Consider the following 55,069-nt stretch of genomic DNA (forward strand, 5'->3'; position numbering starts at 1 on the left):
CCGGCGTGTACGCCGCCGCCATCGCCGGCGGCGGCTCCTTCGGCGACATCGGCCCCGGCATCGAGTTCTTCAAGAAGCTCAAGGACGCCGGCAACTACAACCCGGTCGAGACCACGCCCGCGACCATCGAGAAGGGCGAGACCAAGATCAGCATCGACTGGGACTACAACAACGCCGCCTACGCCCCCCAGATGGCCGCCAAGGGCATCGACTGGCAGGTGAACGTCCCCACGGACGGCAAGTACTTCCAGATGTACGCCCAGGCCGTCAACAAGGACGCGCCGCACCCGGCCGCCGCCCGCCTGTGGCAGGAGTACCTCTACAGCGCCGAGGGCCAGAACCTCTACCTCAAGGGCTTCGCCAGGCCCGTCCTGCTGCCCGCCATGACCGCCGACGGCACCGTCGACAAGGCCCTCGCCGAGCTGCTCCCCGAAGTCGACGGCACGCCCACGTTCCCCACCTCCGAGCAGGTCGACGCGGCCAAGGCCAAGCTGGCCACCGACTGGGACGCCGCGATCTCGGGATGAGCCGCTCCCGGTCCAAGGGCTGGCTCGGCACCCTGCCGCTGCTCGCGTTCTTCGCGCTCGTGTTCGGCGTCCCCGCCATCGCGCTGGTGGCGGGGGCCTTCACGGCGCAGGGACGGCCGAGCCTGGCCAACGTCACGCAGAGCCTGCAGGGCGGCTACCTCACCGCCATGATCGGCAGCATCAAGCTGTCGGCCATGGTGGCGCTGCTCGGGGCCGTGCTCGGCACGTTCCTCGCGTACGCGGTCGTCACCTCGCGCTCGACCCTGCTGCGCGAGGCCGTGCTGACCGCCTCCGGCGTGCTCGCCAACTTCGGCGGGGTGCCGCTGGCGTTCTTCTGGATCGCCACGCTCGGCAACTCCGGCGTCATCAGCGGCCTGGTGGGGCTGCCGTCCGGCTCCCTCTACACGTTCTGGGGCCTGGTCGTGGTCTACCTGTACTTCTCGATCCCGCTCATGGTGCTCGCCATGGCCCCCGCGCTCGACGGGCTGCGCCCCCAGTGGCGCGAGGCCGCCGCCGGCAGCGGGGCCACCGCCTGGCACTACTGGCGCTTCGTGGGGCTGCCGGTGCTCGCCCCCGCCATGCTGGGCGGCGTCGTGCTGCTGTTCGGGTCGTCCTTCTCCGCGTACGCCACCGCCAACGCCATGGTCGGCACCGTCGTGCCGCTCGTCACCCTGAAGATCGCCAGCGCGCTGACCGGCGACGTGCTGATCGGCTATGAGAACATCGCGCTCGCGCTCAGCCTCGACATGGTCGTCGTGGCCGGGCTCGTCATGGCCGTCTACCTGCCACTGCAGAGGAGGACCTCGCGATGGCTGCACTGACCGGCCTCGAACGCGTCTCGGGCGACGTCTCCCGCCGCTCCCGCCCGCGGGCCTGGCGGGGCCTGGTGTTCGCGCTGGCCGCCGCGTACTTCCTGATCCCGCTCTGCACCTCACTCTGGTACACGGTCCACACGCCTGCCACCGGCGTGTCGTTCGCCCCCTACGGCGAGCTGCTCACCGCCGACGGCTTCGTCCGCTCGCTGACGCTCTCGCTCGGGCTCGCCCTGGCCACCATCGTGCTGGTGCTGCTGCTGACGCTGCCCGCCATGCTCGCCGTACGGCTCTTCGCTCCCCGGCTGCGGCCCGTCATGGAGGTGATCTGCACGCTGCCGCTGGTGGTGCCGCCCATCACGTTCGTCGCCGGGATCGGCACCACGCTGCGCAACGGCACCGAGCTGCTCGAACCGACGCCGTTCTGGGCCACGATCATCGCCGTGCAGGACCCCGGCTTCCCCGTCGTGCTCGTGCTGGCGTACGTGGTGCTGGTGCTGCCGTTCGTCTACCGGTCGCTGGACGCCGGGCTGCGCACCATGGACGTGCGGACCCTCGTCGAGGCGGCGCGCAACCTCGGGGCGTCGTGGCCGTACGTGCTGGCCCGCGTCGTCGTGCCCAACCTGCGCTCGGCCCTCGCCAGCGCGTCGTTCCTGACGCTGGCGCTGGTGCTGGGCGAGTACACCGTGGCCAGTCTGCTCGGGTACGAGCCGTTCGCGGTGTGGATCGTGACCGTCTCCGGCTCCAAAGGCCAGCTGTCGGTCGCGGTGTCGATACTCAGCCTGCTGCTCATCTGGCTGCTGCTGCTCGCCGTGTCCACGGTGTTCGGGAAGAAGAAGGAGGGGAAATGACGGCATCGGTGGAGTTCAGGGCCCTGCGGCGGGTCTTCGGCAGGACGGTGGCGCTCGACGGCTTCGATCTGGTCATCGCGCCCGGCGAGTTCGTGGCCCTGCTGGGGCCGTCGGGGTGCGGCAAGACGACCGCGCTGCGCTGCGTGGCCGGCTTCGAGCGTCCCGACTCGGGGGCCGTGCTCGTCGACGGCCGCGACGTCACCGACGTGCCGGCCAACAAGCGCGACGCCGGCATGGTGTTCCAGTCGTACTCGCTCTTCCCCAACCTCAACGCCCGCGACAACGTCGCCTTCGGGCTGCGGGTGCGCAAGGTGCCCGCCCCCGCCCGGCGGGCCAAGGCCGACGAGCTGCTCGAACTCGTCGGGCTGCCCTCCCACGCCGACCGCTACCCGCATCAGCTCTCCGGCGGGCAGCAGCAGCGCGTCGCGCTCGCCAGGGCGCTCGCGCTCGAACCCCGCGTGCTGCTGCTCGACGAGCCGCTGTCCGCCCTGGACGCCAAGGTCCGCGTCACGCTGCGCGAGGAGATCCGGCGCCTGCAGCTCGACCTCGGCATCACCACCATCTTCGTCACCCACGACCAGGAGGAGGCCCTGTCCGTCGCCGACCGGGTGGCGGTGCTGCGGGACGGGCGGCTCGAACAGGTCGGCGCGCCGGCCGAGGTGTACGACCGGCCCGCCACGCCGTTCGTGGCCGAGTTCGTCGGCACCATGAACCATCTCGCCGGGCAGGTGTCGGGTGACCGGGTGTCCGTTCTGGGGCAGTCGTTGCCGCTCGACGGGCCCGTACCGGATGATCCCTCCGTGGACGTGCTGGTCCGCCCGGAGGCCGTCCAGGTCACCGCCCCCGAGGAGGCTGGAGGTGCTCGCGCCGAGGTCCTCGCCGCGTCCTTCCGGGGCGCCTCCGTACGGCTGCGCCTCGCCGTGGCCGGCGGCGAGGTCCTGGCCGACGTCCCCGGCCACGAGGCCGCCCGTCTCGGCCCGGGGGCGCAGGTGTCGGTCCGCCTGGTGGAACGCCCGGTCCTCGTGGCCCCCCGCACCGTCACAGCCCCGGCCCCGACCGTCGCAGCCGATGCCCTCTGACTTCTCCGAAGCCGGGGCGGGGCCTGACTCCCCCGAAGCCGGGGCGAGGCAGGAAACGGCGGCCCCGCCCTCGCCGGCACCGTCATCCGCCCTCCCGTCCTCCCTGTCCCCCTCAGCAGTCACCGACCCGGGCACTGACGTGGCCGCCCGGCCGGAATGCGTGCCCGAGGCGGTGTTGCTGGACATGGACGGGACCTTGGTGGACACCGAAGGGCTGTGGTGGGAGGCGGTCGCCGACGTCGCCGGCCGTCCGCTCACTCACGACGACGTCCCGCACGTCCATGGGCGCACCATCGAGGACGTGGCCCGCTACCTCGGCGAGCCCACCCTCGCCGCCCGCCTCACCGAGGCGTTCGCCGACCGGGTGGAGCGCGACGCCGCGGTCCTGCCGGGCGCCGCCGAGCTGCTGTCCGGCCTGGCCGCCGTCGGCATCCCCACCGCCCTGGTCAGCGCCTCGCCCCGCAGCGTCGTGGACCTGGTGCTGCCCCGGCTGGGCCACACGTTCGACCTGATCATCACCGATGAGGACACCGAACGTGGCAAGCCCTGGCCCGACCCGTACCTGGAGGCCACCCGCCGCCTGGGCGCGAGCCCCTCGCGCTGCGTGGCCATCGAGGACAGTCCCACCGGCATAGCGGCGGCCCGCGCCGCGGGCTGCCACGTCCTCGTCGCGGGCCCTGACCACGGGCTCCCGTCCCTGCCCAGGGTGTGCGCCTGCGTCACCCCGTGAAGGCCGTCATGCGGCGAAAAGGCATCTCATGTACGCGTGTCGGGGCCGAGATCTGCGGCGATGCCGCAGGTGTCGGTAAGCTTGCGCGGCGTGAGCGGTGAAACCTCCCACATCGGGCGCTACAGGCTGCTAAGTGTGCTGGGGCGGGGTGGGATGGGCACGGTCCACCTCGCCGAGGATCCCGCTGGGCAACAGGTCGCCGTCAAGGTGATCAACCCGGAGCTCAGCCAGCACGAGCAGTTCCGCATGCGGTTCCGCAGGGAGGCGGACGCGGCGCAGCGGGTGCGCCGCTTCTGTACGGCCGCCGTCCTCGACGCCGCGCTCGAAGGCAACCAGCTCTACGTCGTCACCGAATACGTCCCCGGCCCCAACCTCGACGAGGCCGTACGCCAGTCGGGCCCGCTGCGCGGCTCCAGCCTCGACGCGCTGGCCGTCAGCGTGGCCACGGCGCTCACCGCGATCCACGCGGCCGGGGTCGTGCACCGCGACCTCAAGCCGTCCAACGTGCTGCTGTCCCCCGTCGGGCCGCGCGTGATCGACTTCGGCATCGCGCGGGCGCTCGACACGATCGGCGGCGTCACCAGCACCGGCGAGGTCATCGGCACGCCCCGCTACATGGCGCCCGAGGTGCTGCGCGGCGACCCGATCTCCCCCGCCTGCGACGTGTTCTCGTGGGGGTGCCTGGTGGCGTTCGCGGCGAGCGGACGTGCCCCGTTCGGCGGCGACACGCTGCCGGCCATGGTCTACCAGGTGCTCAACACCGAGCCCAACCTCGAGGCCATCGACCCCGGCCTGCGCGAGCTGGTCGCCGCGGCCCTGAACAAGGACCCGGCCCAGCGCCCGACCGCGCAGCAGCTCCTCGACCACCTGGTGGGCCGTTCCGCGGCTCCCGAGCAGGCGGCGCACACCGTACAGGTGGCCTGGCAGCAGTCCACCGCCCCCTACACGGTCGCCCCGGCGCCGGGCGGCGTGCGGGCGCGGCGGGGCAGGCTGTACGCGGCGGTGGCGGCGGCCGCGGCGGTCGTGCTGGCGGCCGGGGCGGGCGCCTGGGCGCTGTTCGTCCCGAGCGGGCCGCCCAAAGACCTGGGGCTGCTCTACCAGGAGGACTTCACGCAGACGACGGGCGGCTGGACCGGCTCGTACGACCCGCAGTCCGCGGGCAGCGTCGGCTACCGGACCGACGGCACGTACGGGATGGACGCCGAGCCCGACTATGAGGAGCGGTGGGCCAGGGCGCCCGTGCCCTACCTGTTCTACACGCCGACCGCGACGCCCGACCCGACGGCGAGCCCGACGCCGATGCTGCCCCAGTCGGTGGTCATGGCCGTCACCGCCGACGTCACCAAGAGCGTCGGCACCGGCGAATACGGCCTCTACTGCCACAACTCCGAAGACGGCGACAACTACTACGAGTTCACCCTCGACACCAAGGGCAACGCCCGCATCCGCCGCATCGTCGACGGCTCGGGCGGCATGATCGCCCAGCCCGTGAAGGTGGACGCGCTGCCCGGCAAGGCGCGGATCACGGTGGCGTGCGAGCAGAGCGGCAAGACCGTGCGGCTGTCGATGTGGGTGAACGACGAGCTCGTCCAGGAGGTGGAGGACCCGAACGGGATCGGCAACGGCTCGCTCGGGCTGTTCGCGCGCACGCCGAAGGACGACAGGTCGGTGGTGCGCACGACCTGGGACGACTTCGAACTACGAGGCCGCCTGGAGCCGTAACCTCCGCCCACAGGACGCCCGCGCGGCGCTCTGCTCGAAGCCGCCCACGCGGACCCCCTGCTGAGAGGTCGCCCGCACGGCGCTTCGCTTGAAGGACGCCGGCTTGAAGGACGCCGGCTTGAAGGACCTCGGCTTGGGGCACCGGCTTGGACGCACCAGCTTGGAGGCACCGGCCTATAGGACGCCGGCGCGGGCGGCGGCGAGGGCGGCGTCGGCGGCGCGGTCGGCGTCGCGTTCTGTGACCGGCTCGTGGGCGACGAAGAGCCGGTAGTAGACGGGCGCGACCGCGACCCTGATCACCTCCCGGGGATCGACGACGTCGGGCAGCTCGCCCCGCTGGATCGCCCGGCGTACGACCGAGGCCGACTGCTCATGGCGCGAGACGAAGAACTCGTGCAGCGAACGGGCGGCGGCCTCGTTCTGCACGGCGGCGGCCACGAAGGCGGACGACACGGGGCCCAGCTCGGGATCCTGGAAGCCGACCCGTACGAGCTGGACGATCCCCCGCAGATCACCCTCGATCGACCCTGTGTCGGGGATGGGCCACGGCTCGTCGGCGGCGAGTTCGAGCGCGTCGGAGATCAGGCCCTCGACACCGCCCCACCGCCGGTAAACGGTCGTCTTGTGGACGCCTGACCGCTCCGCGACCCGCTCCACGGTCAGGCCCGCGTAGCCGTGTTCGGCCAGCTCGGCGAGGGTCGCCTGGCGCACGGCGTCGCGTACGCGGGCGCTGCGCCCACCCGGACGCTTGACGGGCTCTTTGCGCTCCAAAAACTACTCCAGTTGCGTTAGTTCTGATCTTGTGCCATCCTAAAGCAACATCAGTTGCGATTGGAGTTCCATCCTGATCAGTCTTCGCGGGGTTTTCAAGTCCTACGACGGACGCGCCGTCCTCAGCGACGTGTCCATGTCCGTACGCACCGGCGAGCGCGTCGGCATCGTCGGCGAGAACGGCTCGGGCAAGTCCACCTTGCTGCGCCTGCTGGCCGGAGCCGAGCGGCCCGACGAAGGCGAGGTGCGGGCGAGCGCCGACCTCGGCTACGTCGGCCAGACGCTCGCCGAGACGCTCGGCCTGCCGACCGGCGGCACGGTCCGCGAGGCCGTCGACGCCGCGCTGGCCGACCTGCGTGCCATGGAGCGCAGGATGCGCGAGCTGGAGTCGGCGCTGTCGGAGGAGGCGACCCAACAGGTCTTGGACGAATACGGCGAGCTGTGCACGGCCTATGAGCTGCGCGGCGGCTACGAGGCCGACGCGCGCGTCGAGCGGGCCTTCCACGGCCTCGGGCTGGCGCACGTGGGCCACGACCGCACGCTCGGCAGCCTGTCCGGCGGCGAGCAGGCGCGGCTCGGCCTGGCCTGCGTGCTGGCCGCCGCCCCCCGCGTGCTGCTGCTCGACGAGCCGACCAACCACCTCGACGAGCCGGCCCTGACCTGGCTCGAAGATCGGCTGCGCGAGCACAGGGGCGCGGTGGCCGTCGTCTCCCACGACCGCGTCTTCCTCGACCGGGTGGCCACCGCGATCATCGAGGTCGAGCAGGGCTCGGTGAGCCGGTTCGGCGGCGGCTACACCGGTTTCCTGGCGGCCAAGGCGGCGGCCAGGGCGCGGTGGGAGCAGGCGTACGCGGCCTGGTGCGCCGAGGTCCGCCAAGTCCGCGAACACGCCGCCACCACCGCACACCGGGTCGCGGCGGGGCGCGTGATGCGCGACAACAACAAGATGGCCTACGACCGCAACGCGGGGCGCGTGCAGAGCTCGGTCGCCAGCAGGGTCCGCAACGCCCACGAACGTCTGCGCCGCCTGGAAGCCGACCCCGTCCCACGCCCACCCGCGCCCCTGCACTTCCACGCCACCTTCACCACCGACCCCCTCCCCCCACCCGCCGACGACCACACAGGGGCAGAACCAACCGCACCGACGCAGCGGCCCGGCGGTCGAACCCCCTCTCCGGCCATGGGCCCACAGCGGGCCGATGGGGAGGGGGCCGCGCCATCCGCGGGCGCAGCGCCGTTGGAGGCGGGTGCTCCTGTCACGGGTGCCGTGCTGGTGGAGTTGCGGGACGTTCGGGTCGGTGATCGGCTGCGGGTGGACGCGCTCACCATCAGGGCCGGTGACCGGGTCCTGGTCAGGGGCGGCAACGGCGCGGGCAAGTCCACGTTGCTGGGCGTCCTGGCCGAGCGAGCCATGTGCCGCGTCGGTCACCTGCCGCAGGAGGTGAGCTTCGACCCGTCGCTGCCGGTGCTGGAGGCGTACGGCGAGGGTCATCCCGACGACCGCAGGGCGGCGCTGCTGGCGACCGGCCTGTTCCGGCCGCACACGCTCGACCAGCGGGTGGGCGACCTGTCGGTCGGCCAGCAGCGGCGGCTCGCGCTGGCCGAGCTGCTGGCCCGCGAACACGACCTGCTACTCCTCGACGAACCCACCAACCACCTGTCTCCCGTGCTGGCAGAAGAGCTCCAACGCGCACTCGACGGCTTCCGCGGCACCCTCGTCATGGTCTCCCATGACCGGGCACTCATCCAGCGCTTCCGCGGCAGGGAGATCGAGCTCGTGGGAGGGCGCATCCTCTGACCGCAACCGAGATCGAGCTCGCACGAGGGCGCACCCTTTGACCGCGACCTAGCTGGAGCTCGCAGGAGCGAGACTTTTGACCACGACCATCGGGGGGACTCCCATGTTGACCATCATCGACTCCGGCTCGCCTTACGGCCTGGCCACCGCGGCCGACGGCGCCCTGTGGTTCACGCTCGTCCACGAGGGGCGCGTCGGGCGGCTGGTGCCGGGCGAGAAGCCCGAGATCCACCAGCTCGACCCGGCCGACGGGCTGCCCACGATGATCGTGCGCGGCCACGACGACGCCGTGTGGTTCAGCGAGTGGAAGGGCGGCCGGGTCAGCCGCATCACCGCCGACGGGCGGCGCACCACCTACACGGTCGACTCGCCGTACGGGCTGGCCGCCGGCCCCGACGGCGCGATGTGGCTCACCCAGATGTCGACCGACAGGATCGGCCGCATCGCGACCGACGGCACGATGACCTCCTACGACGTGCCGGTGAAGGGCGGCATGCCGTCGTTCGTCGTGGCGGGCCCGGACGACGCTCTCTGGTTCACCATCAACCAGGGCAACGCCATCGGCCGTATCTCGCTGTCGGGCGAGGTGACCGTGTACGAACTCCCCACGGAGAACGCGGCCCCGGTAGGCATCACCCGCGGCCCCGACGACGCCCTGTGGTTCGTTGAGATCGGCGCAGGCCAGATAGGCCGGATCGACGTCCATGGCAAGATCACCGAATACCCCCTCCCCGACCGCGCCGCCCGCCCCCACGCCATCATCACCGGCCCCGACAACGCCCTGTGGTTCACGGAGTGGGGCACCGGCCACCTGGGCCGCATCACGGTAGACGGTGACATCGAAGAACACCCTCTCCCAGCGGTCCCAAAGCCGGCGGCCGGGCACGGGACCGAGGCACCGAACACGGACGAGAGGGACGACTCCCAGGGACCGAACGCCGAACCCGGGGACGACGCACCGAAGCCCGAACGAAAGGCGGAGCCACACGGTCTGACCGTAGGCCCGGACGGAGCGATCTGGGTGGCGTTGGAGGCCGGCGCCCTGGCCCGCCACAGGTGACGACCCTCAAACGGAAGACACCGTAACGGGCACCACCCATGCCACAACCCCCGCGCGACCCCGAACATCCCCATCGGAGTGTCGGAGCCGCGGGGGCCGACTGGCGGGCGGGTGCCCAGCAGCGTGCGCGCCTCTACGCCCGCCTGGTTAGCGGTCCCATAGGTGAGACGGTTGGAGGGGTGGGGGCTGGGGGGTGGGTGGTGGGCGATGGGTGGGGCGGAGTTGACTAGGGGTATGCGTGCGATCATCGTGTCCGCTCAAGGCGGGCCAGAGGTTCTTGAGTATGTCGAGCGTCCTGATCCGGTGCCCGGGGACGGCGAGGTGGTCGTGGACGTGGCCGCCAGCGGGGTGAACTTCATCGACATCTACCACCGGTCTGGTGTTTATCCGCTCGATCTGCCCACCTCCATCGGGTCTGAAGGGGCCGGGACGGTGTCCGCTGTCGGCCCGGGAGTAGAGGGTGTCGCGGTGGGTGACACCGTGGCGTGGGCGAGTGTGCTGGGGAGTTATGCCGAGAAGGCCGTGGTGCCGGCCGATCGGCTGGTGCCTGTGCCGGACAGCGTGTCGGCCGAGCTGGCGGCGGCGACGATGCTGCAGGGCATGACGGCCCACTATCTGACGCACTCCACGTACGAGGTCAAAGAGGGCGACCGGGTGCTCGTGCACGCAGGGGCCGGCGGCATGGGACAGCTGCTCATTCAGCTGGCCAAGCTCAAGGGCGCCAAGGTCTACACGACGGTCTCCACCGACGAGAAGGAGAAGCTGGCGCGGGAGGCGGGCGCGGACGAGGTGCTGCGCTACGACGGCTTCGCGCAGGCTCTGCGGGGCACGATCGACGTGGTGTACGACGGCGTCGGCAAGGCCACGTTCGACGGCGGGCTTGAGGCGCTGCGTCCGCGCGGGCTCATGGCCCTGTACGGCGCCGCCAGCGGCCCGGTGCCGCCGCTCGACCCGCAGGTGCTCAACAAGCAGGGCTCGCTCTTCCTGACCAGGCCCACGCTCGTGCACTACGTGGCGGAGCGGGCCGAGCTGCTGCAGCGCGCCTCCGACCTGTTCGGCTGGATCGGCGCGGGCCAGGTGCGGATCAACGTCTCCCACCGTTACCCGCTGGCCGACGCCCGGCAGGCGCATGAGGACCTGGCGGGGCGGCGAACCACAGGGAAACTGCTCCTCATACCCTGACCTTTATGGACATCGCCACCTCCATCTGGTCGTTCGCCGCCGTGGTCGCGCTGCTCACGGTGACGCCCGGGCTCGACACGGCATTGATTCTGCGGACGTCCCTGCTGGCCGGGCGGCGTCCGGCCTTGGGGGTGACGCTGGGCATCCAGCTCGGCACGCTGGTGTGGGGTGTGCTCACCGCCGCGGGGCTGTCGGCGTTGCTGGCGGCCTCGCAGGTGGCCTATGACGTGCTGCGATGGGCGGGAGCGGCGTACCTGGTGTGGATGGGGATGCGCATGCTGCTCAAGCGGGACGCCGGGCATGAGGTGGTGGAGGGGCAGGAGGTGCGGTTCTGGACGGGGTTGCGGCGGGGGCTGCTGACGAATCTGCTCAATCCCAAGGTGGGGGCCTTCTACGTGGCGATGCTGCCCCAGTTCATCCCGGACGGGGCGCCGCACGCGGTCATGGGGCTGGCACTGGCCGGGGTGCACGTGGTCGAGGGGCTCGTGTGGAGCGCCGGGTTGATCGGGTTCGCGTCGTTGATGAGCGGGTTCCTGCGGTCGGCCCGGGTGCGGCGGGTCCTCGATCGGGTGACCGGAGTGGTGATCGTGGGGTTCGGGGTACGCCTGGCCGTCAGTGAATGAGCCGTCGAGGCGCGCATGTGGCCGGCCGGCCGGATGACGACGCACAAGCGCTGATCGCCGATGACCGAGCATGCCCAAGCGGCTGACCACGATCAATGCGCGGGCGGTGTGGCTAGAAGGCGGCCGGCCAGTTCAGTAGGCGGGCGCCGAGGACGGCTGTCTCCAGGGTGAAGCGTTGTGTCGGGTCGTCCGGGGAGAAGCCGGTCAGGCGGCGGATGCGTTCCAGCCGGTACGTCACCGCCCGCGGGCTCACCCGTAACCGCCGGGCGGCGGCCGTCTGGTTGCCGTGGGCGGCGAAGACGGCCTCCAAAGTCTCCAGCAGCGGCTCCGGTCCGCCCCTGGCGTCGAGGAGCGGGTTGAGCACGCTGGTCACCAGGTCTTCTATGGCGCCTCTGTCGCGCAGCAGTACGGGGAAGACCAGCAGGTCGGCGGCCTTGACGACGTCGGTGGTGAGGCCGAGCCCGTCGGCCAGTTCGAGGGCCTGGGCGGCCTCGCGGTAGGAGGTCACGACTCCGCCGGGGCCGCGTTTGGGGCGGCCGACGCCGACGCGCCAGCCGGGCGGGAAGCGGTTGCGTACGTGGTGGACGAACTCGCCGACCGCGGCCCCCAGCGTGGCGGGGGCGACGCACACCAGCAGCCCGTCGCGTACGGACACCAGCACGTTGTGGGAGCCGAAGCGGGCGATGAGGTCGCGTTCGATGCGGTCCTGGTCGCCGTCGCGCAGCCCGCGGGCCACGGCGACGACGTACGACTCGGCCAGCCGCAGCCCGAAGTGCTCGGCCCGTTCCGCGAGCCGCTCGGCCCGGCCCTGGAGCAGGTCGTCTACGAACTCCCTGCGCGCGCTCTCCTCCTCGCGGATGGCGGTGAGCTGGGCCTGCTCGTACCCCTCCATGAGCGCGGACACGGCCCTGCGCAGCGCGGGCAGCACGCCGGGCACGCCTTCGCCCGCGGCGAGCGCGCGGTCGACGAGGAGCCGCAGGGGCACGCCGGCCCGGGCGGCCTCGGCGCCGGCGGCGCGGTAGGCGTCGAGGGCGCGCCGGTCGAAGGCGCGGCCGGTGGCCGCATGCTCGGCCAACCGCCGCCGGTGCCCGTCCACCTGCCCGTCGAGCAGCCCAGCGAGCAGGTCGGCGAGCAGGTCGGCGGACACATCCGCGCGCGGCCCGGCAGACGGCCCGGCGGACGGGCCGCTCGACGGGCCGCTGGGCGCGTCCGAGGACGGGCCGATCGGTGGGCCGGAGGGCGCGGCCGGGGGTGGGTCCGTGGGCGGCATCAGACTCCTACGTCGCGCCTGTCGAAGGCGAGCACCGCGGTGAGTGCGAGCACGGCCGTCGCCCCCGCGAGGACAAGGTAGTCGGTGACGGGGAGCCCTTCATAGAGCGGCCGGCCGTCGGCGTAGTAGTGGAACGGCGAGAGCCACCGCAGCCAGGCGACGGCGTCCCATGAGCGGCCCACGGTGACGACCGCGTACCCGAGGACGGCCCACACGCCGACGGCGGACGAGGCGGCGGCCCGGCGCCCGGCGACGGCTCCGACGGCCAGAGCCAGAGCCCCGAAGAACAGGGCGAGCAGCAGGACGCCGACCTGCGCGGCCAGGATGCGGTCGAACGGCACCCCGGTCCGTACGAGCGCACTCATCGCGACCGCGACCAGCAGCGTCACCGCGGCCACCACCACGAGCGCGACGGCCAGCGCGAGGAACTTGTCGAGCACCAGCCGCCGCCGGTCCACCGGCAGGGTGACGACGAGTTCGAGCGTGCCGGCCTCCTCGGGCCCGGCCAGCGCCCGGTTGGCGAGCAGCGTCGCGCAGGCGATGAACAGCATCGGGACGAAGAGCTGGTAGACGACGGTCTGGAGGTAACCGGCGCCAGAGGTGATGTCCGGCATGCCGCCCATGAGGTCGCGCAGCGGGCCGGGGAACTTGTTCAGCATGGCCGGCCCGTACGTGTCCGGGTTCGCGCGTACGGCGCCGTAGACGGCGACGTACAGGGCGATGAAGGCGCTGATGCCGAGCGTCCACCACAGGAGCGGGCGGCGGTGCTCGCGCAGGCTTCTGGCGATCATCGGACCGCCTCCTCGTCGCTGTAGTAGGTCAGGAAGATCTCTTCGAGGTCGGGTTCCGCGCTGACGAGGTGCACGACGGTGAACCGGGCGGCGGCCTTGACCAGCGCGTCGGGACGTCCGTCGATCGTGCACCGCACGGCGGCGCCCTCCACCCGCAGGTCGCGTACGCCGGGCAGCCCCTCGAAGGCGTCTCGCGGGACGGGCGCGGCGAAGTGCAGCTCGACGCGGCGCACGGCCTTCTCGCGCAGCACGGCGACGTTCTCGACGGCCACCAGCCGCCCGCCGCGCACGATGCCGACCCGGTCGGAGACGCTCTCGACCTCGGCCAGCACGTGGGAGGACATGAGCACGGTACGCCCCGACGCCCGCACCTCGCGGACCAGCGCCAGGAACTCCTGCTGCACGAGCGGGTCGAGCCCCACGGTCGGCTCGTCGAGGAGGACGAGCTCGGGTTCGTGCATGAACGCCTGGATGAGCCCGATCTTCTGCTTGTTGCCCTTGGAGAGCTTGCGCATGGGCACCGACAGGTCGGCGTCGAAGCGCTCGGCCAGGGCCTCGATGCGGGAGGCGGGCACGCCGCCCCGGACTCTGGCGAGGAAGCGCAGGTAGTCGGCGGCCCGGTCGCGGCCCTCCAGCACCAGGTCACCGGGCAGGTAACCCATCCTGGCGCGGACGGCGGGCTCGCGCGGGTGGCCGCCGAGCACGCTCACGGCGCCCCGGGTGGGCCTGATCACGTCGAGCAGGAGCCGGAGAGTCGTGGTCTTTCCCGCGCCGTTGGGCCCGAGATAGCCGAAGATCTCCCCCGGCTGGATGTCGAGCGTGAGGTCCTCCAGGCCGCGGCGGGCGCCGTAGTACTTGGTCAGCCCCTCGGCCTGCACCACTGCTGTCATGCCCGTATCGTCGCGCCGCGGGGGGCTGTGCGTCATGGGGGAGGTCCGGCAGTCTGCGGACGAATTCGCTGCTGGATTCCGGCAAAGACATCATCTCAGGTTGGCGGGGTAGGGGGCGGGCGTAACCGGAAGAAACGGGGAATAGGCCATGAGCCGCATCGGAGAGTGGCTGAAGAAGGCAGAGAACCTGGCCAGGGGACACTCCAAGCAGGCCGACCAGATCATCGACCGCGCCGAGCAGTACGCCAAGGAGCGCACCGGCCACAAGTACGACGAGCACATCAGCAGAGGCGCGGACACCGTCCAGCGCCGTTACGGCGGCGGGCAGGACCAGACCGGCCAGCAGACCGGCCAGCCGACGGGCCAGCCGACAGGACAGCAGCCAGGACAGCCGGGTCAGCAGGCCGGGCAGCAGCCGCCCCCGACCCAGGAGGAGCAGGAGCGGCGCATGCCGCCTCAGGGCTGACCGCACGGGCCGGCGGCGAGCGTCTTCCGAGGCTCCCGCCACATCCCGCGAGGCCGTCGGCGGGCGTCTCAAAGGCCCTCGCCGCCGACCCGCTCGGCGGACGCATGAGCGTCCGCGGCGACCTGGACGGCGGACGGTTCAGTGGCGGGCGTCCTCCAGGACCTTCGCCGCGTCCCGTTCGAACGACGCCCTGGCGCCCAGCGTGAGCAGGCCGCCCACGACCATGGGGCCGATCAGGACGTACATGCCGGTCAGCAGCGAGCCCGTCCCGTCGGAGACGATGCCGACGACCAGCGAGCCGAAGGCCGTGCCGACGGTCAGGAAGAGCTGCAGGACGGCGAAGCCGAGCCCGCGCGCGGCGGCCGGCACCACGTCGGCCAGGCAGGCGGTCATGTTGGGGATCGCGATCGACATGAGCGCGCTGGCCACCAGCATCAGACCGGCCAGCGCGCCGACCGAGTCCATGGACAGCGCGCCGGCCAGGACCACCGAGCCGGCCGTGATGCCGCCGCCGCCCGCGAGCAGGCGCCCGCCCTTGATCGTGCCGTGCCACTTCCTGCCCAGCCAGGAGCCGACGAGCGTACCGGTCAGCGTGCCCGCGATGGTGAGCAGGCCGCTGAGCGAGCCGGCGGTGGCGACGTCCGCGCCTAGGGTGCGCACCATGAACGTGGGCAGCCAGAAGAAGATCCCGGCCAGCCCGAGGCTGAGCAGCGCGAGCCCGACGCAGACGAACAGCAGCGTGGGGATGACCATGACGCCGCGCACCTGTGTCAGGAACGGCGGCTTGACCTCCGCCCCGGCGGGCGCGGAAGGCGCGGGCGGAGCGGCCTCACCACCAGCACCGGCCATGGACGGTTGCGGGGCGATCCCGCCGTTCGCGACCATCCGGTCCAGCTCGCCGCGGCGCGGCTCGCGCAGGAACCAGACCAGCAGCGCCGTGAGCACGCCCGGCACGACCATGATGAGGAACGCCGTACGCCACGAGAACGCGGCGGCGAGCTGGGCGCCGAGCAGGGTGCCGACACCGCCGAGGTACGTGGTGACGCGGGTCAGCCCGTACGCCTTGGCCCGGCTGGCGGGCGGATAGTAGTCGGCGAGCAGGCTGCCGGCGGCCGGGTTGTCGATGTTCTCGGCGGCGGCCAGCAGCACCCGCATCAGGTAGAACATGGCGAATCCGGTCGCGATGCCGGAGCCGAGCGTGGCGAGCGCCCAGCAGAAGACGACGATCGCGATGATCCGGGTCCGGCTGAACCGGTCGGCGAGGTAGCCGGCGGGCAGGGCCACCACGGCGGCGGCCAGCGCGGCGGCGGTCGGGATGGAGCCGGCCGCGGTGTCGCTGAAGCGCCATTCCTGCTGGATGAGCGGGAGTACGCCCGACAGCAGGTTGGCCTCGATCCTGTCCACTAGTCCGACGATGAACAGCACCACCAGGGGTGCCCAGCCGAATGGCGCGCGGGATCGCGCGTCGATGGTGCCCGTCCGTGGCGAGCCGAACGTCCCGACCATGCCCACCCTTTCGCGTAGGTGACTCTAGAATCCAGTTCTAGTGCGACGTTCTAGCCAGAGTGACAGAAGTCACAGCATTCGTAAATGGCCGGTTTCCGGGAAATTTCGTGATCTGCGGCTTCGATACGGTGTGGCCATGGTCAACGGCGCACTCCTGGTGGCAGGCACCACATCGGACGCGGGCAAGAGCGTGGTCACGGCCGGGATCTGCCGCTGGCTGGCCCGCCGTGGCGTGCGCGTCGCGCCCTTCAAGGCGCAGAACATGTCGCTCAACTCGTACGTCACCGCCGACGGCGCCGAGATCGGCCGCGCGCAGGCCGTGCAGGCGCAGGCCGCCGGCCTCGAACCGGCCGCCGACATGAACCCGATCCTCCTCAAACCGGGCAGCGACCGCCGCAGCCAGGTCGTGCTCATGGGCCGGCCGGTCGCGGACGTGGACGCCATGGAGTACGGCGCGCTGAAGGACCTGCTGCGCACGACCGCCCTGGAGGCGCTTGAGCGGCTCAGGAAGCAGTACGACGTGGTGGTGTGCGAGGGCGCTGGCAGCCCGGCGGAGATCAACCTACGCCGCGGCGACATCGCCAACATGGGCCTGGCCAGGGCCGCGAACCTGCCCGTCATCGTGGTCGGCGACATCGACAGGGGCGGGGTGTTCGCCGCCTTCTACGGCACCGTCGGCCTGCTGGACGCCGCCGATCAGGCGCACGTGGCCGGGTTCGTGGTCAACAAGTTCCGCGGCGCGAAGGAGCTGCTCGAACCCGGGCTCGACATGATCAGGCAGCTCACCGGCCGCGAGGTCTACGGGGTGCTGCCCTGGCTGGACGGGCTCTGGCTGGACGTCGAGGACTCACTGGCCCTCGACGGGCGGCAGGTGGCGGTGCGGCCTCCGTACGGGCGGCAGACGCTGCGGGTCGCCGTCGTACGGCTGCCGCGCATCTCCAACTTCACCGACGTGGACGCGCTGGCCGCCGAGCCGGGCGTGGTGGTGCGCTTCGCCACCTCCGCCGGCGAGCTGGACGACGCCGACCTCGTCGTGCTGCCCGGCTCCCGTGCCACCGTCGCCGACCTGGCCTGGCTGCGGGAGAGCGGGCTCGCGGCGGCCCTGCGCGCGCGGACCGGGCCCGTACTGGGGATCTGCGGCGGGTTCCAGATGCTCGGGCGGGAGATCGTGGACGACGTCGAGTCGGGGGCGGGCCGGGTCGAGGGGCTCGGGCTGCTGCCGGTGCGGGTCACGTTCGGGGCGGACAAGCGGCTCGGCAGGCCCGTCGGGTCCGCGTACGGGGAGGCGGTGCGGGCGTACGAGATCCACCACGGCGTCGCGACCGTCGAGGGCGGCGAGCCCTTCCTGGACGGCTGCCGATCGGCGAACGTCTTCGGCACCACCTGGCACGGCGCCCTGGAGAACGACGGTTTCCGCCGCGCCTTCCTGACCGACGTCGCCGACCGCGCCGGCCGCGCCTTCACCCCCGCCCCCGGCACCGACTTCGCCCGCCTCCGCGAGGCCCGCCTGGACGCCCTCGGCGACCTCATCGACCACCACATGGACACGGACGCCCTGCTCCGCCTGATCGAACAGGGCCCCTCCCCCGCACTCCCCACCCTCCCACCCGGCGCCCCCTGGAGGGAGAGGGGCGGGCCTGCGGGCAGAACCGCAGCCCGCTGAAAAGGCGCAGCCGCGGGGAGGCGGGCGATGCCCCAGGGGCGGCGACGTGGTGGGTCAGGTGAGGGCTTCGGCGATGGCGGCGCGGTCCTGGTACTCGCGCCAATGCACGATCCGCCCGCCCCTCGCGCGCAGCACCACCACGAAGGCGGCCTGGGCGCGCACGTCGCTGCCCCGCAGGGTGCCCACCAGCCGGTACTCGGTGACGATCACCTCCGGGTCGGCGGTCACGTGGACGGTCACGTCGCGGAATTCCTCGAAGGCGACGGGGAGGGACGCGCGGCCCTCCTCCGCCATGGCCGCGACCCGCTCCCGCCCCTCGGTCCTGCGGCGCGCGAACGGCTGCTCCACAACCACGTCGTCGGCCAGCATCTCCGCGTCGAGGGCCGCGGCTCCGGACAGGACGTTGTGCTGGAAGCGGGCGAAGAGATCTCGCGGGGTGCGCTCGGGCATGGAATTCCCTTCGCAGGAAGGCTAAAGTGAGTGAAAGACTCAGGTTCATTAATAGGAGTCGAGGACTCATCTTGTCAACGAGCGGACGAATGACGACCACCAAGCCCATGCGCGCCGACGCCCGGCGCAACCGCGCCCGCATCCTCGCCGCCGCCGAGGAGGTGTTCGCCGAGCGGGGCACGTCGGCGTCCACGGAGGAGGTCGCCGCACGAGCGGGGGTCGCCATCGGGACGGTCTTCCGCCACTTCCCCACCAAGCACGCCCTCCTCGCCGCGATCATGAAGGACCTGCGGCGGCGGCTCATCGCCGAGGCGGAGACCCTCACCGCCGATGGTGACCCTGGGTCGGCGTTCTTCGACTACTTCGCGTTCCTCGTCGGCAGCTCGGCCAGGATCGGCGCCGTGGTGAGCCTGCTCGCCGAGGAAGGCGCGCCCATCGAGCCGGGCGAGCAGATCATGGCGCTCAGCGAGGTGTTCGGCACGCTGCTGGAGGCGGCGCGCGAAGCCGGGACCGTACGCCCCGACGTCCGGCTCGACGAGGTCATGGCCGTGCTCACCGCCGCCACCCACGGCGCGCTGGCGGGCGGCTGGCCGGACGACCTCCGCCATCGGACGGTGACCCGGCTCCTGGACGGCTTCCGCGCTGCCCGGTGATCCAGGCGTCGATGAGCGCCCAGTGGTCGTACAGCCAGCGGACGCGCTCCTCGCGGGTCCTGGGGATCTCGGCGGCCGGTACGCGCCACCACTTCGCGGTGATGTGCGCGCTGACGGGAAGCTTGCGCCAGACGTCCCCCACGGTGACGAGCTGGTCGAGCCCGGTGTGCGCGACGAAGATGACGTCGGCGGCCGGGCAGGACTCGATGGCGGCGATGGCGCCGTTCGGGCGGGGCGGGAGCAGGTGGTCCATGTCGCGGGCCCGGCCGGCTTCGCCGGTCAGGCCCTTCTCCTCAAGCCGCCGGATGGCGAGGCGGCGGCGGCGCGGGGTGAAGTTCCCGCCCTCGGGGAAGATCACCAGCGCGTCCCTGTCGCCCATCGTGGCGGCGAGGCGGCGGATCTCGGCGGTGACGCCGCTCTGGTCGGTGCTGCGGGGCACGAACGCGTTCGGGAGCCGGTTGACGACGACGTCGAGCGACGGGTCGTACTGGAGCGCGGCCTTCATGACGATGCGGGGCCGGCGGTGGTAGCGGGCCAGCAGGTGGTGGATCAGCAGGAACGAGTCGCCCGGCCCCGCGTGCCGGGACAGCACGATGACCGGCCGGGACAGCCGGGCCGCCCGCTCCTCCTCGGTCGGCTCGGGCTCCTCGATCGCGGTGGTCAGCAGGAAGATGCGCTCGGCGGCGCCGTACACGCGGGTCAGGAACCACGCGATCAGCGCGTAGTGGCGCTCCTGCCGCCGCGCGCCGCCCGCCACCCACAGCCACAGGCAGGCGATGAGCACGGCGGACTCCAGCGTCAGCCACGCCACCCCGAACCAGACGAACCGCGCTCCCCTGCGCTGCGGCGGCGGCAGGCGCAGCGAGGCGGCGGCCGTGACGACCAGCCAGAACGGCAGCGTCACCAGCATGAACACGGTCACCACGATGACCAGGGGCGCCAGCACGAGCCTGCGCAGGATACGAGGTGGAAGCACCATGGCCTCCTCAAGGACGTACTCTCATCCTCCTCTTTCGCGCAGGTAGCGGGAAGACGCCTGGTAGGCGCGGTCGATGCAGGCCGCCACCTGGGAGCCGTCGCGGTAGCGCAGCGGCGAGACGGGCGTGGCCACCCCCGACGGCATCACGTGCACCTCCACGCCGGGCGGCAGTGTGGCGAGGTCCTCGGCGAAGCGGTGCCTGCGGGCGATCTCGAACGCCACCATGCCCACTTCCCAGAACCTGCGCGGCGGGCTGAGCGGGCGCTCGATCCTGCCGACGTGCAGGACGTAGACGCGCTTGGCGCCGAGCTGCACGGCCCTGCCGATGGGGATGCTGTGCACGAGCCCGCCGTCGTAGAAGTGCTCGCCGCCGATCACCACCGGCGGCAGCAGCCCCGGTACGGCGCACGAGGCCAGCACCGCGTCCACCAGCGGCCCCGAGCTGAACCAGTGGGCCGCGGCGCGCTCGACCGAGGCGGCCACGCACTGGAACGGCACGGCCAGCTCCTCGATGCGGGCGGCCGGCACGGTCTCGCGCAGCACGCCGCGCAGCGGCTCGTTGGAGTGCAGGTGGGTGCGCGTCTTGGCGAGCGTGGACAGCCGGGCCGCCCAGGAGCCGGCGAAGGCCGTACGGACGATGTCGGAACGCCACAGACCGGTCAGCCTGGCGACCGCCTGAGCCGGGTCGGCGGCGATGACCGCGCCGTTGAGCGCGCCGACGGACGTGCCCACCACCAGGCCGGGACGGACGCCCGCCTCGTCGAGCGCCCGCAGCATCCCCACCTCGTGGGCTCCGAGCACACCCCCGCCCCCGAGCACGAACGCGGTCTCGGGCGCGCGCCCGTCCCCGCCGGGAAAGCCCCCGCTGGGAACGCCCGCGCCGGGAGCGTCCGCGCCCTCCTGGGTCATCGGGGGCAGTTCCCGCCCTCGTGGGCGACGGCGTCGGCGACGGCGAGGATGGAGTCGAGCTTGGTCCGGGCTTCGACCAGCTCGTTGATCTTGGCGTCCATGCGCTCCCGCTCGGCCCGCAGCCGCTCGATCAGCTCGGGCACGACCTCGCCCGACATCACGCACGGCATGATCGGCTCGATGGCCTTGCTGGCCAGCCCGGCCGCGTAGAGCTGCCGGATCAGCCTGACCCGCTCCACCGCGCTGTCCGGATAGACGCGCTGCCCGCTGGGCGTGCGCTCGGAGAAGAGCAGGCCCTGCTCCTCGTAGTAGCGCAGCGCGCGCACGCTCACCCCGGCCTGGGCGGCGAGCTCGCCGATCCGCATCCGATCTCCCCCTCAGGTGCTGCTGACGTCAGCGTCAGGATTTCACCGTACGCCAGGCGCCGGACGCCGCCTAACATCAGCGGCATGACCACGCACGGATTCACGCTGACCGCCGAGGGCCCGTTCGGGTTCGCCGACTCCCTGCGCTTCGTGGAGGACTGGCCGGCCACCAGCAGGCTGCCCTCCGACGGGCGGACGCTGCGCTTCGCGTACTGCGCGGAGGCCGACTGGCGGCCCATCGGCGTGAGCGTGACGGGCGTCCCCGGCGGCGTGTCGGTCACCACCACGCGCCCGGCGGGCCCGGCGATCCGCGGCGAGGTGGCGCGGATCTTCTCGCTCGACGTCGACGGCACCGGCTTCGCCAAGCTCGGCGACGCCGACCCGGTGCTGGGCGACCTGCTGCGGCTGCGTCCCGGCCTGCGTCCCGTGTGCTTCTGGAGCCCGTGGGAGGCGGCCTGCTGGGCGGTGATCGTGCAGCGCTCGTCGATGGTCGTGGCGTCGGCGATCAAGCAGCGCATCGCGCAGCGGTACGGCGCGGAGGTGGTGGTGGGCGGTGAGCCGTTCGCCGCGTTCCCGCCGCCTGTCTCGCTGCTGGACGCGGGCGGGCTCGGCCTGCCGGCGCAGAAGGAGGAGTGGCTGCGCGGCCTGGCCAGGGCGGCGCTCGACGGCCTGCTGACCACCGAGCACCTGCGCTCGCTGGCCCCCGAGGAGGCGCTGGCGGAGCTGCGGTCGCTGCCCGGCGTGGGGCCGTTCTCGGCGGGGCTGATCCTCATCAGGGGCGCGGGGGCGCCGGACGCGTTCCCCGGTGACGAGCCGCGGTTGTTCGCGATCCTGCGGGAGGCGTACGGGCTGGCGGAGGACGCGCCGCCGTCCGCGTACCGGCGGCTGGCCGACGCCTGGCGGCCCTACCGGTCGTGGGCGTCGTTCCTCTTCCGCGCGACGGCGTACGGCGTGATGGACGACCGGCCCGGCCAGGATCCTTCCTGAAGATTCTTTGACGAATCCTCTTTCGGGTGTCTGATCGGCGGGCATAAGGTTGCAGCATCGGTTGGCGTCCCCAGCGATACCCCGTGCAACCAGCCACGTACGACCAGCCACCGGCCGACCAACGCCAGGAGAGCCCGTGAAACTCACCTGTCGCCACTATCCAGGGGCCACGCTGTTCACCGTGGCCGGCCAGGTCGACATCAGCACCTCCGCCGAGCTGGAGGAGTTCATCGGCGGGCGGCGCCGCCGGTTCGACGACCACGTGATCGTGGACATGAGCGAGCTGACCTTCATCGACAGCTCCGGTCTCGCGGTGCTGCTCGCCGCCGGCGCGCTGGCCCGCGCCCACGGCGCCGGCCTGCACCTGGCCGGGGTGCAGCCGATGCCGGCCAGGCTGCTGGAGATCACGGGCGCCGATCGCGCGGCGACCTTCCACGACGACGCGGAGCAGGCGCTGGCGGCCTTGCTGACCGCCGGCCACGCCAGGCCCTGACCGCACGCCGGGGTCAGGGCTGCCGTCGGTGCACCCCCACCAGGTGCCCGTTCTGCCGGATCCGAGCCTCCTCGTACGGGCACACCGGGCGGGTGACGTACGACTGCGCGATGGTGTCGGCGTCGCCCCGGTTCACGCCCCACCCGATGGTGTGCCAGTGCGGATCGCCGCCGGTGGTGTCCAGGACCACGATCTCGAACAGCTCGGCGGCGGGAGGAGGCGTGCAGCGTGCGCGGCCGGTCGCCGCACCCGCGCCGTCGTGGACGTTCCGGCTACCGGTACCCGGCTGATCCATGTGGCTCTCCCTCCGGTGGCACAAACCTGGTCCGGAATTGCATGTGCCCCGATCCTCCTCAAGTCAGTCATGTCGCTGGTTGCGCACCCGTCACGGCGGGCTCAGTCCTCCTCCAGGATCGGCAGGCGCAGCACGAAACGGGCGCCGGTGTCGGAGTCCTCGATGGACAGCGTGCCGAGGTGGGCGGTCGCGATCTCCCTGGCGATGGGCAGCCCGAGTCCGGTGCCGCCGGCGTCGCGGTTGCGGGCGGCGTCGAGGCGGGCGAAGCGCTGGAAGACGAACTCGCGGTGCTCGGGAGGGATGCCGGCCCCGTCGTCCACGACCTCCACCACCGCGTCGTCGCCCTGCCGCCGCACGGTGACGATGACCCGCCGCTCGGCGTGCCGCTCGGCGTTGTCGAGCAGGTTGGTCAGCAGGCGGGCCAGCTGCAGCCGGTCGCCCATGACGACGACGCCGGTCTCCAGGGTCGTGACGAACTCCTTGGAGCGCGGCCGCGCGGTCTCGGAGGCGACCAGCTCGGCGAGGTCGATCGGCTCGCGCTGGTCGGGCGCTCCGGCGTCGAGCTTGGTGAGCGTGAGCAGGTCGCCCACGATGGCCTGCAGCCGGTCGAGGCTGGCCAGCACCTTCGTGCCGGTCTCCGCCCAGTCGGCCTCCTCGGGATGGAGCATGGCGTCCTCCATCTGGGCCCGCATCGCCGTGATCGGGCTGCGCAGGTCGTGGGAGGCGTCGGTGGCGAACCTGCGCTGCCGCTCCATGGCGTCCTGGAGCCCGGCGAGCGCGGACTCCAGGCGCTCCAGGGTCTGGTTGCTGGTCTCGGCCAGCGCCCTGATCTCGTCGTCGTTCACCGGAACGGGCACCCGCAGGCCGCCGCCGCCCGCGCTGATCTCGGCGAGCTTCCTGGTGATGCTGCCGACGGGCGCCAGCGTCCTGGCCACGATGCGGGACACGCCGAACCAGGTCAGCGCGATCAGCGCCGCCGACACGCCGATCTGGAAGATGACGGTCTGCGGGCTGACGTACCACGGCACGGCGGGGCCGAAGGCGTAGATGCGCCACTCCCCCTCCGGCTGGTAAGCGATCACGGTCACCACGACCTTGCACTCGCCTTCGAAGGCCGGGATGCCGCACACGGTCTCGGCGTCGTTGGCCAGGGAGCGGTGCGGCAGCGCGGTGGTCAGGCGGGGCTGCCCGGCCAGGTTGGGCGTCCAGGCGACCGGCCGGCCGGTGTGGTCGAGGACCTGCATGCCGTCGGTGCCATCCTGGTCGAGCGTCTGGGGCAGGCGTCCCCGCTTGATCAGGATCAGCACGCGTACGGCCCTGGTGGACAGCTCGTGGGCGCGGATCTCGGCGACCTCGTTCCTGATTCCGAGCAGCACGAAAACGCTCACGATGATGCTCAGCAGCAACATCGTGACACTGGCGAACAACGCCAGCCGCGTCCGCAACGACCGGCCCCACAGTCTGCCCACGCGTCTCCCCCGAAGGCCACACCATCACAGGGGGAACCTTGACCGCGATCTTCGGGAGATTCCCTGACAAAGGCGCTTAAGGTGCAACGCCCTCCTCGATGACGAGCTCGACCGGGATGTTGCCCCGCGTGGCGTTGGAGTAGGGGCACACCTGGTGGGCCGCCTCAAGGAGCGCCTGGCCCGCCTCGCGGCCGATGTGGTCGGGCGGCTCGGCGCGCAGGCCGGCCTCGACGTCAGCGGGCCGGCGGCGGCCCCACCGACTCCCCCGGCACCAGAGCACACGGGATGAGCACCCGCGGCGGCGCCTCCTCGGCCCCTTCGAGCCGGTCGATCAGCGCGTCGGCGGCCATCCGGCCGAGCTCGGCGGCCGGCGCCGCCATGACCGTCAGCGACGGCTCGATCATCTCGCCCAGCTCGCGCGTGGTCGCCGCCGAGATGATCGACAGGTCGCCCGGCACCTGACGGCCGAGCGCCCGCGTGCCCTTGGCGAGGCCCGCCGCGGCGCCCTCGTTGACCAGCACGACGGCGGTGACCTCAGGGAAGTCGTCGTGCAGCCGGCGCGCGGCGGCCCGGCCTCCGGCGGAGGTGCTCTCGACCCTGATGACGGCGGGCGGGTGGCCGAGCGGCGCGATCGCGTCGAGGTAGGCCGACTCGACCCGCATGATGCGGCCGGGCTCGGTGGTGGCGTCGGTCTGCTGGGCGACCAGCGCGACGCGCTCGTGGCCGTGGCCGCGCAGGTGCTCGACGGCCTGATGGATGGTGGTGGCGAAGTCGATGTCGACGTACGGGAGGTCGTCGTCCTCGGTGCGGCCGATCAGCGCGAAGGGCACCCGTGAGGCCAGCAGCCGCGCCACCCGCGCGTCGCGGATCTGCACCTCCATCAGCAGCACGCCGTCCACGAGCCCGCCGGCCAGCAGGTGGGACATCTGCTCGTCGTCGTTGACCGGCCACAGCACGAGGTCGTAGCCGCGCTCGCGGGCGCCGTGGGCCGCGCCCATGACGAACTGGATCACCGTGGCGTTGGGCTTGGACTCGAGGTCGGGGTGGAGCAGCGCGAGTATGCGGGTGCGCGAGCTGGCCAGGGCGCGGGCGACGACGTTGCGCCGGTAGTTGAGCTCCTGGATGGCCGCCTCGATGCGGGCGCGGGTCTCGGGCGCGACCCGCTTGGTGCCGTTGATGACGAACGAGACCGTGGCGATGGAGACGTTCGCCCGCTCGGCGACGTCGCGCATCGTGACCATGGATGCCGCCTCCCGACTCGTCAGGGCCGCGCGAAGCATCTGCGACTATATCGCCCGCCCGCGTTTCGTAAAACGCTTAACTTGTTGTTGACATCGCCGTCGGACAGGCGCAACATATCGGTCAAGCCAGCGCGGTTAAGCGCTTTAGTTCGATCACTGCCCTGGCCGCCCCGCGAGTGGCGGCATCACTTCCCGCAGCCCCTTTCTCCCTGTAAACGACCCCTCATCGACTCCGTGGCGACCCCCTAGGAGTAGCTCACATGGAGACAGCACAAAAGCGTCACGGGAAGGCGCCCAAAGTGACTGTCGCGGCGGTTCTCATCCCTCTCACCCTGTCGGCGTGCGGCGGGACCGCCGCCGGCGCGCAAGCCACCGGCCCCCTCGTCATCCAGGACTACTACGACGAGCTGCACGACCCGCTCTACCGCTCGTGCGCGCGTCAGACCGGCCTCGACATCAGGATCGACCACGTCGCGGGCCCGGGACTGATCCCGAAGGTGCTCCAGCAGAGCTCCTCGCGCACCCTGCCCGACGTGCTCATGCTCGACAACCCCGACGTGCAGCAGATCGCCGAGTCGGGCGCGCTCACCCCGCTGTCCGACTACGGCCTGCACGGCGAGGGAATGACGCCGGCCGTGGTGAAGGCCGGCACGTACGCCGGGAAAGTGTACGGCCTGGCCCCCTCGGTCAACACGCTCAGCATCTTCTACAACAAAGCGATGTTCCGGGCGGCCGGCATCACGAAAGTCCCCAGAACCTGGGACGAACTCCGCGCCACCGCGAAAAGGCTGACCGCCCCCGGCCGGTACGGCTTCGCGATGAGCAACGTCAACACCTACGAGGGCTCCTGGCAGTTCCTGCCGTTCATGTGGGGCAACGGCGGCACCGAGCAGGACATCACCACTCCCCCGACCGTGCAGGCGCTGCGGTTGCTCGTCGATCTGCAGAACGACGGCTCGATGTCGGAGAGCTCGATCATCTGGAGCCAGGACGACGTCATCGACCAGTTCATGGCCGGCAAGGCCGCGATGGTGGTCAACGGGCCCTGGCAGATCCCCGCGCTCAGGAAGCAGCACGAGGTCGACTGGGGCACGTTCACCATCCCGACCCGGCTGGCCACGCAGCCCACGGTCGCCCCGCTCGGCGGCGAGCTGTTCACGGTGCCGCGCACCGGCGACAAGGCGAGGATGGCCGAGGCGGGGCGGTTCGTGAGATGTCTGGTCTCGCCGGAGCTGCAGCGCGAGACCGCGAAGGTCACGCAGACCGTCCCGACGAACCCCCGGGTCGCCGATCGCGCCGCGGCCGACGACCCGGCGATCGCGACGTTCGTCACCACCGTGCGGACCGCGCGCTCGCGTACCGCGGTCCTCGGGCCCGACTGGCCGAAGGCGGCCACGAAGATCTACAACGCCGTGCAGATCGCGCTGACCGGCAAGGCCGCGCCCGCCGAGGCCCTGCGCCAGGCGCAGGGCGAGTGACAAGGAGTCGCGTGGTGACCTCAGCCGATCTCAGCCTTTCCGCGACCGCCGCGCGCGGCCGGCGCGACCTGCTGTGGGCGCGCCTGCTCAAGCGGGCCACGCCGTGGTTGTTCACGCTGCCCGCGATGGCGTTCGTGGCGATGTTCTTCGGCTATCCGATCGTCCAGAACGTCGTCATGAGCTTCCAGGAGTACACGACCTCGACCTTCTACAGCGGGCACGCGCCCTGGGTCGGGCTCACCAACTACGTGACGATCCTGTCCAGCTACCTGTTCACGACCACGCTGGTGAACACCGCGCTGTTCACGGTCGGCTCGATCACCTTCCAGTTCGTGATCGGGCTGGCGCTGGCGCTGTTCTTCAAGCGCAACTTCCCGCTGAGCGGCTTCCTGCGCGCGTTGCTGCTGCTGCCGTGGCTGCTGCCGCTCATCGCCTCGAGCGCGGTCTGGAAGTGGCTGCTCGACCAGGAGAGCGGCGCGCTCAACCAGTTCCTCGGCCTGTTCGGGATCTCGGCCGTGCCGTGGCTGGTCGATCCGACGCTCGCGCTGGCCGGCGTGATCGGGGTGAACATCTGGCTGGGCATCCCGTTCAACGTCGCCATCCTCTACAGCGGCCTGCAGGCGGTCCCGAAGGACCTGTACGAGGCGGGCGCGCTCGACGGCGCCACCGGCTGGACCGCGTTCCGGCACATCACCTGGCCCAGCATCCGATCCGTGGTGAGCGTCGTCATCGTGCTCGGCGTGGTCTACACGCTCAAGGTCGTGGACATCATCCTCGGCCTGACCGGCGGCGGCCCCGCCAACTCCACCCAGACGCTGGCCACGAACGCCTACAACAAGTCGTTCGTCGAGTTCGACTTCGGCCAGGGCGCCGCCATCAGCAACGTCCTCATCGTGGTCTCGCTGGTCTTCGCCCTCGTCTACCTGTTCATCTCGCGCCGCGAGCCGCACGAGTGAGGCGCCGCACGTGAACCACACCTTGACCGCACGAAACGTGACCGCACGAAACGTGACCGCACGGAAACTGCCCATGACGGTGCTCGGCGTCGTCTTCCTGGCCGTGATGATCTTCCCGGTCTACTGGATGGTCAACACCAGCCTCCAGGCCGCCTCGGGCGCCGCCGCTGCCGACTTCTTCCCTGTCCACCCAGATCTGTCCGGTTACGCCACCGCCGTGACCGAGCAGGGCCGCAACTTCGTCACCAGCCTGGTCATCGCGCTCGGGACCGTGGTGCTGACGCTGGCGATCGCGACGCCCGCCGCGTACGGGCTGTACCGCTTCCGCACCAAGGCGGGCACGGTGTTCCTGCTCGTGCTGCTGATCACCCAGATGATCCCGGCGATGGTCATCGCCAACGCGCTCTATCCGCTGTTCAACTCGCTGTTCCTGATCAACAACGTCTTCGGCCTCATCCTCGCCAACTCGGCGGCCGGCATCCCCTTCGCGGTGCTGCTCATCAGGGCGTTCATGGGGTCGATCCCGCCGGCGCTCGTGGAGGCGGCGATGGTGGACGGGGCGGGGAACCTGCGGGCGTTCCTCGCGATCGTCGTACCGATCAGCAGGAACGCGATCGTCACGGCGGCCCTGTTCACCTTCCTGTCGGCGTGGAGCGACTTCCTGTTCGCCCTCACCCTGACCAGCACGCCCGAGGTCAGGCCCATCACGCTCGGCATCTACGACTACATCAGCGCGAACTCGCAGGACTGGGCCGCCGTCATGGCCACGGCCGTGCTGGCGTCCGTCCCGGCGGGGCTGCTGCTGATCTTCGCTCAGCGCTACATCGCGGCCGGCGCCGTCAGCGGCGCCGTCAAGTGACCTATGGAAAGGACGTCCCCTTGACCACTCGAACCCTCAATGTCCTGGTGTGGGGCGAGAACCGGCACGAGCAGGCCGAACCCCACGTGGCCGAGATCTACCCCGACGGCATGCACAACGCGATCAGGCGGGGCGTCGAGGCCCGGCTGGGCGAGCGGGCGAAGGTCGCCACCGCCACCCTCGACGACCCCGAGCACGGACTGACCGAGGAGGTGCTGGCCGGCACCGACGTGCTCACCTGGTGGGGGCACGCCGCGCACGGCGAGGTGGCCGACGAGGTGGTCGAGCGGGTGCACCGGCACGTGCTGTCCGGCATGGGCCTGGTGGTGCTGCACTCCGGCCACTGGTCGAAGATCTTCACCAAGCTGATGGGCACCACCTGCACGCTGCGCTGGCGCAGCGACAACGACCGCGAGCTGGTCTGGACGGTGAACCCGACGCACCCCATCGCGCGCGGCGTGCCGCATCCGATCGAGATCCCGGCCCAGGAGATGTACGGCGAGCAGTTCGACATCCCCACCCCGGACGAGCTCATCTTCATCAGCTCGTTCAGCGGCGGCGAGGTGTTCCGCAGCGGCTGCACCTTCCGGCGCGGCAACGGCAAGATCTTCTACTTCAGCCCCGGCGACCAGGACTACCCCGTCTACCACCATCCCGACGTGCTGCAGGTCATCGCGAACGGCGTCGAGTGGGCGGCCGGCGACCCCGACCGGCGGGCGCTGCCGACGCTGCTGCGCTACGACAGGGACGACTTCTTCAACGGCCACGACTACCGGGGAGCCATGCACAACAAGGACGCCGGATGAGCCGGCCGCTGCGCGTCGTCCAGGTGGGCGCGGGGGCCATGGGGCTGGCCTGGCTGCGTACGCTGGCGGCCTCCGGCGACGTCGAGCTGGCCGGTGTGGCCGACCTCGACGTCGAGCGAGCGCGGGCGGCCCTGCGCGAGACGGGCTGCGCGGCCCCGGTCGCGGGCTCGCTCGGCGAGCTGCTCGCGGCGGTCGAGCCCGACGCGGTCGTCAACGTCACCGTCCCCGCCGCGCACACCGCGGTCAGCGTCGAGGCGCTGTTCGCCGGGGTGCCGGTGCTGTGCGAGAAACCGGCCGCGCCGACGCTGGCCGAGGCCCTGGTGCAGGCCGCCGCGTCCGAGGTGTCGGGGCGGCTGCTGATGATCAGCCAGTCGCGCCGCTACTACGCGGCCCTGGCCGAGTACCGGCGGCTGATCGGCCGGCTCGGCCCGCCCGGCCTGCTCACCACGTCGTTCTTCCGCGGGCCGCGCTTCGGCGGGTTCCGCGACGAGATGGACCAGCCGCTGCTGGTCGACATGGCCATCCACGCCTTCGACGCGGCCCGCTACCTGCTCGGCGCCGATCCCGTGTCGGTGACGTGCGAGAGCTGGAACCCGCCATGGAGCTGGTACCGCGGCGACGCCTCCGCCACCGCGACCTTCTGCTTCGAGGGCGGCGTCCGCTACCTCTACAACGGAAGCTGGTGCGCCGACGGGCTGGAGACCTCGTGGAACGGCGAGTGGCGGGCCGTCGGTCCGGGCGGCAGCGCCACCTGGGACGGCGAGCAGCGGGTCGGCTCCAGCCTCGACGGGGCCGCCGCCGATCTGCTCGTGCCGCCCGGCGAGCACGAGCAGATCGCGGGGGCGCTGGTGGAGTTCGTCGCGGCGGTGCGGGACGGCACGGTGCCCTCCGGGGCGATCGCCCGCAACATCGGCAGCCTGGCCATGGTGGAGGCGGCGGTGCGGGCGGCCGAGACGGGCGAGCGGGTCTCGATCGAGGAGCTGCTCGCCCGCGCCCACGCCGAGGCGCTCACCCTTCCGGTGCGGGAGGAGATCCACGCCCGGCTCGCGTCCTGGGACCACGTTTCCGCCCTTCCCGCTCGGTAAGGACAAGGGCCCGCGGGAAATCGAGCAGGAAGGCACGGACATGGGCACCGACGACAAGTTCCGCAACAAGGCTCAGGAGCTCAAGGGACGGGCGAAGGAGAACGTCGGCGACGTCACCGGCGACGAGGAACTGCGCGCCGAGGGGCGCGCCGACCAGACCGAGGGCGGCCTGAAGCAGGCCGGCGAGAAGATCAAGGACGCGGGCAGGAAGGTGAAGGACACCTTCAAGAAGAAGTGACGCGGCTCACCGGGTGCGGGCGGGGACGGGGCCGAGGCGGACGGTGACCGTCTCGCCGTCCGGCAGGCCCAGGACGACCGTGTCGTCCGTCACCTCGACCGACGGCGCGGGCGGCTCCTCGCCGGTGCCCGACAGGTGGACGAGGCTGACGTAGACGGCGGTCCCGCCGGGGTGGCCGGTCACGACCGCGTACGGGGTGGCGGAGTGCCGGCCGAAGGCGTTGGCGTGCTCCGCCGTGGCCAGGCCGGTGCCGGTGAAGCCGTGCAGGGCGCGGACGGCGCTGGTCAGGCCGTCCGCGCGCCTGGCCGACGCCACGCTGTCGCCCTGCCGCAGCTCGGGCGGGGTCTCGGCGGCCAGCGCGTGGCCGCCGTCCCGCACGTGGTGCCCGGCGGGCGCGGTGACCTGGTGGATCCTGATCTCGGACGCCCCCGCGACCACGACGGCCGTGACCACGCGGACGTCGCCGTCCTGGTGGGCCGAGGCGGCGAAGCCGTCGGAGACGGCGAGGGGTTCGATGGACCGCCGCAGGTAGGTGGGGCCGCCGGGCGCGATGACGGCCAGGTTGTTGTCCACGCCGCTCGCCTCTGGCCCGGTGTGGCTGGTGTAGGCGAGGCGGAGGTAGTGGGGGTCGGGAACGCCGTCCCCGCTCCGCACGCGGTCGCGGTCGCTGCCGTGGTTGAGCAGGCGCACCACGCCGTCCGCCCGCGTCGCGCGCAGCAGCCAGCCTGGCCCCTGCATGGCCACGCTCTGGTCGGCCAGGTCGATCGGGGCCGGCTCCTCCGGGTCGGTCCACGCCGGGTGTTCGGGCGGCAGCAGCAGGCCGATGAACGCCTTGCTGGCCCAGTAGGGCGACGCCGGGCCCGAGTAGGGCTGCACGACCGGCCTGAAGGGGTCGTACCAGCCGAGGGTGAGCAGGCCGCGCTCGTCGGGCACGCCGCGCTCGGCGAAGTGCCGCAGCACGCCGCTCGCCACGCGGCGGGTGCGGCCCGGCGGCAGCGGCGTGGCGCCGGTCAGCGCGCCCAGCCACAGCGGCGCGACCGTCGCGAACCGGTACGTCAGCGACCGCCCCTGATGCACGGGAGCGCCGTCGGCGGCGAAGAAGTGCTGGTACTGCTCAAGGAAGAGGCGCAGGCGGCCGGCGTAGCGCTCGGCGCGGGCGGTGTCGCCGGCCATCCGCGCCCACAGGGACGGGTAGAGGTGCAGTGCCCAGCCGCAGTAGTAGTCGAAGTTCTTGCCCTTGCCGTCGGTGTACCAGCCGTCGCCGGCGTACCACTCCTCGATGCGCTCCAGGCCGCCGGTGATCTCGTCCGGCTCGTACGGCCCGCCCACCTCGGCCAGGAACTGCTCGACGATCACCCGGAACAGCACCCAGTTGTTGTCAGGGGTGCGCCTGCCGATGAACCCGGCGAGCCAGCTCACCACCCGCTCCCGCTGCTCCGGTGAAAGCCGGTCGAAGATCCACGGCCGGGTCTCGTGCAGCGCCAGCGCGATCGAGGCGGCCTCGACCAGCGGCTGCGCCATGTCGGTCAGCGGCGGCCAGGCGAAGGGGTGGCGGGGGTCGGTGCCGGCGATCAGGCCGCTCGCGTAACGCTCGATCAGCTCCGGCTCCACGTCGCCCTGAGCGCCGGCGATCCTGAAGGCCGCCAGCAGGAACGTACGGGCGTAGCCCTCCAGCCCGTCGCTGACCGTGCCGGAGATGCTGGGCTCGCCGGGCAGCCGGTACTGGGCGAAGCCCTCGGTGGCGTACGGCACCACCGACGCCAGCAGGTGGTCGGCCATCGCCTCCCAGTGGGCCCGGGTGTAGCCGGTGTGTCCGGACAGTCGGTCGTCGGGCGGAGGGAGGTGCAGCGGCATGAACCGCATCCTAAGTGGATCTACCACTCAGCCTCGAGAGCGGGGCCGGAGCGGGAGGGGGTGGACGGCGGTGATCAGCGGCCAGGTCAGGGCGGCCATCTCGGCCGGGGTGCGGGGGCAGCCGCGGTGCAGCCAGTCGGAGGCGACCCCGATGAGGGCTCCCGCGGTGAACGCGGCGCTCACGTCGTGCGGGTCGTCGTCCTGCGCGGTGGGCTCCTCGCTGAGGCGGGCGTGGATGGCGGCGGCGGTGCGGCGGCGGATGTGGTCGGCGACGCGGGCGCTGCCCTGGGGCCCGAGCAGCGCACGGTAGAGCCCCGCGTGCTCGGCGAGGCTGGCGAAGAACGCCTCCAGGGACGCGGCGGCCTCGGCCAGCGGGTCTTCTGCGTCGACGGCCGGCATGGGCAGGGATTCGACGAGCCGGTCGATCATCGCGGTGCAGGCGGCCTCGGCCAGCTCGTGCACGTCGCGGTAGTGGTCGTAGAAGGTCGAGCGGCTGACTCCGGCGAGCTCGGCGACGTCGGCGACGGCGATGCGGGACAGGTCGCGTTCTTCGACGAGCCGCAGCAGCGCGCGGGCCAGGGCGGCCTGGGTGCGGCGGACGCGCCGGTCAGCCGACGGTGTGGTGCTTGCTCTTGTGGTCGCCACGCGCTTCACCCTACCTTCTGACTACAGGTGAAGGTTTTCCTACATGTGTAGGGTAATGTTCAGGGCGAGATGCCGGAAAGGACCGGGACATATGCGCATACACGCAGCTGGGCACGGGAGGAAGGCGGAGTGACACCGCCAGAGAGCATCCTGATCGTCGGCGCCTCCGCCGCGGGCCTGGGCACCGCCGAGGCGCTGCGACGCCAGGGCTACGCCGGCCGCCTGACGCTGCTCGACGCCGAGCCGCACCTGCCCTACGACCGGCCGCCGCTGTCGAAGCAGGTGCTGGCCGGGGCGTGGGAGCCGGCTCGCGCGCAGCTGCGTACGCAGGAGCAGCTCGACGCGCTGGGCGCCGCCTTCGTCCGCGGCGAGCCCGCCACGGCCCTGGACGCGCGGGAGCGGGCGGTCACCACGGCGTCGGGCCGCGTGGTGCGCGCCGACGCCCTGGTCATCGCGACGGGCCTGGTCCCGTGCCGGCTGCCGGGCCAGGACGGCCTGGCGGGCGTCCACGTGCTGCGCGGCCTGGACGACTCGCTCGCCCTGCGCCTCGGCCTGACCGCGGCCAAACGGCTGGTGGTCGTCGGCGAGGGCGTGCTGGGCGCCGAGATCGCGGCGACGGCCAGGAGCATGGGCCTCGACGTGACGCTCGTGGGCATGGGCCGGGCGATCCTGGCCGACCAGCTCGGCGACGTCATCGCCGGGCACCTCACCCGCACGCACGAGGAACGCGGCGTGCGGCTGCGGCTCGGCGTCACCGTCGAGGCGCTGACCGGCGCGGCGGGCAGGGTCAAAGGCGTGCGCCTGGCCACCGGCGAGACACTGGACGCCGACGCCGTCGTGGTGGCCATCGGCTCCCGCCCGGCGACCGGCTGGCTGGCGGCCAGCGGGCTGCGGCTGGGCGACGGGGTGGAGTGCGACGCGCGCTGCCGGGCTGCCGACGGCGTCTACGCGGTCGGCGACGTGGCCTCCTTCCACCACGAGGTCCTGGGCCGCAGGCTGCGCCTGGAGAACCGGACGAACGCCACCGAGCAGGCCCAGGTCGTGGCGGCCAACCTGCTGGGCGCGGACCGGCCGTACACGCCCATCCCCTACTTCTGGACCGACCAGTACGACGTCAAGATCCAGGCGCACGGCCTGCCGTCGCGGGAGGCCGTGGCGAGCGTCACCGACGGCGACCCGGAGCAGCACCGCTTCGCCGCCGTCTACCGCGAGGAGGGCCGGGTCACCGGCGTGCTCGGCTGGAACATGGCCAAGCAGGCCCGCGTGCTGCGCCAGCAGCACCTCACCCCGGCATAGAAGCCGATCCGTTCACGAGAAGAGGCCGCATGAATGTCAATGAGCAGGTCCTGAACTACCCGATCCACAACGACGCGGCGCTGGACCCGCCCGCGGAGTGGGCGCGGCTGCGCGGCGAGTGCCCGGTGGCGCACGTGAAGCTGCCGAGCGGCGACGGCGCGCGGCTCATCACCCGGTACGAGGACGTCAAGGCGGTGCTCGCCGACCCGCGCTTCACCCGCCGGCTCACCGCCCCCGACGCGGCGCGGCTGTCGGCGGACGGCGGCGGGGTGTTCAACAGCGACGTCGCCCAGATCATCCCCGATGGCGGCGAGGGTCATCAGCACTGGCGGCGGCTGGTCGGCCGGTGGTTCACCGCCAAGCGGATGGCGGCGCTGCGGCCCGCGATGGCGCAGATCGCCGACGACCTCATCGACGACATGGTCAAGCGCGGCGCGCCCGCCGACCTCAAGGCGTCGCTCGGCTTCCCGCTGCCGGTGTATGTGATCTGCGACATGCTCGGAGTGCCCGCCGAGGACCGCGACCGGTTCTCGTACTGGTCGGACACGTTCCTCAACCTCACCCGTTACACCAAGGAGGAGATCGACGCCGCGCAGGCGGAGTTCTTCCAGTACATGTCCGGCCATGTCGAGGCCAGGCGCGCGCAGCCGGGCGACGACCTGCTCAGCGAGCTGCTGGCGGCCGGCGGCCCCGAGCAGGGCGGGCTGTCGGACCTGCAGATCCTGGTGACCGGCATGGGGCTGCTGGTCGCCGGGCACGAGACCACCGCGAACATGATCGGCAAGATGGTCGCGATGCTGCTGGCCGACCGGAGCCGGTGGGAGCGGCTGCTGGACGAGCCCGCGCTGATCCGTACGACGGTCGAGGAGTCGCTGCGCATGGACGCGAACTCCGGCTTCGGCCTGCCCCGCTACCTGCCCGTCGAGAGCGAGGTCGGCGGGGAGGTGCTGCCGAAGGGCACCACGGTGATCTGCAGCATGGCCGCGGCCAACCGCGACGAGAGCGCGTTCGAGCACGCCGGCGAGATGGACCTGACCCGCAGCCCCAACCCGCACCTCGCCTTCGGCTCCGGCGCGCACTCGTGCCTGGGACAGTCGCTGGCGCGCACCGAGCTGCAGGTCGTGCTGGAGGTGCTGCTGCGCCGGCTGCCCTCGCTTGATCTGGCGGTGCCGGTGGCGGAGCTGGAGCGGGTGGAGGGGCTGGCGGTCGGCGGCCTGCGCACGCTCCCCGTCCGCTGGTGACCCCCCTGATCTGAGAAGGAGACGACATCGTGAAAGTCATCGTCGACGAGGACAAGTGCTGCGGCGCGGGGCAGTGCGTGCTGCTCGCGCCCGAGGTGTTCGACCAGCGTGAGGACGACGGCATCGTGATCCTGCTGGACGACTCGCCTGGCCCGGACCAGCACGCCGTGGTGCGCGAGGCGGCCGCCGTGTGCCCGGGGGCCGCCATCGAGCTCGCGGACTGACGCGGGCTGATACCGGGCCCGCCCGGCGGTCGTGGCGACCGGGCGGGATCCCGCACGCCGAGGGCGCCCCGCTGACCGACGTCAGCGGGGCGCCCTCGGCGTTCCCGCGATGATCGACCGGGTGCGCGCCGGGATGGCGTCGGGAAGGCCGGCGAGGATGTCGGCCAGCGTGACCCCCGCCAGGCTGCGCCGCCACGCGTCGTGGGCCTCGTACATCTTGGCCGCGAGCACGCACGTCTCCTGGCAGTCCTCCTCCGGCAGCGCGCCGCGCCCCCGCATGCGGATCTCGCGGCACTCGTACGGCGACGCCGCCCCGTCCACCGCCTCCACGATCTGCAGCAGCGTGATCTCCCCCGGCGGCCGCCCAAGCCTGAACCCTCCCCTCGGCCCCGTCGTGGCGGCCAGCACCCCGGCTCTGACCAGCGCCTGAAGCTGCTTGGCCAGGTAAGGAGCGGGAAGGTCGTAGTAGTCGGCGAGCTGTGCGGCCGACGCGGTCGCTCCGGGGTCGAGTTGGGCCAGCGTCGAGGCGCAGTGCAACAACCATTCGGTGCTCACAGGCAGCTTCACGCCGACCATCATATCGGGGAGATTGAGGATCTATTTAGTCCGAGATATGGTGACGCCGTAGCACGAGGAGAGGAAGTCATCATGCGCATCGCAGTCGCCGGGGCCACCGGCAACATCGGCTCCCGTACGGTCGCCTTCCTGGAGGGCGGCGGGCACGAGGTCGTCCGCGTCAGCCGGTCGCTGGGCGTGGACCTGGTGACGGGCGAGGGCCTCGATGAGGCGCTGACCGGCGTGGACGCGGTCGTCGACGCCATCAGCGCCCCGCCGGTCAGCAGGGAGGAGACCGTCGAGCTCTTCGGCACCACCACGGCCAACCTGCTGGCCGCCGAGCGGCGCGCCGGCGTGCGGCACCACGTGCTGCTGTCGATCGTGGGCGTGCACCGCGTGCCGGGCAACGCGCACTACGCGGGCAAGCGGGAGCAGGAGCGGCTGGTGGAGGCCGGCCCCGTGCCGTGGACGATCGTGCCTGCCACGCAGTTCCACGACTTCGCCGAGATGGTCGCGAGCTGGACCGAGCAGGACGGCGTCGCCACCCTCGCGCCGCTGCTCGTCCAGCCGATCGCGCCGTCCGACATAGCGGCCGTGCTGGCCGAGGTCGCGGTCGGCGAGCCCCAGGGCCGCTACGCCGACGTCGCGGGCCCGGACCCGCAGGATCTCGTGGACATGGCCAGGCGCACGCACCAGGCGCGGGGGCGCGAGGTGAAGCTGGTGCCGACGTGGCACGGGGTCTTCGACGCGTCGATGGCGGGCGACGTGATGCTGCCGGGCGAGCGTGTGCGCATCGCGCCGACCACGTTCGAGCAGTGGCTGGCCGAGCAGGCTCAGAAATACTGACGGATGCGGAAGGGACGGACGAACAGCGACGCGGACGCGCGGCTGATCACCTTGACCTTCCTGATCTTCGTCTTCTTGTCGATGCGCACCTTGACGCACTTCATGGACACGTCGTGGTGGCCGGGCGGCGCGTAGCGGGAGATGATGACGCCGCGCCGGCCGAAGTTCCGCCCGGTCAGGCCCACGCCCACCTCGCGGAAGGTGCGCCACGAGCCCTTCAGGGGGAAGGCGGTGGAGCCGACGATCGCGTGGTTCGCGGTGTCCGGGCAGTGCAGGAGCACGCGGATGACGTCGTTCTGGTGGGGCGACTCGGGCGAGACGAAGAAGGACGTGAGCTTGCGCCACTTGGGCGTCTCGTCGTCGCTGCCGTCGTCCTCGCCGGCCTGCGCAGGGGTGGCGGTGAGGGCGACCGTCACCACCATCGCCGCGATCGCCCGCATCCGTCCCCCTCACGTCCTGTGACTCCCCCCATGCTGGCGAACGCTTCCATCGCACCGGCAGCGCCACGCCGCACCGGCGGTTCACGTGCCGCATAAACTGCCGGTTATGCGGCGTTTGAGCAGTACGGTGGTCGTGGTGGCCGGAGACGGGGCCGCTGACGTGGTCGCGGGGCTCGGCGGCCTGCACAACGTACGGGCCATCCCGCGCGGCGAGCGCACCCCGGCCGAGGTCATGGAGCTCGCGGGCCGGACGGCGGCCACGTACGTGGTGCACGACGCCGACCCCCTCGCCGACGTGGCCGCGGCGTGGACCGCGTACTTCGACGGCACCGGCGTGATCGGCGCGCTGGAGGTGGCCGTCGAGGCCGCGCTGGCCGACCTGCGGGCGGACCGGCTCGCCCTGCCCGACTACTACCTGGTGCTGGAGTCCGGCGAGCTGCCGCAGACCTGGCGGCACTGGTGGCTCGGGGTGCTGGCGGGAGCGGCGCCCGTACGGGTGGTGCCGGTGCCCGCCTCGCCGGCGGCGGTCGCCCAGGAGCTGGGCCGGCTGGCGGCCGGACGGTGGTGGCCCGCCGACCTGGAGACGTGGCTGCGCGGCCTGCCCAAGGTGGTGCCCGATCAGCTGCTCACGGGCTCGACCCCGTCGTAGTCGACGAGCAGGTGGCGCGGGCCGCGCAGGATCGGGCTCGGCCGGTACGGCGGCGGGTCGGCGGCCAGCCGTGGCGCGCGCAGCCTGCGGATCAGCTCGGTCAGCACGATCTGCGCCTCCAGCCTGGCCAGCGGCGCACCGAAGCAGTAGTGCACGCCGCCGCCGAAGCCCAGGTGCTCGTTGCCCGGCCGGCAGGGGTCGAAGGTTCCCGGATCGGCCACGTGGGCGGGGTCGCGGCTGCCCGCCGCCAGCGCGAGCACGATCGGTGACCCGGCCGGGATGGTGACGCCGGCCACCTCGATGTCCTCCAGCGCCACCCGCGACGAGATGAGCTGCACCGGCGGCTCGTACCGCAGCAGCTCCTCCACCGCGGGCACGATCAGCCCCGGGTCGGCGCGCAGGCGGTCGAGCAGGGCCGGGTCGCGCAGGAACGTCAGCATGCCGTTGGCGATCAGGTTGATCGTCGTCTCGTGCCCGGCGATCAGCAGCAGCACCGCGGTGGCGACCACCTCGCGCTGCTCCATGCCGCCTTGGGTGATCAGCCCGGACAGCAGGTCGTCCCCCGGTCGCGCGCGCCGCCGCTCGACCAGCTCCCCGAGATAACCCCGCAGCTGGTCCGCGATCGCCTGCCGCTCGCGCTCCCGCTCGGCCCTGTCGTGCTCGCCGGGGCCCAGCGTGTCGATGATCCGGTCGGCCCAGGCGTGGAAGCGCGGCTCGTCCGCCTCCGGCACGCCCAGGATCCGGCAGATCATCGCCACCGGCAGCGGGTAGGCCACCTCGTCCACGAGGTCCGCCTGCCGCCGGTCGGCCAGGCCGTCGATCAGCCGGGTCGTCACCTCCAGCATGGCGGGCCGCAGCCCGTCGATGAGCCGCGGCGAATGCGGCGGCCCGAAGTGGCGCATGGTCAGGGCCCGCAGCCGGTCGTGCTCGGGCGGGTCCAGCCCGATGAACGACGGCGCCGGGTCCGGCGACTCGTCGGGGACGCGCAGGTTGCGGCGGTCGGAGCTGACCCGCGGGTCGTGCAGCAGCTCGACGATCTCCCGGTACGTGCTCACCACGTACGTGCCGTCCTCCTGGCGCGCCACCGGAGTCCTGCGCAGCTCGTCGAAGAGCGGGTAGGGGTCGGCCCTGTTCGCCGGGTCGAGGATGCGGGCGAAGACGCTCATGACGCTCCCTGGGGTGGATGCAGCAGCGTGGCGCGGCGCTCCGCCGGGTCGTGGCCGGTCACCACGACGGTCGCGCCCGCCGTGGCCACCACCCGGTCGGGCACCCCCGCCGGCACGGGCCCCGCCTCCTCCCGCCGGTCCACGTGGCGGAAGTCCGGCGGGAACGGCGCGGCCCGCTCGATCAGGCGCTGGTAGAACTCCAGCCAGATCCCCTGGTCGAAGGTGACGGCCGCGGTGACGCGGCCCTGGTAGCCGTACACGGCGGCGAAGCGCCGCTCGGCCGTCGAGCCCTGCGTGACGACGAGCTGGTCGGCGAACGTGGGCACGCCGACGGACTTGATGTTGACGCCGAACTGGCTCGACCAGAACACCGGCACCGCCAGGTGCGGCCAGCGGTGCGCCTGGTCGCTGACCATGTTGTGGGCGGCGATCTCGGCCTGGGCGACCGCGTTGCCCCAGTGCTCCAGCGTCATGAACTGGTACTGGTAGAGCGGGTGCGGGAAGCGCGCGATGTCGCCGGCCACGAAGACGTCGTCCATGACCAGGCCGTTGGTGTCCACGGCGCGGCAGCCCGCGTCGCAGGTCACACCCCACACGCCGGCGGCCAGGCCGGAGTCGCGCAGCCACTCGACGTTGCGGACCGAGCCGAGCGCGACGACCGCCACCTCGGCCTCCACGGTGCTGCCGTCGGAGAGCCGGGCGCCGCGCAGCCGGCCGTTCCCGTCGTCCTCCAGGGCCGTGACGGTCGTGTCGCAGCGCAGGTCCACGCCGTGGTCGCGGTGCAGCTGCGCCGCCACCTCGCCGATCACCCGGCCCAGCGCGTTGACCAGCGGGGCGGGGCCGCGTTCGACGACCGTCACCGGCAGGTCCAGCTCGCGGCAGACCGAGGCGATCTCGCTGCCGGTGAACCCGGCGCCGAGGATCAGCACCCGGTTCGGGCGGGCGGCCAGCGCCTCGCGCAGGCGGGCGGCGTCCTGCTGGGTGCGCAGGGTGTGGACGCCCCGCAGCGCCGACTCGGTCTCATTCGGCCAGGGGCGGGCGCGGGTGCCGGTGGCCAGCAGGACCCGGTCGAACGGCAGCTCGCGGCCGTCGGCCAGGCGTACCCGCTTGGCCGCGATGTCGAGGCCGGTCGCCTCCGTGCCCCACAGCCACTCGGCCTCCACCTCGCGCACGCTCGGCAGCAAGGTGTGGTCGGGCGGGATCTGGCCGGTCAAAACCTGCTTCGACAGCGGCGGACGGTCATAGGGGGCGTCGCGTTCCGCGCCGATCACGGTCAGCTCGCCCGCGAAGCCCTCGCGCCGCAGCACGCCCGCCGCCCGCGCCCCTGCCAGCGAGGCGCCCACGATGACGATGCGCTTGCCGTGGCCCTTCTGCGGGGCGCTCTGGCGGGGGACGTACGGGCTCTCGGCCGCGTCGAGGTGGATGGCCTGCACTGGGCAGGCCGCCGCGGCCCGCAGCACCTGCTCGCGCCGCTCGTCGGCCGGGTCGAGGTCGTACAGGAGCGCCTCGTTGCGGATGGTGAAGACGTCGGGCGCGAGGAACGCGCACTGCCCGTATCCCTGGCAGCGCGTCAGGTCGACGACGACTTTCACCGCAGATCTCCCCCGTCGCGCGGACACGCGCTGGGCTCGCTCGGCGGTGGCGGGCCCGGCCCGCGGTGACCTACCCGGGGCGGGCCGCGCCGTAGCCTGCCTGAGCTGATCCTGCCCGGGTTTTTGCCCAGGTCGAAGGGCTTTCTTGCGGAAGGCGGCGAAGCGGACGCCTCCGGCACGGGGGATCAGCCCACCTGCTCTGCCGGACCGGCCGGAAGCCCGCTCCCCGCCGGTCCGTCAGGTGGTGCTCTAGTGGGCGGCTTCGTACTGCTCGACGACGGAGGAGGCGATGCGGCCCCGCTCGCTCACCGGCAGACCCTGCGCCTTGGCCCACTTGCGGATCTCGGTGGCCTTCTCGCGGCTCACCGCGCGCGAAGAACCGCCGCGGCGGCCGCGGGTGCCCCTGTCGGCGCGGACGGCGCGGGCTTTGGTGATAAACGGCGCCAGCGCCTTCTCCAGCTTCTCTCTGTTGGCTCCGGAGAGGTCGATCTCGTAGTTCGTGCCGTCGAGCGCGAACCTCGTCGTGCCCTCGGCGTCACTGCCGTCGATGTCATCGATAAAGGATTCAACAATGCGCTTCGCCATTAGGGTGCTCCAAATACGTTTACGTTGCAGGTACTGTAACGCTCTTCAGCAGGAAGTGCATCTTAGGGGCATGGCGTGGCTCCGGTCGCCCGCCACCTCGGCGCTTGCCCTGGTCATCCCCCTTCACTCCGCCCACCTCCCGATTCCGGTCCAGGCCCGGCAGCGCGCGCGATCCAGGCTTCAATGGCGCTGAATCGGCGGTGTTGAAGAGCAATTCAAAGGACACGGTTCGGCCTCGCACATAGGCGAACTCGTCGCATCGGCCCGTAGGCGGTGGCGCGGACTCAACGGTTCCGCAAGACGTGCGGGCGCCGGAGGACGCCATTGACGCGCGCCGGACTTGGGAGCGTTCCACCATTCGGGGCGCCGTCCTGAACCGCTTGCGCCCGAATGATCACTCCTCAAACTTCTGGTCCATGACTTTCCGGGGGTGATCCGGTGCGGACGGGTGGCCGCCCGGCCGGCTTCACCGTCGCCGACGTCATCGCGGCCGGCAAGCGGATCGGGCTCAACGAGCTGACCATGCAGCGGGTCGCCGACGCGGGCCGGGCCCACGACGGGCCGCTCGTCGCGATCAAACTGCTGCATCCGCACCCCGGCGTCGGTGTGCCGGTGGAAGTACCCGGACTACGCCAACGCGGCCGCCGAGCCCCCGGCCAACCCCTGGATGCCGACGGCCCAATGCCAGCTGTCCTGATGTCCCCAGGCCGGGTCTCAGGGGCGAATCCAGGGATCACCCCGAGGCCGGTACGTGGGCCTTCGCGGAGAATGGTGCCTCATGAGGATGAGGAGAGCGGCGCTGATCGCGGGTCTCGCCGGGATGGCGGCGTTGACGACGGCCTGCGGCGCGGCGGGGGCACTGAACGAGGACTCGGCCGCGTACGACGTGACCGAGCAGGTGGCGGCGCTGCGCGTCACGACCGACGCGGGAACGATCGAGGTGATCGGGTCCGACCGCCCCGGCATCCGCGTGACCGAGCTGCTGAGCTGGCGCAAGAGCAAGCCGGCCACCGAGCACCAGGTGCGCGGCGACACGCTGGAGCTGTCGTTCACCTGCCCCACCACCTGGGGCTTCGGCTCGATCGGGGTCAACTGCGACGTCGCCTACCGGGTCGAGGTGCCCAAGGCGACCCGCGTCCAGCTGACCTCCGACTCGGGCGACATGACGTTGACGGGCCTGGCCGGCGACGTGGAGGTGACCAGCGACTCCGGCTCGATCAAGGGCGACGGGCTGACGGCCGCGCGGGTCGTCACGAAGACCGACTCGGGCGACCTGCGGCTGGCCTTCGCCGGGCCGCCGCAGGCGCTCACGACCTTCACCGACTCGGGCGACACGGCCGTACGGGTGCCGGAGGGGCCGTACAAGGTGAAGACCACGACGGACTCCGGCGAGGCGAACGTCAAGACCGCCCACGACCCGGCCGCCCAGCGGACGATCGAGCTCTCCAGCGACTCGGGCGACATCGAGCTCACGCCCGCCTGACCGCCAGGACGTAGGGTCGGGATCACCACCACACCGGTCTTTCCGTGGAGGCGCCCATGACCGTCACCCCCGCGCAGCTGCGGGCCCTCGCGAGCCGGGCCGAGGCACTCGCCGCCGAGGTCCGGGCCGCCTGCGACGCCCCCGCCGACGTGCAGCCGGGCGCCACCGACCCTTTGGTGGCGGCCCGCCAGGCCGCCGACTGGCTGACCCGCGCCACCGACGACCTGCGTCAAGCGGCGACAGACCTGGCCCGCACCCAGGTCGAACCCTGCACGATGGCCTGGGCCGTCTGCCCGGACCACGGCAACACCCTGACCTCCATGGCAGGCATGTCGACCTGCCGGGTCTGCGGCCAAGGCAGACCCACCCCAAGACCAGGCGAACCGTGCGGCGCCCCGGTGACCTGGAAGGTCATCGACCCCACAGGCACGGAAACCAGAATGTGCGCCGGCCACATATTGGGCGCCCGCGCCGTCTCCCGTGGCGCCACCTTCATCCCCCTCGACCAGGCCCTCACCTGAGCGACGCGGAGACTTCGAGTTGCGCAGGACGACGTAAGGGGAGGGGACGCGCGGCCCCTCCCCTGTGTCGCGTTATTCGACGTCCACCACGGCCTGGGCGAACTGGGCCTCGTGGAGGCGGGCGTAGGCGCCGCCGGCCGCCACCAAAGACTCGTGGGTGCCCTGTTCCACGATCTGACCGTCCTCCATGACGAGGATCAGGCTGGCGTCGCGGATCGTGGACAGGCGGTGGGCGATGACGAAGCTGGTACGCCCCTCGCGCAGCGAGCTCATCGCGCGCTGGATGAGCACCTCGGTGCGCGTGTCGACCGAGCTGGTGGCCTCGTCCAGGATGAGGATGGCCGGCTCGGCCAGGAACGCCCTGGCGATGGTGATGAGCTGCTTCTCGCCGGCGCTGACCGCGGCGCCCTCCTCGTCGATGACGGTGTCGTAGCCGTCGGGCAGGGTGTGGGCGATGCGGTCGACGTGGGCGGCCTCGGCGGCGGCCTCGATGCGTTCGCGGGTGGCGTTCTCGGCGCCGTAGCCGATGTTCTCGGCGATCGTGCCGCCGAACAGCCAGGTGTCCTGCAGCACCATGCCGATGTTGGAGCGCAGTTCCTCGCGGGACATCTCGGAGATGTCCACCCCGTCGAGCGTGATGCGGCCGCCGGTCACCTCGTAGAAGCGCATGATGAGGTTGACCAGCGTCGTCTTGCCCGCTCCCGTGGGGCCGACGATGGCCACGGTCTGGCCGGGTTCGACGGTCAGTGACAGGTTCTCGATCAGCGGGCGGTCGGGGTTGTAGGAGAACGACACGTTCTCGAACGCCACCCGGCCCCTGACCTGCTCGGGCCGCGCGGGCTTGGCGGGCTCGGCCGACTGCTCGGGAGCCTCCAGCAGCTCGAAGACCCGCTCGGCGGAGGCGACGCCCGACTGGACGAGGTTCGCCATGCCGGCCACCTGGGTGAGCGGCTGGCTGAACTGCCGGGAGTATTGGATGAACGCCTGCACGTCGCCCAGCGAGATCGAGCCCGACGCCACCTTGAGCCCGCCCACCACGGCGACCAGCACGTAGTTGAGGTTGCCGATGAACATCATGGCCGGCTGGATCACGCCGGAGATGAACTGGGCGCGGAAGCTGGAGCCGAACAGGGCCTGGTTGTGCTCGGTGAAGGTGTCCTCGGCCTCCTTCTGCCGGCCGAACACCTTGACCAGCGTGTGGCCGCCGTACATCTCCTCGATGTGGCCGTTGAGCTTGCCGGTCGAGGACCACTGCGCGATGAACTGCGGCTGCGACCGCTTGCCGATGAGCGCGGTGACCCAGACCGTCACCGGCACCGTGACGAGCGCGATCAGCGCGAGGACCGGCGAGATCACGAACATCATCACCAGCACCGCCACGACCGTCAGCAGCGAGGTGATGAGCTGGCTCATCGTCTGCTGCAGGCTCTGGGCGATGTTGTCGGTGTCGTTGGTGGCGCGGCTGAGGATCTCGCCGCGCGGCTGGGAGTCGAAGTAGCTGAGCGGCAGCCGGCCCAGCTTGGCCTCGATGCGCTCGCGCAGCCGGGCGGCGGCCCGCTGCACGACGGTCGTGGTCATGCGGAACTGCACGATGCCGAGCGCCGCCGCCAGCAGGTAGACGGCCAGCACCCAGCCGAGCACCTGGGCGAGCCCGGTGAAGTCGATGCCCTGGCCCGGTACGACGTGCATCGAGGAGACCATGTCGGCGAAGGTGTCCTGGCCCTGGACGCGCAGCCCGGCGACCGCCTGCTCCTTGGTGGCGCCCGGCGGGAGCTGGGCGCCGATGACACCGGAGAAGATCAGGTCGGTGGCGTAGCCGAGGATCTTGGGGCCGATCACGGTGAGCGCGACGCTGGTGGCGCCGAGCGCGAGGATGACGATCAGCAGCGCGCGCTCGGGCCGCAGCAGCCGCATCAGGCTGCGCAGCGTGCCGCGGAAGTCGAGCGCCTTCTCCGCGGGCCCGCCCATCATGCGGCCGGGCCCGAAGCCGGGCTGGGGGCGGCGCGCGGGCGCCTGGGCCGTCATGCTGCGGCCTCCTGTTCGGTGAGCTGGGACAGGACGATCTCCCTGTACGTCGGGCAGCTCGTCATGAGGTCGGCGTGGGTGCCGCTGCCGACCAGGCGGCCGTCGTCGAGGACGAGGATGAGGTCGGCGTCGCGGATCGTGTTGACCCGCTGGGCCACGATGACGATGGTCGCGTCGGTGATCTCCTCGGCCAGCGCGGCCCGCAGCCGGGCGTCGGTGGCGTAGTCGAGCGCCGAGAACGAGTCGTCGAAGAGGTAGATCTCGGGCCGGTGCACCAGGGCCCTGGCGATGGCCAGGCGCTGGCGCTGGCCGCCTGAGACGTTGGTGCCGCCCTGGGCGATGGGCTCCTCGAGCTGTCCTGGCATCGCCTCGACGAACTCGCGGGCCTGCGCGATCTCCAGGGCGCGCCACAGCTCCTCGTCGGTGGCGTCGGGGCGGCCGTACCTGAGGTTGGAGGCCACGGTGCCGGAGAAGAGGTAGGGCGCCTGCGGGACCAGGCCGACCGCGCGGGACAGCGCGGCGGGGTCGAGGTCGCGGACGTCGACGCCGTCGACCAGCACCTGGCCCTCGGTCGCGTCGAACAGCCGCGGCACCAGGTTGAGCAGCGTCGTCTTGCCGCTGCCCGTACTGCCGATGATCGCGGTCGTCCGCCCCGGCCTGGCGGTGAAGGTGAGGCCGGACAGCACCGGCTCCTCGGCGCCCGGGTAGCGGAAGCCGACCGAGCGCAGCTCCAGCTCGCCGTCGTGGCGGCTGGGAGTGACGGGGTCCGCCGGCGGGTGGACGGTCGGCTCGGTGTCGAGCACCTCCTTGATGCGCTCGGCGCAGACCTCGGCGCGCGGGATCATCATGAACATGAACATCGCCATCATCACCGACATGAGGATCTGCATGAGGTAGGAGATGACCGCGGTCAGCGCGCCCACCTGCATGGTGCCGTCGGCGATGCGGTGGCCGCCGAACCAGATGACGGCGACGCTGGAGACGTTCACGACCAGCATGACGGAGGGGAACATCAGCGCCATCAGCCGCCCGACCTTGAGCGAGACGTCGGTGAGCCGGTCGTTGGCCACGCCGAAGCGCTCGCGCTCGTGCGTGTCGCGGACGAAGGCCCTGATCACGCGGATGCCGGTGATCTGCTCGCGCAGCACCTGGTTGATCCGGTCGATGCGCTCCTGCATCGTACGGAACAGCGGACGCATCAGCACGACGACCGTGCCGACGATGACGATCATCAGCGGCAGCACCACGAGCAGCAGCGACGACAGCGCGGTGTCCTGGCGCAGCGCCAGCACGATGCCGCCGACGCACATGATCGGCGCGGCCACCATCATGGTGAACGTCATCAGCACCAGCAGCTGGACCTGCTGCACGTCGTTGGTGGTGCGGGTGATCAGCGAGGGCGGGCCGAACCTGTTGACCTCCTGGACGGAGAAGGCCTGGGTGCGGTGGAAGACGGCGGCCCGCAGGTCTCTGCCGAGGGCCATGGAGATGTAGGCGCCGTAGTAGACGGCCACGATCGAGCAGACGATCTGGATGAGCGTCACACCCAGCATCAGCAGCCCGATGCGCATGATCGTGCCGGTGTCGCCCTTGACGACCCCGTCGTCGATGATGTCGGCGTTGAGCGTGGGGAGATAGAGCGTGGCCAGTGTCTGGACGAACTGGAAGAGGACGACGAGCGTGATCTCTTTCCCGTACGGCCTGAGCTGGACGCGCAGGAGACGGAACAGCATCAACTGGTGCTTTCTGTGGGTGGAGTGGGGGAAGGCCGTACGAGCAGCCCGTCGAGCAGCACGGAGACGATCTCGTCGTCGTCCATGTCGCTGAACTCGTCGCCGGCGGGGCCGAACTTGGCCTGGGTGCTGACCGCGATCAGCATGAGCAGCAGGTGCGCCGCGGCCTTGGGGGAACGGCGCAGCCGGTCGCGGTCGGGCGCCATGAGGGCGGCCACCGCGTCGGCGATGTGGCGGCGGCTGCTGAGCAGATGCTGGGCGAACTCCTTGTCCCGCATCGCCACTTCCCCGACGCCGGCGTGGAGCCGCTCGTTGGTCTTCATGCCGTCGCGCACCAGCTTCACCACCTGGCTCAGCCGGGTGCGCAGGTCGGTCTCGGTGCCGACGCCCTGGATGCGTTCGACGGCCGGTCGCGGGTCGAACGCGTGCATGAGCGTCGCCCGTACGAGTGACGCCTTGTCGGGGAAGACGCCGAAGATCGTGCCCTCGGCCACGCCCGCGGCTTCGGCGATCTTCCTGGTGCTCACGGCGGTGCCGTGTTCGCGCAGCAGCGGGAGCGTGGCGGCGATGAGCGCGGCCCTCCGGTCTTCCGGGGCCATGGCCGGCACCCGTCGCCTCTTACTCATGCGAAAGAGGCTAATGAGTGAGTACTCGCTCGTTCAACGGGTTTTATCCCGACAAAGCCGCCGCCGAACGCTGAACACCCTGGCAGGGGGACAGACGGGAGGCCACAAAAGAGCCGGAGTTGCCGCGGATGACGACGAGGACGGTGTCGGGCGCGCCGCACAGCACGTCCGACACCGTACCTCCGGAACTAGGCGGCGGCGCCGAGGTAACCGTTCGGGTCGAGGACGTACTTGCGGGCCGCGCCCTCGTCGAACTCCTGGTAGCCGCGCGGCGCCTCGTCCAGCGGGATCGGCGTCGCGTTGACGGCCTTGGCGATCTGGACGCGGTCGTGCAGGATCGCCTGCATGAGCTGGCGGTTGTAGCGCATGACCGGGCACTGTCCCGTGGTGAAGCTGTGCGACTTGGCCCAGCCGAGCCCGATCCTGATCGACAGCGACCCCCGCTTGGCGGCCTCGTCGGCGGCGCCCGGGTCGCCGGTCACGTACAGGCCGGGGATGCCGAGCGCGCCGCCCGCCCTGGTGATGTCCATCAGCGTGTTGAGCACGGTCGCGGGGTGCTCCTTCTGCGCCTCCCGGCCGTGGCCGCGCGCCTCGAAGCCGACCGCGTCCACGGCGCAGTCCACCTCGGGCTCGCCGAGGATCTGCTCGATCTGGTCCTTGGGCTCGCCCTGCGAGACGTCCACGGTCTCGCAGCCGAAGCTGCGCGCCTGCTCCAGCCGCTGCTTGTTGAGGTCGCCGACGATGACGACGGCGGCTCCGAGCAGCAGCGCGGACGCGGCGGCGGCCAGTCCGACCGGGCCGGCGCCGGCGATGTAGACGGTCGAGCCGGGCTGCACGCCGGCGGTCACGCAGCCGTGGTAGCCGGTCGGGAAGATGTCCGAGAGCATGGCCAGGTCGAGGATCTTCTCCATCGCCCGGTCCTTGTCGGGGAACTTCAGCAGGTTCCAGTCCGCGTACGGCACCAGCGCGTACTGCGCCTGCCCGCCGATCCAGCCGCCCATGTCGACGTACCCGTACGCCGAACCGGGCCGGTCCGGGTTCACGTGCTCGCAGATGCCGGTCTTGCCCTCCTTGCAGTTGCGGCACCGGCCGCAGGAGATGTTGAACGGCACGGACACGAGGTCACCGACCTTGATGAACTCCACACCGGGGCCCGTCTCGACGACCTCGCCGGTGATCTCGTGGCCGAGCACGAGGCCCTGCGGCGCGGTCGTACGGCCCCTGACCATGTGCTGGTCGCTGCCGCAGATGTTGGTGGCGACGGTCTTGACGACGGCGGCGTGGGGCAGCTTGCGCCCGACGTTGCCCGGGTTGACGCCGGGACCGTCCTTCAGCTCGAAATCGGGATAGTCGAGCTCGTGGACCTCGACCTTTCCTGGGCCTTCGTACACGACTCCCTTGTTGCCGGGCATGGGGAACTCCCCCTCTTCAGAAGGTGACGGGCGTACGGTTCTCGACGGCCTTCCTGATCACCCCCCTGCCCGCGACATTGCGACAGAAGCTGAAAAAGACGCATAAAACGCCCTCTCCTGCCGAATATACCCACCGGTTTCTGCTCGCTTCCTGCTGTGACCGACTAGGGGCCCGCCGTTGACCGAGACCTGCCGTGGCCATGGAAGAAGCTTTCATGGATCCGATAATTTTCGGTCGCCATAGAGGCATGTGAGAGCCACTGTTTCCCGCTGCATTACGAGCATCTGTCCGAAACATTTCTGTCAGATGTTGACACATTTCGGCGTCGTTCTCACAATGACCGCAGGTGCAGCCCCCTCAGACGATCAAAGGGATCAGCATGATCGACCGGAAACGCCGCAGCGCGCTCGTCACCGCGCTCTTAGGCGCGATCCTCGCCACCTGCCTCGCCGTCACCGCCACCTCAGCCGTCGCCGCGCAACGCCAGGCCGCCGCAGCGGACTGCAGCGCCGGGTACGTCGGGCTGACGTTCGACGACGGGCCCAACCCCGGCAACACGCTCAACCTGCTCAACGCCCTGACCTCGAACGGCCTGCGCGCCACCATGTTCAACACCGGCCAGAACGCCCAGAACAACCAGAGCCTGGTCAGGGCGCAGCGCGACGCGGGCATGTGGATCGGCAACCACAGCTGGTCGCACCCCCACCTGACGCAGCTCGGCAGCTCGCAGATCACCTCCGAGCTGCAGCGCACCCAGCAGATCATCCAGCAGGTCACGGGCAGCGCGCCGCGGCTGTTCCGGCCGCCGTACGGGGAGACCAACGGCACGGTCAGGTCCATCGAGCAGCAGCTCGGCCTCACCGAGGTGCTGTGGGACGTCGACTCCCAGGACTGGAACGGCGCGAGCACCGCCCAGATCGTCCAGGCCGCGGGCCGCCTGCAGAACGGCCAGGTCATCCTCATGCACGACCAGTACGCCACCACCCTGGCCGCCATCCCCCAGATCGCCGCGAACCTGAGCAGCCGCAACCTGTGCGCCGGCATGATCTCCCCGAGCACCGGCCGCGCCGTCGCCCCCGAGGGCGGCGGCGGCCCCACCACCCCGCCGCCCGGCGACTCCTGCACCGCCACCATCACGCCGGGCCAGCAGTGGGGCGACCGGTTCAACCTGTCGGTGACGGTGTCGGGGTCGAGCTCGTGGATCGTCACGGTGACGCTGAATTCGCCGCAGCGGGTCATCGCCACGTGGAACGGCAGCCCGTCCTGGGACTCCAGCGGGCGCGTGATGACGATGCGGCCGAACGGCAACGGCAACACCTTCGGCTTCACCGTCCTGCACGGCGGCAACTGGACCTGGCCCTCGGTCTCCTGCCGCACCGCCTGACGGCTGCCCGACGACTGCCCGACGACTGCCCGGCGTCCCGGCCGGCCGCGCCGCCTGGTGCCCTTCCGCCGCGGCCGGACGGGGGGAGGCGGCGGGCCCTTGAGCCGAGGGCCCGCCGCCGGCCGCTCAGCGAGGGGCCGCCAGGGGGAGCAGGATCTCGTCCACGAGCGTGACGACGTCCTCGGCGGTCACGTACCCCTTGTCGGCCGACTCGCCGAGGAGCATGCGCGGCCCCACCGAGGCCACCAGCGGGGTCACGCGCGCCGGGTCGGCCTCGCCCCGCTCGGCGGCGGCTCTGAGGCAGCCGAGCAGGGTGTCCCGATGCGGGACGATCACCAGCTCCTTGATCGCCGCGGCCAGCCGGGGCGGCCGCCCGCGATCGTTCAGCAGCTGGTGCAGCGCCCGCCCCCGCGGCTCGGACAGGACGGCGGCGAACCTGTTCAGCAGCTCCAGCAGATCGCCGCGCAGCGACCCGGTGTCAGGGACGTGCTGTTCGCCGAACCCGACGACCGGGTCACGGAGTGCGGCGAGCAGCAGCTCGTCCGGCGAGGACCAGCGCCGGTACAGCACCGATTTGCCGGTGCCGGCGCGCGGCGCGAGCTTGTCGAACGCGAGCGCGCCGAACCCCTGCTCGGCGAGCGCCTCGAAGGCCGCCTGGTAGATGGCCCTGGTCAGCTCACTGCCCCGCCGCCGCGTGGACGGCTCGGTGCCAGGACGGAAGGTCACCCCTCCGGTTATAGCGGACGCCGCCGTATCCTCTGTTAGAGGACAAAATTGTCTCTTATAGGGGTGGACATGAGCGAAGCGTTCTCGGTGGTCGAGGTGCGGGTCTTCGACGGGCGGGAGCTGACCGCGCCGGTGACCGTGACCGTGCGCGACGGGGTGATCGAGGGCGGGCCGGGTGGTGGGAGGGTCGTCGACGCGCGTGGCGCCGTCCTCCTGCCGGGGCTGATCGACGCGCACGTTCACGTACGCAGGCGGGAAACGCTGGACGTGCTGGCCCGTCACGGTGTGACCACCGCGCTCGACATGGCCTCATGGCCACCGGAGCTGCCGGGCTCCCTGCGGCGCGCGTCGGGCACCACGGACCTGCGCAGTGCCGGGCTGCCGGCCATCGGGCCGGGCGGCCGGCATGCCCGGCTGCTCGGCCTGGACGGCGAGGCCATCGTGACCGATCCGGACGCCGCCGAGGAGTGGGTCGCGGCGCGGGTCGCGGAGGGATCCGACTACATCAAGGTCATCCTGGAGGCGCCCGGCCAGGGCGGACCGGGAGCCGAGGTCGCGCGGGCGCTGGTCGAGGCGGCGCATCGGCACGGCAGGCAGGTCGTCGCGCACGCGGCCTCCCCCGGCGCCTACACCATGGCGATCGAGGCGGGCGCCGACGTGGTGACCCATACCCCGCTCGGGATCCCGGCCGGCACGTCCGACGTGGAGCGGACGCGCGTCGCCGTCCCCACGCTGACGATGATGCGGGCCATCGCGAGCTTCTCCGGCCGGCCCGAGGGCTTCTCCGCCGCACAGGCCACGGTCGAGGCCCTGCACCGGGCCGGGGTCCCGGTCCTGGCGGGCACCGACGCCAACGACGAGCTGGGCGACGCGCTCGCCGTCCCGTACGGGAAGAGCCTGCACGACGAGCTGGAGCTGCTCGTCGAGGCCGGGCTCGGTACGGCGGCCGCGCTCAGGGCCGCCACCTCGCTGCCCGCCCGCCACTTCGGGCTGGCCGACCGCGGCGTCATCGCGCCGGGCATGCGGGCCGACCTGCTGCTCATCGACGGCGACCCGCTTGCCGACATCACCGCCACGCGCAACGTGCTGCGGGTGTGGTGCGCCGGGGTCGAGCGGTCGTGACCGTGCCGGGACCCCCAGGCCCGGGACGATCACGATCGTTCGTACGGTCAGGAGCCGTCACCAGCCCCAGCCGCCTCCCCAGGGGCCACCCCAGCCCCACCAGCGCCTTCTCCTCCAGCGCCAGCGGCGCCTCCGCCAGCGGCATCGCCAGCCGCGTCGGCCGCAGCCGCCCCCTTGCTCGAATCCGGGACCTCCAGCCATGGTCGTCCCTCCCCCGTAGCTTTGCTCCCTTCGTGTTCAGGCTAGGCCGGAAATCACCACAAACCGGGGCATATTTCGCGATTTCACGCTGCCTTGACGGCAATATCACTACGTAAAGCGCTACCGGACCGCGCCCGCCTCCGCCTCCATCCAGGCCGCGATGTGCCGGGCGTAACTGTCCGGGAGAGGCAGCGGGTCACCGCCGATGGTGAACACCGCGCAGAGGATGTTCACCCCGAACAACCGGTCCCAGACCCTGGCCCGGCGATAGGTCTCGGCGTCCACGGCCGCCCGCACGTTCTCCCAGCCGTGCCAGCTCATGAACGCGGCGTCGATCGCCGGGTCGAACAGCTGCGCCCGGTCCCAGTCGAGCACTCCGACCAGCGTGCCGTCCTGCGCCCAGTGCACGTTGTCGCCGGCCAGGTCGCCGTGCACCAGCACGTCGGGCACCAGCACGTCGGGCCCCGTCTCCAGCTCCAGCGCCGCGGCCAGCCTGCGCTCCGCCTCGGGCCGCAGCCGTTCCGGCAGCCGGGGCAGCACCTCGTGCTCCAGCACGCGCGCCCAGTGCCCGTCGTGTGCCCTGGGCGCGGGCAGCAGCCCGCGCAGCTCCTCCGTCACCGGCAGCTCGCGCAGCGCCGCCAGCAGCCCGGCGATCTGCCCGGGATCGCCCTGGCCCTCCGGCAGCCCCGTACCGTCGAGCCAGGAGACCGCCACGGCCCTGCGCTCGCCGAAGTCGGTCACCGGCGTCAGCGGCTCAGGCACCTCGAAGGGCGGCCCGGCCGCCCGGACCGCGCGCAGGATCTCGACCCCGCGCGGCATCTGCGCCGCGCCGAGCGGGCGGCGGGAGACGCGTACCGCCGCCACGCCCGGCAGCAGCACCACGTCGTGCACCCCGCCGGGACCGCGCCGCGCCCGGTCCAGCGGCGCGCCTGGCACCAGCGCGTCGGCGATCTCCAGCAGGTCGTCGGTCAGAGGTTCTGGCTCGTTCACCGCGCGAGCCTATCCGCCGCCGGAGGATCAAACCTGCACAAGGGGCGCGTGTCACCGCCGGGGCGGCGGGCCGCGCATGCCTAGCGTGAGGGCATGCACGAACGGTTGCGCCACCGCTGGGCGGCTCTCAAGGAGTCGCCGTACGGGCCGGCCACCGTGCTCATCCTCATCGTCTCGGCCGGCGCCGGGCTGTTCGCCGGGTCCTACACGTACGCCATGGCCAACCCCACCCCGCATCGGATCCCCGTCGCCGTGGTCGGGATGAGCCACGAGACCGTGCGCGGCAGGGCGTTCGCCGCCGGTCTGGAGCGGCAGCTCAACGCCTCGCTCGCGCTGATCTACCAGCCGTCACCGGCGCACGCCCGGCAGCTGGTCGAGGAGCAGCGGGTCTTCGGGATCCTCGTGGTGCGCGGCTCGGACGTCAGGCTCGACGTCTCCGGCGCCGCGGGCGCGTCGGTCGCGCAGGTGCTCACCCAGGCCGCCCCCGTGGCGGCGGCGCGCATCGGGGTCCGGCTGACCGTGCGCGACATCAAGCCGCTGCAGCGCGGCGACCCGCGCGGCCTGGCGCTGTTCTACATCACGCTGGCCGCGGTGGTCATGGGGTTCATCGGCGCCGTCCAGCTCAACGTGCACGCGGGCGGGCTGACGCCCTGGCAGCGCATCGCGGCCGTCATCACGTACTCGATGCTCGGGGCGCTGGCCATCGTCGCCATCGTCGACTGGGTGCTCGGCGCGCTCATCCTGCCGA

57 protein-coding genes (2 of these 57 running past the window's edge) are annotated in these 55,069 nt (G+C 71.8%); 31 read left to right on the forward strand and 26 right to left on the reverse strand.

All coding sequences use genetic code 11. From position 1 onward, the window contains the following. The 6 genes from AB0K12_RS35050 to AB0K12_RS35075 all read left to right on the forward strand — a co-directional run. Positions 1-527 carry the end of an ABC transporter substrate-binding protein gene (locus AB0K12_RS35050; RefSeq protein WP_364571070.1) on the forward strand. The gene continues 625 nt to the left of window position 1, outside the view, so only the last 527 of its 1,152 coding nucleotides appear in the window; its start codon lies beyond the left edge, outside the window; the stop codon is at positions 525-527. Further along, the gene (locus tag AB0K12_RS35055) at positions 524-1,348 is read left to right on the forward strand and encodes an ABC transporter permease (protein WP_364571072.1); all 825 of its coding nucleotides are present in this window, start codon (positions 524-526) and stop codon (positions 1,346-1,348) included. Before AB0K12_RS35050 ends, AB0K12_RS35055 begins: the two co-directional genes overlap by 4 nt. Next, positions 1,336-2,190, forward strand: coding sequence for an ABC transporter permease subunit (locus AB0K12_RS35060; protein ID WP_364571074.1), 855 nt, complete (start codon positions 1,336-1,338; stop codon positions 2,188-2,190). Before AB0K12_RS35055 ends, AB0K12_RS35060 begins: the two co-directional genes overlap by 13 nt. Beyond that, on the forward strand, positions 2,187-3,269 hold the full coding sequence (locus AB0K12_RS35065) for an ABC transporter ATP-binding protein (RefSeq protein WP_364571076.1): 1,083 nt from the start codon (positions 2,187-2,189) through the stop codon (positions 3,267-3,269). Before AB0K12_RS35060 ends, AB0K12_RS35065 begins: the two co-directional genes overlap by 4 nt. A gap of 172 nt (positions 3,270-3,441) precedes the next feature. Continuing rightward, positions 3,442-3,999 carry an HAD family phosphatase gene (locus AB0K12_RS35070; protein ID WP_364571282.1) on the forward strand — a complete coding sequence of 186 codons (558 nt, stop codon included), beginning with the start codon at positions 3,442-3,444 and terminating at the stop codon, positions 3,997-3,999. 90 nt (positions 4,000-4,089) lie between these two features. Beyond that, on the forward strand, positions 4,090-5,721 hold the full coding sequence (locus AB0K12_RS35075; protein ID WP_364571078.1) for a serine/threonine-protein kinase: 1,632 nt from the start codon (positions 4,090-4,092) through the stop codon (positions 5,719-5,721). 174 nt (positions 5,722-5,895) lie between these two features. Here the strand turns inward: AB0K12_RS35075 and AB0K12_RS35080 are convergent, their stop codons facing one another. Then, the gene (locus AB0K12_RS35080; protein ID WP_364571080.1) at positions 5,896-6,492 is read right to left on the reverse strand and encodes a TetR/AcrR family transcriptional regulator; all 597 of its coding nucleotides are present in this window, start codon (positions 6,490-6,492) and stop codon (positions 5,896-5,898) included. A 76-nt stretch (positions 6,493-6,568) separates the two neighbouring features. Between AB0K12_RS35080 and AB0K12_RS35085 the strand changes: the two genes are divergently transcribed. The 4 genes from AB0K12_RS35085 to AB0K12_RS35100 all read left to right on the forward strand — a co-directional run bounded on the left by AB0K12_RS35085 (position 6,569) and on the right by AB0K12_RS35100 (position 11,155). Further along, positions 6,569-8,290, forward strand: coding sequence for an ABC-F family ATP-binding cassette domain-containing protein (locus AB0K12_RS35085; protein ID WP_364571284.1), 1,722 nt, complete (start codon positions 6,569-6,571; stop codon positions 8,288-8,290). Between the two features lie 103 nt (positions 8,291-8,393). Continuing rightward, positions 8,394-9,350 (forward strand): virginiamycin B lyase, encoded by a 957-nt coding sequence (locus AB0K12_RS35090; protein WP_364571082.1) that lies wholly within the window; start codon positions 8,394-8,396, stop codon positions 9,348-9,350. A 234-nt stretch (positions 9,351-9,584) separates the two neighbouring features. Continuing rightward, a complete protein-coding gene (locus AB0K12_RS35095) occupies positions 9,585-10,532 on the forward strand; it encodes a quinone oxidoreductase (RefSeq protein WP_364571084.1) in 948 nt (315 codons plus the stop codon). A 5-nt stretch (positions 10,533-10,537) separates the two neighbouring features. Continuing rightward, entirely contained in the window at positions 10,538-11,155 is a 618-nt protein-coding gene (locus tag AB0K12_RS35100; RefSeq protein ID WP_364571086.1) for a LysE family translocator, read from the forward strand. A gap of 112 nt (positions 11,156-11,267) precedes the next feature. On the opposite strand, the gene AB0K12_RS35105 is transcribed toward AB0K12_RS35100, so the two are convergent. Genes AB0K12_RS35105 through AB0K12_RS35115 form a run of 3 tightly spaced genes read right to left on the reverse strand, consistent with a single transcriptional unit; the run spans position 11,268 to position 14,106 of the window. After that, a complete protein-coding gene (locus AB0K12_RS35105) occupies positions 11,268-12,425 on the reverse strand; it encodes a helix-turn-helix domain-containing protein (protein WP_364571088.1) in 1,158 nt (385 codons plus the stop codon). Beyond that, positions 12,425-13,216, reverse strand: a complete 792-nt coding sequence (locus tag AB0K12_RS35110; RefSeq protein WP_364571090.1) for an ABC transporter permease subunit — start codon at positions 13,214-13,216, stop codon at positions 12,425-12,427. Before AB0K12_RS35110 ends, AB0K12_RS35105 begins: the two co-directional genes overlap by 1 nt. Continuing rightward, positions 13,213-14,106 (reverse strand): ABC transporter ATP-binding protein, encoded by an 894-nt coding sequence (locus tag AB0K12_RS35115; RefSeq protein ID WP_364571092.1) that lies wholly within the window; start codon positions 14,104-14,106, stop codon positions 13,213-13,215. The genes AB0K12_RS35110 and AB0K12_RS35115 overlap by 4 nt, the downstream gene beginning before the upstream one ends. A 148-nt stretch (positions 14,107-14,254) precedes the next feature. Between AB0K12_RS35115 and AB0K12_RS35120 the strand changes: the two genes are divergently transcribed. Next, the gene (locus AB0K12_RS35120; protein WP_364571094.1) at positions 14,255-14,572 is read left to right on the forward strand and encodes an antitoxin; all 318 of its coding nucleotides are present in this window, start codon (positions 14,255-14,257) and stop codon (positions 14,570-14,572) included. Positions 14,573-14,710: 138 nt separating this feature from the next. On the opposite strand, the gene AB0K12_RS35125 is transcribed toward AB0K12_RS35120, so the two are convergent. Next, positions 14,711-16,078, reverse strand: a complete 1,368-nt coding sequence (locus tag AB0K12_RS35125; protein ID WP_364571096.1) for an MFS transporter — start codon at positions 16,076-16,078, stop codon at positions 14,711-14,713. A 136-nt stretch (positions 16,079-16,214) separates the two neighbouring features. On the opposite strand from AB0K12_RS35125, the gene AB0K12_RS35130 reads away from it, so the two are divergent. Beyond that, positions 16,215-17,741: a cobyric acid synthase gene (locus AB0K12_RS35130; protein WP_364571098.1), complete on the forward strand. Its 1,527-nt coding sequence runs from the start codon at positions 16,215-16,217 to the stop codon at positions 17,739-17,741. Positions 17,742-17,795: 54 nt separating this feature from the next. On the opposite strand, the gene AB0K12_RS35135 is transcribed toward AB0K12_RS35130, so the two are convergent. Further along, positions 17,796-18,191, reverse strand: a complete 396-nt coding sequence (locus AB0K12_RS35135; protein ID WP_364571100.1) for a nuclear transport factor 2 family protein — start codon at positions 18,189-18,191, stop codon at positions 17,796-17,798. Between the two features lie 89 nt (positions 18,192-18,280). On the opposite strand from AB0K12_RS35135, the gene AB0K12_RS35140 reads away from it, so the two are divergent. Next, complete coding sequence (locus tag AB0K12_RS35140) at positions 18,281-18,844, forward strand: helix-turn-helix domain-containing protein (protein WP_364571102.1); 564 nt, start codon at positions 18,281-18,283, stop codon at positions 18,842-18,844. Here AB0K12_RS35140 and AB0K12_RS35145 read toward each other — a convergent pair. From AB0K12_RS35145 to AB0K12_RS35155, 3 genes are read right to left on the reverse strand one after another with little or no spacing between them, the layout of a single operon-like run. Further along, entirely contained in the window at positions 18,744-19,823 is a 1,080-nt protein-coding gene (locus AB0K12_RS35145) for a 1-acyl-sn-glycerol-3-phosphate acyltransferase (protein WP_364571104.1), read from the reverse strand. The genes AB0K12_RS35140 and AB0K12_RS35145 overlap by 101 nt on opposite strands. A gap of 21 nt (positions 19,824-19,844) precedes the next feature. Then, positions 19,845-20,732 (reverse strand): patatin-like phospholipase family protein, encoded by an 888-nt coding sequence (locus AB0K12_RS35150; protein ID WP_364571106.1) that lies wholly within the window; start codon positions 20,730-20,732, stop codon positions 19,845-19,847. Next, complete coding sequence (locus tag AB0K12_RS35155) at positions 20,729-21,097, reverse strand: MerR family transcriptional regulator (protein WP_364571108.1); 369 nt, start codon at positions 21,095-21,097, stop codon at positions 20,729-20,731. The genes AB0K12_RS35150 and AB0K12_RS35155 overlap by 4 nt, the downstream gene beginning before the upstream one ends. A gap of 84 nt (positions 21,098-21,181) precedes the next feature. Here AB0K12_RS35155 and AB0K12_RS35160 point away from each other — a divergent pair, with 84 nt between their 5' ends. Together AB0K12_RS35160 and AB0K12_RS35165 are read left to right on the forward strand one after the other, a co-directional pair. Then, on the forward strand, positions 21,182-22,084 hold the full coding sequence (locus tag AB0K12_RS35160; protein ID WP_364571110.1) for a hypothetical protein: 903 nt from the start codon (positions 21,182-21,184) through the stop codon (positions 22,082-22,084). A gap of 136 nt (positions 22,085-22,220) precedes the next feature. After that, positions 22,221-22,577, forward strand: a complete 357-nt coding sequence (locus AB0K12_RS35165; RefSeq protein WP_364571112.1) for an STAS domain-containing protein — start codon at positions 22,221-22,223, stop codon at positions 22,575-22,577. Positions 22,578-22,590: 13 nt separating this feature from the next. Here the strand turns inward: AB0K12_RS35165 and AB0K12_RS35170 are convergent, their stop codons facing one another. The 4 genes from AB0K12_RS35170 to AB0K12_RS35185 form a co-directional block, all read right to left on the reverse strand. After that, the gene (locus tag AB0K12_RS35170) at positions 22,591-22,872 is read right to left on the reverse strand and encodes a hypothetical protein (RefSeq protein WP_364571114.1); all 282 of its coding nucleotides are present in this window, start codon (positions 22,870-22,872) and stop codon (positions 22,591-22,593) included. A gap of 101 nt (positions 22,873-22,973) precedes the next feature. Further along, positions 22,974-24,341 (reverse strand): HAMP domain-containing sensor histidine kinase, encoded by a 1,368-nt coding sequence (locus AB0K12_RS35175; RefSeq protein ID WP_364571116.1) that lies wholly within the window; start codon positions 24,339-24,341, stop codon positions 22,974-22,976. 76 nt (positions 24,342-24,417) lie between these two features. Beyond that, positions 24,418-24,621: a hypothetical protein gene (locus tag AB0K12_RS35180; RefSeq protein ID WP_364571286.1), complete on the reverse strand. Its 204-nt coding sequence runs from the start codon at positions 24,619-24,621 to the stop codon at positions 24,418-24,420. Next, positions 24,575-25,582 (reverse strand): LacI family DNA-binding transcriptional regulator, encoded by a 1,008-nt coding sequence (locus AB0K12_RS35185; protein WP_364371151.1) that lies wholly within the window; start codon positions 25,580-25,582, stop codon positions 24,575-24,577. The genes AB0K12_RS35180 and AB0K12_RS35185 overlap by 47 nt, the downstream gene beginning before the upstream one ends. A gap of 299 nt (positions 25,583-25,881) precedes the next feature. Here AB0K12_RS35185 and AB0K12_RS35190 point away from each other — a divergent pair, with 299 nt between their 5' ends. The 6 genes from AB0K12_RS35190 to AB0K12_RS35215 are packed head-to-tail and all read left to right on the forward strand — an operon-like array spanning position 25,882 to position 31,004. Further along, positions 25,882-27,060, forward strand: coding sequence for a sugar ABC transporter substrate-binding protein (locus AB0K12_RS35190; protein ID WP_364571119.1), 1,179 nt, complete (start codon positions 25,882-25,884; stop codon positions 27,058-27,060). 14 nt (positions 27,061-27,074) lie between these two features. Then, positions 27,075-28,016, forward strand: coding sequence for a sugar ABC transporter permease (locus tag AB0K12_RS35195; protein ID WP_364571121.1), 942 nt, complete (start codon positions 27,075-27,077; stop codon positions 28,014-28,016). A 52-nt stretch (positions 28,017-28,068) separates the two neighbouring features. After that, positions 28,069-28,875, forward strand: a complete 807-nt coding sequence (locus AB0K12_RS35200; RefSeq protein WP_364571123.1) for a carbohydrate ABC transporter permease — start codon at positions 28,069-28,071, stop codon at positions 28,873-28,875. A gap of 20 nt (positions 28,876-28,895) precedes the next feature. Further along, positions 28,896-29,681: a ThuA domain-containing protein gene (locus tag AB0K12_RS35205; RefSeq protein WP_364571125.1), complete on the forward strand. Its 786-nt coding sequence runs from the start codon at positions 28,896-28,898 to the stop codon at positions 29,679-29,681. Continuing rightward, the gene (locus AB0K12_RS35210) at positions 29,678-30,766 is read left to right on the forward strand and encodes a Gfo/Idh/MocA family oxidoreductase (RefSeq protein ID WP_364571127.1); all 1,089 of its coding nucleotides are present in this window, start codon (positions 29,678-29,680) and stop codon (positions 30,764-30,766) included. Before AB0K12_RS35205 ends, AB0K12_RS35210 begins: the two co-directional genes overlap by 4 nt. A gap of 40 nt (positions 30,767-30,806) precedes the next feature. Continuing rightward, complete coding sequence (locus tag AB0K12_RS35215; RefSeq protein ID WP_364571129.1) at positions 30,807-31,004, forward strand: CsbD family protein; 198 nt, start codon at positions 30,807-30,809, stop codon at positions 31,002-31,004. Between the two features lie 6 nt (positions 31,005-31,010). Here the strand turns inward: AB0K12_RS35215 and AB0K12_RS35220 are convergent, their stop codons facing one another. Together AB0K12_RS35220 and AB0K12_RS35225 are read right to left on the reverse strand one after the other, a co-directional pair. Continuing rightward, the gene (locus AB0K12_RS35220) at positions 31,011-32,858 is read right to left on the reverse strand and encodes a DUF2264 domain-containing protein (RefSeq protein ID WP_364571131.1); all 1,848 of its coding nucleotides are present in this window, start codon (positions 32,856-32,858) and stop codon (positions 31,011-31,013) included. Between the two features lie 27 nt (positions 32,859-32,885). Further along, positions 32,886-33,503 carry a TetR-like C-terminal domain-containing protein gene (locus tag AB0K12_RS35225; protein ID WP_364571133.1) on the reverse strand — a complete coding sequence of 206 codons (618 nt, stop codon included), beginning with the start codon at positions 33,501-33,503 and terminating at the stop codon, positions 32,886-32,888. Between the two features lie 129 nt (positions 33,504-33,632). Here AB0K12_RS35225 and AB0K12_RS35230 point away from each other — a divergent pair, with 129 nt between their 5' ends. Genes AB0K12_RS35230 through AB0K12_RS35240 form a run of 3 tightly spaced genes read left to right on the forward strand, consistent with a single transcriptional unit; the run spans position 33,633 to position 36,264 of the window. Next, on the forward strand, positions 33,633-34,799 hold the full coding sequence (locus AB0K12_RS35230) for an FAD-dependent oxidoreductase (RefSeq protein ID WP_364571135.1): 1,167 nt from the start codon (positions 33,633-33,635) through the stop codon (positions 34,797-34,799). A 29-nt stretch (positions 34,800-34,828) separates the two neighbouring features. Then, a complete protein-coding gene (locus tag AB0K12_RS35235; protein ID WP_364571137.1) occupies positions 34,829-36,040 on the forward strand; it encodes a cytochrome P450 in 1,212 nt (403 codons plus the stop codon). Positions 36,041-36,069: 29 nt separating this feature from the next. After that, on the forward strand, positions 36,070-36,264 hold the full coding sequence (locus AB0K12_RS35240; RefSeq protein ID WP_345388252.1) for a ferredoxin: 195 nt from the start codon (positions 36,070-36,072) through the stop codon (positions 36,262-36,264). A gap of 81 nt (positions 36,265-36,345) precedes the next feature. On the opposite strand, the gene AB0K12_RS35245 is transcribed toward AB0K12_RS35240, so the two are convergent. Further along, on the reverse strand, positions 36,346-36,831 hold the full coding sequence (locus tag AB0K12_RS35245) for an Rrf2 family transcriptional regulator (RefSeq protein WP_364571140.1): 486 nt from the start codon (positions 36,829-36,831) through the stop codon (positions 36,346-36,348). 81 nt (positions 36,832-36,912) lie between these two features. Here AB0K12_RS35245 and AB0K12_RS35250 point away from each other — a divergent pair, with 81 nt between their 5' ends. Further along, complete coding sequence (locus AB0K12_RS35250) at positions 36,913-37,665, forward strand: NAD(P)H-binding protein (RefSeq protein ID WP_364571142.1); 753 nt, start codon at positions 36,913-36,915, stop codon at positions 37,663-37,665. Here AB0K12_RS35250 and AB0K12_RS35255 read toward each other — a convergent pair. Further along, positions 37,653-38,105 (reverse strand): hypothetical protein, encoded by a 453-nt coding sequence (locus AB0K12_RS35255; RefSeq protein WP_364571144.1) that lies wholly within the window; start codon positions 38,103-38,105, stop codon positions 37,653-37,655. The genes AB0K12_RS35250 and AB0K12_RS35255 overlap by 13 nt on opposite strands. Before the next feature lie 106 nt (positions 38,106-38,211). Between AB0K12_RS35255 and AB0K12_RS35260 the strand changes: the two genes are divergently transcribed. Beyond that, entirely contained in the window at positions 38,212-38,754 is a 543-nt protein-coding gene (locus AB0K12_RS35260; RefSeq protein WP_364571146.1) for a hypothetical protein, read from the forward strand. Here AB0K12_RS35260 and AB0K12_RS35265 read toward each other — a convergent pair. The 3 genes from AB0K12_RS35265 to AB0K12_RS35275 all read right to left on the reverse strand — a co-directional run bounded on the left by AB0K12_RS35265 (position 38,724) and on the right by AB0K12_RS35275 (position 42,097). Then, positions 38,724-39,920 (reverse strand): cytochrome P450, encoded by a 1,197-nt coding sequence (locus AB0K12_RS35265; protein WP_364571148.1) that lies wholly within the window; start codon positions 39,918-39,920, stop codon positions 38,724-38,726. The genes AB0K12_RS35260 and AB0K12_RS35265 overlap by 31 nt on opposite strands. Continuing rightward, a complete protein-coding gene (locus AB0K12_RS35270; RefSeq protein WP_364571150.1) occupies positions 39,917-41,512 on the reverse strand; it encodes an FAD-dependent oxidoreductase in 1,596 nt (531 codons plus the stop codon). The genes AB0K12_RS35265 and AB0K12_RS35270 overlap by 4 nt, the downstream gene beginning before the upstream one ends. Positions 41,513-41,761: 249 nt before the next feature. Then, positions 41,762-42,097 carry an Lsr2 family protein gene (locus AB0K12_RS35275; RefSeq protein WP_364571153.1) on the reverse strand — a complete coding sequence of 112 codons (336 nt, stop codon included), beginning with the start codon at positions 42,095-42,097 and terminating at the stop codon, positions 41,762-41,764. Between the two features lie 778 nt (positions 42,098-42,875). On the opposite strand from AB0K12_RS35275, the gene AB0K12_RS35280 reads away from it, so the two are divergent. Both AB0K12_RS35280 and AB0K12_RS35285 read left to right on the forward strand, forming a co-directional pair. Next, on the forward strand, positions 42,876-43,580 hold the full coding sequence (locus tag AB0K12_RS35280; RefSeq protein ID WP_364571155.1) for a DUF4097 family beta strand repeat-containing protein: 705 nt from the start codon (positions 42,876-42,878) through the stop codon (positions 43,578-43,580). 56 nt (positions 43,581-43,636) lie between these two features. Next, on the forward strand, positions 43,637-44,101 hold the full coding sequence (locus AB0K12_RS35285) for a hypothetical protein (protein WP_364571157.1): 465 nt from the start codon (positions 43,637-43,639) through the stop codon (positions 44,099-44,101). Positions 44,102-44,173: 72 nt separating this feature from the next. Here AB0K12_RS35285 and AB0K12_RS35290 read toward each other — a convergent pair whose 3' ends face one another. The 4 genes from AB0K12_RS35290 to fdhA form a co-directional block, all read right to left on the reverse strand. After that, entirely contained in the window at positions 44,174-46,126 is a 1,953-nt protein-coding gene (locus AB0K12_RS35290) for an ABC transporter ATP-binding protein (RefSeq protein ID WP_364571159.1), read from the reverse strand. Then, complete coding sequence (locus AB0K12_RS35295) at positions 46,123-47,859, reverse strand: ABC transporter ATP-binding protein (RefSeq protein WP_364571161.1); 1,737 nt, start codon at positions 47,857-47,859, stop codon at positions 46,123-46,125. Before AB0K12_RS35295 ends, AB0K12_RS35290 begins: the two co-directional genes overlap by 4 nt. Beyond that, positions 47,859-48,485: a helix-turn-helix domain-containing protein gene (locus AB0K12_RS35300; protein ID WP_364571163.1), complete on the reverse strand. Its 627-nt coding sequence runs from the start codon at positions 48,483-48,485 to the stop codon at positions 47,859-47,861. The genes AB0K12_RS35295 and AB0K12_RS35300 overlap by 1 nt, the downstream gene beginning before the upstream one ends. 188 nt (positions 48,486-48,673) lie before the next feature. Then, complete coding sequence (fdhA, locus tag AB0K12_RS35305; protein WP_364571165.1) at positions 48,674-49,897, reverse strand: formaldehyde dehydrogenase, glutathione-independent; 1,224 nt, start codon at positions 49,895-49,897, stop codon at positions 48,674-48,676. Positions 49,898-50,277: 380 nt separating this feature from the next. Between fdhA and AB0K12_RS35310 the strand changes: the two genes are divergently transcribed. Further along, complete coding sequence (locus AB0K12_RS35310; protein WP_364571167.1) at positions 50,278-51,282, forward strand: polysaccharide deacetylase family protein; 1,005 nt, start codon at positions 50,278-50,280, stop codon at positions 51,280-51,282. A 126-nt stretch (positions 51,283-51,408) separates the two neighbouring features. On the opposite strand, the gene AB0K12_RS35315 is transcribed toward AB0K12_RS35310, so the two are convergent. After that, complete coding sequence (locus AB0K12_RS35315; RefSeq protein ID WP_364571170.1) at positions 51,409-52,008, reverse strand: TetR/AcrR family transcriptional regulator; 600 nt, start codon at positions 52,006-52,008, stop codon at positions 51,409-51,411. Between the two features lie 69 nt (positions 52,009-52,077). Here AB0K12_RS35315 and AB0K12_RS35320 point away from each other — a divergent pair, with 69 nt between their 5' ends. Beyond that, positions 52,078-53,130, forward strand: coding sequence for an amidohydrolase family protein (locus tag AB0K12_RS35320; RefSeq protein ID WP_364571172.1), 1,053 nt, complete (start codon positions 52,078-52,080; stop codon positions 53,128-53,130). A gap of 321 nt (positions 53,131-53,451) precedes the next feature. On the opposite strand, the gene AB0K12_RS35325 is transcribed toward AB0K12_RS35320, so the two are convergent. Beyond that, complete coding sequence (locus AB0K12_RS35325; protein ID WP_364571174.1) at positions 53,452-54,321, reverse strand: aminoglycoside phosphotransferase family protein; 870 nt, start codon at positions 54,319-54,321, stop codon at positions 53,452-53,454. Between the two features lie 93 nt (positions 54,322-54,414). On the opposite strand from AB0K12_RS35325, the gene AB0K12_RS35330 reads away from it, so the two are divergent. Then, positions 54,415-55,069, forward strand: partial view of an ABC transporter permease gene (locus AB0K12_RS35330; RefSeq protein WP_364571177.1) — the 5' portion only. 344 nt of this gene lie beyond the right edge of the window; the window shows 655 of its 999 coding nt (coding positions 1-655); it begins with the start codon at positions 54,415-54,417; the stop codon falls past the right edge of the window.

Origin of the sequence: Nonomuraea sp. NPDC049419 (genome assembly GCF_040676995.1) — a bacterium.
Taxonomy (GTDB): Bacteria; Actinomycetota; Actinomycetes; order Streptosporangiales; family Streptosporangiaceae; genus Nonomuraea; species Nonomuraea salmonea.

Excerpts from the sequence above, each read along its gene's own strand:
- AB0K12_RS35055 (WP_364571072.1), top strand. The coding sequence starts at position 524 with ATGAGCCGCTCCCGGTCCAAGGGCTGGCTCGGCACCCTGCCGCTGCTC.
- AB0K12_RS35060 (WP_364571074.1), top strand. The coding sequence starts at position 1,336 with ATGGCTGCACTGACCGGCCTCGAACGCGTCTCGGGCGACGTCTCCCGC.
- AB0K12_RS35065 (WP_364571076.1), top strand. The coding sequence starts at position 2,187 with ATGACGGCATCGGTGGAGTTCAGGGCCCTGCGGCGGGTCTTCGGCAGG.
- AB0K12_RS35090 (WP_364571082.1), top strand. The coding sequence starts at position 8,394 with ATGTTGACCATCATCGACTCCGGCTCGCCTTACGGCCTGGCCACCGCG.
- AB0K12_RS35095 (WP_364571084.1), top strand. The coding sequence starts at position 9,585 with ATGCGTGCGATCATCGTGTCCGCTCAAGGCGGGCCAGAGGTTCTTGAG.
- AB0K12_RS35100 (WP_364571086.1), top strand. The coding sequence starts at position 10,538 with ATGGACATCGCCACCTCCATCTGGTCGTTCGCCGCCGTGGTCGCGCTG.
- AB0K12_RS35105 (WP_364571088.1), bottom strand. The coding sequence starts at position 12,425 with ATGCCGCCCACGGACCCACCCCCGGCCGCGCCCTCCGGCCCACCGATC.
- AB0K12_RS35110 (WP_364571090.1), bottom strand. The coding sequence starts at position 13,216 with ATGATCGCCAGAAGCCTGCGCGAGCACCGCCGCCCGCTCCTGTGGTGG.
- AB0K12_RS35115 (WP_364571092.1), bottom strand. The coding sequence starts at position 14,106 with ATGACAGCAGTGGTGCAGGCCGAGGGGCTGACCAAGTACTACGGCGCC.
- AB0K12_RS35120 (WP_364571094.1), top strand. The coding sequence starts at position 14,255 with ATGAGCCGCATCGGAGAGTGGCTGAAGAAGGCAGAGAACCTGGCCAGG.
- AB0K12_RS35125 (WP_364571096.1), bottom strand. The coding sequence starts at position 16,078 with ATGGTCGGGACGTTCGGCTCGCCACGGACGGGCACCATCGACGCGCGA.
- AB0K12_RS35130 (WP_364571098.1), top strand. The coding sequence starts at position 16,215 with ATGGTCAACGGCGCACTCCTGGTGGCAGGCACCACATCGGACGCGGGC.
- AB0K12_RS35135 (WP_364571100.1), bottom strand. The coding sequence starts at position 18,191 with ATGCCCGAGCGCACCCCGCGAGATCTCTTCGCCCGCTTCCAGCACAAC.
- AB0K12_RS35140 (WP_364571102.1), top strand. The coding sequence starts at position 18,281 with ATGACGACCACCAAGCCCATGCGCGCCGACGCCCGGCGCAACCGCGCC.
- AB0K12_RS35145 (WP_364571104.1), bottom strand. The coding sequence starts at position 19,823 with ATGGTGCTTCCACCTCGTATCCTGCGCAGGCTCGTGCTGGCGCCCCTG.
- AB0K12_RS35150 (WP_364571106.1), bottom strand. The coding sequence starts at position 20,732 with ATGACCCAGGAGGGCGCGGACGCTCCCGGCGCGGGCGTTCCCAGCGGG.
- AB0K12_RS35155 (WP_364571108.1), bottom strand. The coding sequence starts at position 21,097 with ATGCGGATCGGCGAGCTCGCCGCCCAGGCCGGGGTGAGCGTGCGCGCG.
- AB0K12_RS35160 (WP_364571110.1), top strand. The coding sequence starts at position 21,182 with ATGACCACGCACGGATTCACGCTGACCGCCGAGGGCCCGTTCGGGTTC.
- AB0K12_RS35170 (WP_364571114.1), bottom strand. The coding sequence starts at position 22,872 with ATGGATCAGCCGGGTACCGGTAGCCGGAACGTCCACGACGGCGCGGGT.
- AB0K12_RS35185 (WP_364371151.1), bottom strand. The coding sequence starts at position 25,582 with ATGGTCACGATGCGCGACGTCGCCGAGCGGGCGAACGTCTCCATCGCC.
- AB0K12_RS35210 (WP_364571127.1), top strand. The coding sequence starts at position 29,678 with ATGAGCCGGCCGCTGCGCGTCGTCCAGGTGGGCGCGGGGGCCATGGGG.
- AB0K12_RS35215 (WP_364571129.1), top strand. The coding sequence starts at position 30,807 with ATGGGCACCGACGACAAGTTCCGCAACAAGGCTCAGGAGCTCAAGGGA.
- AB0K12_RS35220 (WP_364571131.1), bottom strand. The coding sequence starts at position 32,858 with ATGCCGCTGCACCTCCCTCCGCCCGACGACCGACTGTCCGGACACACC.
- AB0K12_RS35235 (WP_364571137.1), top strand. The coding sequence starts at position 34,829 with ATGAATGTCAATGAGCAGGTCCTGAACTACCCGATCCACAACGACGCG.
- AB0K12_RS35250 (WP_364571142.1), top strand. The coding sequence starts at position 36,913 with ATGCGCATCGCAGTCGCCGGGGCCACCGGCAACATCGGCTCCCGTACG.
- AB0K12_RS35255 (WP_364571144.1), bottom strand. The coding sequence starts at position 38,105 with ATGCGGGCGATCGCGGCGATGGTGGTGACGGTCGCCCTCACCGCCACC.
- AB0K12_RS35260 (WP_364571146.1), top strand. The coding sequence starts at position 38,212 with ATGCGGCGTTTGAGCAGTACGGTGGTCGTGGTGGCCGGAGACGGGGCC.
- AB0K12_RS35265 (WP_364571148.1), bottom strand. The coding sequence starts at position 39,920 with ATGAGCGTCTTCGCCCGCATCCTCGACCCGGCGAACAGGGCCGACCCC.
- AB0K12_RS35275 (WP_364571153.1), bottom strand. The coding sequence starts at position 42,097 with ATGGCGAAGCGCATTGTTGAATCCTTTATCGATGACATCGACGGCAGT.
- AB0K12_RS35280 (WP_364571155.1), top strand. The coding sequence starts at position 42,876 with ATGAGGATGAGGAGAGCGGCGCTGATCGCGGGTCTCGCCGGGATGGCG.
- AB0K12_RS35285 (WP_364571157.1), top strand. The coding sequence starts at position 43,637 with ATGACCGTCACCCCCGCGCAGCTGCGGGCCCTCGCGAGCCGGGCCGAG.
- AB0K12_RS35290 (WP_364571159.1), bottom strand. The coding sequence starts at position 46,126 with ATGACGGCCCAGGCGCCCGCGCGCCGCCCCCAGCCCGGCTTCGGGCCC.
- AB0K12_RS35295 (WP_364571161.1), bottom strand. The coding sequence starts at position 47,859 with ATGCTGTTCCGTCTCCTGCGCGTCCAGCTCAGGCCGTACGGGAAAGAG.
- AB0K12_RS35300 (WP_364571163.1), bottom strand. The coding sequence starts at position 48,485 with ATGAGTAAGAGGCGACGGGTGCCGGCCATGGCCCCGGAAGACCGGAGG.
- fdhA (WP_364571165.1), bottom strand. The coding sequence starts at position 49,897 with ATGCCCGGCAACAAGGGAGTCGTGTACGAAGGCCCAGGAAAGGTCGAG.
- AB0K12_RS35310 (WP_364571167.1), top strand. The coding sequence starts at position 50,278 with ATGATCGACCGGAAACGCCGCAGCGCGCTCGTCACCGCGCTCTTAGGC.
- AB0K12_RS35320 (WP_364571172.1), top strand. The coding sequence starts at position 52,078 with ATGAGCGAAGCGTTCTCGGTGGTCGAGGTGCGGGTCTTCGACGGGCGG.